This is a genomic window from Streptomyces sp. HUAS MS02 (assembly GCF_055702265.1).
In genome coordinates, this window is sequence record NZ_CM146747.1 from 5,292,278 (window position 1) to 5,346,605 (window position 54,328).

Here is a 54,328-nt window from a genome sequence, read left to right on the forward strand (position 1 = left end):
CTGCTCTACACCCACCCCCAGCGCATCCGCCGCGGCGGACTGCTGATCCTCGGCCCCAACCGCACGTTCCTCTCGTACATCGCGGAGGTGCTGCCCGCGCTGGGCGAGACGGGCGTACGGCAGTCGACGGTCACGGACGAGATCGCCCGGCATGAGGTGAGGGCGTGGGACGAGGAGCGGGCGGCGGTGGTGAAGCACGACGCGCGCATGGCGGAGGTGCTCCGGCGTGCGCTGTACGTCGGGGTAGCGGGCGGCGGGGTCGCGGGCGGCGGCGAATCCGGGAACGGGTTGGATCGGTCGGGGGCGTCGAGGGCGTCGGGGGCGTTCGACTCCCTCGTCCTGGCGGAGGGCTCGTACCGCTGGCGGGTGGCCGGGGACGAGCTGCGGCGGATCGTGACGGACGTACGGGCCGAGCAACTGCCGTACGACGTCGGGCGGGAGCGTGTCCGGGCGCGGGTGGTCCGGCTGCTGCAGGAGCAGGCGGAGCGGCGGGCCGGGCCCCGCCCGAACGCGTGGCTGTACCGGATCTCGCGGTCGCGGCCGGTCGGCGCGTACGTGGACGCCGTATGGCCGAAGGTCCGGCCGGAGGAGGTCGTGGCGCGGCTGCTCGGTGACCCGGACGTGCTCGCGGACGTGGCGGAGGGGCTGCTCGACGCGGACGAGCAGAAGGCCGTCAGCTGGGCGAAGCCGCCGCGTACCTGGCGGTCGGCTCGCTGGTCGGCCGCCGATCTCGTCCTTCTCGACGAGGTCGCGGGGCTCCTCGCCCACCCCGACGGCTACGGCCATGTCGTCGTCGACGAGGCTCAGGATCTCTCCCCGATGGAGTGCCGCGCGATCGCCCGCCGGGCGGCCTACGGGTCGGTGACCGTCCTGGGCGACCTGGCCCAGGGCACGACGCCGTGGGCCGCCCGCGACTGGCCCGGACTCCTTGCCCACCTGGGCAAGCCGGGCGCCCGTGTCGTTCCTCTGACCACCGGGTTCCGGGTGCCGCAGGCCGTCGTGGGACTGGCGAACGGGTTGCTGGGGAGGCTGGGGGTGGAGGTGCCGGCCGCCCGGTCCCTGCGGAGGGACGGGGAGCTGCGGATCAGGAGCGTTCGCGGAGAGGACGTCGTGGCTGAGGGCGTCGTCGCCGATGGCGTCGTCGCCGAGGTCGTGGCCGCCGTGCGGGACGCGCTCGGGTGTGAGGGGTCCGTCGGGGTCATCGCGGTCGATGGGCCCGATGTCGTACGGCTGCGTCAGGCGCTCGACGAGGCCGGGATCACGACGGGTGGGCCGGACGAACTACGTTCGCGGGTCGCTGTGTTGGGGGCCGGCGTCGCGAAGGGCCTGGAGTACGACCATGTCGTGGTCGTCGAACCGGCGGCGATCGCGGAGGCCGAGGAACGGGGGCTGCACCGCCTGTACGTCGTCCTCACCCGGGCGGTGTCGCGTCTGGACGTGGTGCACGCCCGTGCGTTGCCGTGGTGACTGACGTACGGGCGTGCGTTGTGGGTGACGGTATGGGCATGCGCTGTGAGGTGACGTGCAGAGGTGTGCGCCGCTCGTCGGTGCTTCACGCGGTTCGACGGGCCCGCCTCCGCGCCGCCGCCCTCACGAGTCTACGGTCTCGCTCTCGCGCTCCGCCCCCCACTCCTCGGGCTTCGCCGCGGCCTCCAGGACTGGGATCAACTGCTCCTCCTCGTAGGCGAGATGGGCTTCGAGGTCCTCGACGAGGCGCTCCACCTCGGGGAGTACGGCGGCGGGGGCGGCGTCCTCGGCCGTCACCACCCGGCGCAGTTCCTCGACGAGGACGGTGATGCGCTCGTGCTCCTCGTGGAGGCGGCTCAGGGTCGGGGCCAGCTCGGGGTGGCGTTCCCCCAGGAAGGGGAACAGGCCCATGGCCTCGCCGTCGTGGTGGTTGTGCAGACCCTGGCAGAAGGTGAGGCAGTTGACGCGGAGCTGGGCACCGAGGCCGGCCCTGCCGCCGCTGGCGGTCAACTCCTTCTTGATCAGTCCGAGTTCGCGCCGGAAGGCGTCATGGACGACCTTGAGGGCCTCGCCCATGGAGTCGGCGTTGATGTTCGGCGGGCCGGCCACGGGGACCTCGCGCAGGGCGACGACCGGGATCGTACGGTCCGTCTTCGCCTGGTACTCGGCCCACCCCGGCTCGTCCTCGACGGCTCGTGCGAAGGCCCGGTCCCGCTCTTCGCCGTGCAGTACGACGGCTTCGGCCTCGTAGGTGAAGGCCCCGGTCTCCACGGTCACCCGGGGGTCGGCCGTGATGTTCCGGTACCAGTCGGGGTGCTTGGGCGAGCCCCCGGCCGACGCGATGACCAGGATCGTGCCGTCGCCGTCGGGGAGGTAGCCGAGGGGAGTCGTGTGCCGCTTGCCGGTACGCGCGCCGGTGGTGGTCAGGAGGATCAGGCGGGCGCCTTCGAAGTAGCCGCCGACCTCGCCGTGACGGGCGCGGAATTCGTCGATGACTTGCTGGTTGAAGGGGTTGGGCATTCTCTGCTTTCGGGGTTGAGGGCGACACGGTTCGTTGGTTCGTCGCGGAATGCGGGCAGGGGTGATTGCCACGGCGCGCGGTTCAGCGTGTTGCCGACGGAATGCATGCGTACTCAATGCACGCTGAAGGGATTCGTGTCGACGGAATGCGTGCTGAAGGAATGTTCGTAATGTTCGGAACATTCGCCGACGGAATGTGTGCCGACAGAACGTGCGGCGAAATAGGGCGCGCTGTGGTGTGGTGAGGTGAGGCGCGGATGGCGCAAGGGGTTCGACGCGCGCGGCAGCAACACCGAGGGGTGAGAACGGTGTTGGAGGCAGATGTTGAGCGCGCGGAATTCAACGGGCGGGCTCCTGGCCCGCCCCGGCCTCACTCGGAGGCCGGGTAACCCATCCGCTCACGGCACAAGGCCGACCCGGCAGTCATGCGCCCACGATAAGGGGTGGGGGCAGGGCCGGGCAATATGTATTCCGCCGGAATTACGGAGCCTTTCCGTCGGCCTCCTTGGCCGCGCGTTCCACCCGGTCCCGGTACTCCTCCCACCACGCCGGGTCGTTGGACGGGAGACTGGGACTGCCCTCGCTTATGCCCGCCGCGCCGTCGATGAGTTCCCGGAGGATGTCGGCCTGCCCGGCGTGCCGGTGGGTGTCGGCGATCACGCGGACGACGGCGTGGTGCAGCGTCATCTCGTCCCGGTCGTCGGGCCACCACGGCACCCGGCCGACGGTGTCCAACGGCAGCGCGTCGATGGTGGCGTCCGCGTGGACCCAGGCCCGGCGGTAGAGGCCCACGATGTCCTCGCGGGACTCGGCGGCGGTGGCCCACATGTCCGAGTTGAGCTCGGCGGCATCGGCGAGCCAGGGCAACGCCTCGCCCGACGGGCGCGCGAAGGTGTCGCCGAGATAGCCCAGTTCGATACCGGCGGCGTGCTTCAGCAGCCCGAGGATGTTGGTGCCGGTCGGTGTCATCGGGCGGCGGGCGTCGTACTCCGACAGCCCGTCGAGCTTCCACACCAGGGCATCGCGGGCGGACTGCAGATAGCGGAGGAGGTCGGCCTTGGCGTCAGTGTCGGCGGTGGTCATGACCCCAGTCTCCGGCCCACACGATCTTTGTCCACCGCCCCTCAACGCTCCCGGCTCCCCGCTTCCGTTCACGTTCCCTGTTTCGAGTTCCCTGTTTCGAGTTCCCCGGTTCGTGCTCCGCGCTCCGCTGCCTCGGCCACCCATTGCCCACCGCCCGCCGCTCAGTAGGCTGATGGCCATGGACGCGTTCTTACCTCCCCGCGTACGTCGGGCACCGCGCCGCTGGGCCGTTTGTCCGAGGGCCGTTCGTCCGAGGACGGTTCGTCCGAAGACGGTTCGTCCGAAGGCGGGACGCTGATCCATGGATACGGTGCCGCTGATCGCGGGAGGCGTCGTCGTGCTCGGCCTCTGCCTCCTCCTCGCGGATCGCGTCCTGCTGGCCATGGAGGCCAGGGGCTGGATCTACTGGCGCAGGACCAAGACTCTGTCGTCCCTCGGTGCCGAACTGGTCCAGGAGATCGACCCCGGAGCCCAGGCCGTCAGGCGCGGCATGGAACAGGAACGCGTACGCAAGAACGTCAGGCCGGCCGAGGACCCGCCCTTCCGGGTGGACCTGGACGGGGGGACGGTGCGCATCCGACGTCCAGGTCCACCACCCGGCTCCGACACACGCGCACCGCACCCACCCGCGGATCCGTCGCCGGAAGCCCCGTAGCGCGCGGCCTCAGGCAACGGCTTCAGGCAACGGCTTCAGGTAGCGGCCTCAGGCAGCGGCCTCGGTCGAGGCGGACGGGAATTCGTACACCGTGAAGTCGGTGAGGCGGACGTATCCGAGGCGCTGGTAGAGGGCGTTGCTGGTGGGGTTGCCGGGGTCTGTGAAAAGCACGACGTCCTTCGCGCCCGCGGCCAGCGCGGCGCGGCTCACCTCGACCGTGACGGCCCCCGCGTAGCCGCGACCCCGGAGGTGGGCCGGGGTGTAGACCGGGTCCACCCTGACCATGCCGCCGACGATCGAGGTGGCGGCCGCCATGGAGACGGGCGTGCCGTCCGGGGTCTGCCAGAACGTGAAGTTCCTGTCGCCGAAACGCGAGTCGTCCCAGGCGCCCGCGTCGATCAGGTCGATGGAGTACTGCTCCCCGACCTCGACACAGAACTCACGGCACCACCGGACGAGTTGCTCACGGTCCTGCTCTCCCGCGAGGTGGCCCCGGCCCTCCGGGAAGGGGTCCTGCGGGGTGAGCGTGCCGAGGCGGTAGAGGTGCAGCCGCGTGGTGACCACCGGCTCCGCGCCCATCCGCCGCTGCCAGGCCTCGGCGAAGGCGGTCGACGCGTCGTGGTCCGCGCTGACGCCGGGCACGGGGCGTCCCAGGTCGGCCAGGCGGGCGGCGAGCGCGTCGGCCTGATCGGCTGCCATGGAGGTGAGGCTCAGATAGCCGGTCGGGATGCGCTGGTAGCAGCCGGCGTGGACCTCGCCGTCGAGCTCCAGCCGGCCGAACACGGGTGGTTCGGCGGGGTTCGCGGACACCCCGTTGGCGCGGTGCTTCTCGGTCACCGTCAGGTGCATGGTGTGCAGGGCGGGGCGCGAGCGCAGGAAGTCCCCGGCTCGGGAGAGGAACTCGTGGACGTCTTCGGTGAGGTGCCAGTCATCCGGGCGCATGCGTTCATGATTTCGCGCACCGCGCGGGTGCCTCGTGCTTTTCCGCCAGGACGAGGCAGCGGGGCCGCCCGTGGGGAGCGAAGCCCGGCGCGGCCCTCGGTGGTGCGGGGGACGGGAGCGCGGGGGAGGCCCTCGCGGAGATCGTTGTCCGGAAAACGCCGACGCGGCCGTACCCAGCTCCCTGGCGTCCCGTGGTGCCACGTCGGCGTTCTGTGATGCCATCGAGAGTCACGTGGTGCCACGTGGTGCCACGCCGTGTCATGTGGCGCCATATGGCGCCGCGCTGGTGTTGTGCTGGCTTGGTGCTGGTGTTGTGCGGGGTGCCACGCCGCGCCAAGCGGTGCCATGTGACGCCACACGGCGCCATCCTGCACCACTCGCGACGACTGCCGACTCACTCGGGGCTTTGCTGGTGCCAGCTCTGGCGTCCATCTCGGAAGCGTGTCTGACCTGCGATAATTCGCCCAATGAACCCCGGGGCGCCCATCCTCGACCGCCGGCTTGCGCCAACTCGGCTTCACATGGCGCCATGCATGTGCCATGATGGCGTCATGGACCTCACCCCGTATGTCGACCGCCTCCGTCAGGAGCTCGTCGTCGCCGCCGAGGCCGGCGGTGACGAGGCCCGCGCGCTGGCCGAGCGGCTCGTCGCGCCCCTGGACTCCGCCACCCGCCTCACCCTCCTCACCGCCCTCTCGGCGGCGATGAGCGAGGTCACCCGGGAGCTGGCACCCGGCTCGGTCGACGTACGACTCCGTGGCGCCGACCCGGAGTTCGTGGTGACCCTGCCGACCACCCCGGTCCAGGATGTGACGGCGCCCTGGACCGAGGCGCCCGCCCCGCCCCCCGCGCCGGAGGGCGACGACGGCGCCTCGGCCCGCATCAACTTCCGCCTCCCGGCCCACCTCAAGGCCCGTCTGGAGGAGGCGGCCGGCCGCGAAGGGCTCTCGGTCAACGCCTGGCTGGTCCGCGCCACCTCCGCCGCGCTCACCCCGGGGCCCGGACCCGGACCCGGCACCCGTCCGGGCCCGCCCCCCGCCTCCACGCCGAACCGCGCGACCGGCGACCGGAACTTCACGGGCTGGGTCCGCTGAACCACCGGGCCGGAGCCCTGTCTCCGCCCGCCCGCGCGTCCGTCCGCCCCGCACCACCGTCACCCACCCCTCCAGAGAGGACGGGAGATCCGTCATGCCTTCCTACGAAACCCCCGAGGCGATCACCGCCATCGTCGAGTACGCGATCGGCAACGCCCGGATCATCGCCACCGACGGCACCGAGACCTTCGTCGACGTCCAGCCCTCCAACCCGTCCTCCGAAGCGGACCTCAAGGCCGTCAAGCAGACGAAGGTGAACTGCTCCGGCGGTGTCCTCACCGTGAAGGGCCCGCGCAAGAGCACGCCCTTCGGGAAGATCGGCGGCATCGACATCACCGTCTCCCTGCCGACCGGCTCCACTCTGGAGGGCACCACCCAGGTCGGTGACTTCCACTGCTCCGGACGCCTCGGCGAGACCCGACTGAAGACCTCGGTCGGCGACCTCCACGTCGAGGAGACCACCACCGCCCGGCTCAAGAGTGAACTCGGCATGGTCCACCTGGACCGCGCCACCGGCTCGGTCGAGATCATCGCGGCCGGCCGCGTCACCGTCGGCACGGTGGAGGGCGGCCTGGTCGTCAAGAACGGCAACGGGGACACCGAACTCGCCGAGATCACCGGCACGTTGGAGGCCTCCGCCGCGAACGGGCGTATCGATGTCGGCACCGCCCACTCCGATGTGGAGGCCAAGTCGGCCAACGGCGGTATCCGACTGGGCCGGGTCACCCGGGGCCGGGTCACCCTCCGCGGCTCCGTCGGTGACCTGGAGGTCGGCATCCCGGAGACCACCGCCGCCTGGCTCGACGTCCACACCGACGTCGGTGTCCTGCGCAGCGCCCTCGGCACGGCCGCAGGCCCCGGCGACGCGACGGACACGGTGGAGGTCACCGCCCGCACCGCCGTCGGCGACATCCACATCCGCCGCGCCTGACCGGCGGGGGCGTACGCCCATAGCCCCCGCCGGGCCCCACCCCACCCCACCCCGTCCCGCCTCGTTTCTCCGCCGGAGCCCAGCACCTGCTCCCCCGGGCCCCGCCTCTCCGTCTCCGCCGGGCCCGTTTCAAAGCCAGCGGCTCATCGCTCTGCTGGGGCTCGTCTCCCGGCCGACGCGCGTCCCTCTCATGAGGCTCGTCTCCCGGCCGGCGCCCGTCTCTCTGCTGCGGCTCGTCTCCCGGCCGACGTCAACGCTCAGCCCGCGCGCGTATCCCCGTAGAACGGCAACTCTTCTCCCCTCCCACGCGCCCCCCTTCTCCCACTCCACCAAGGAGCTATCTGTCATGCCCACATCAAAATCACCCGCATCGAAGTCACCCATGCCGATGTCGAAGTCGCCCACATCGGAGTTGTCCGGCGCGTCAGACGCCACCCGCGCCCCGCGCCCCCGCCGCACCTCGGCCGCCGCCGCCGGTCTCACCGCCACCGGCCTCACCAAGTCGTACGGCGACAAGCAGGTCCTGCGCGGTATCGACCTCGACATCCCGGGCGGCACCGTCTTCGCCCTGCTCGGCCCCAACGGCGCGGGCAAGACCACGACAGTCCAGATCCTGTCGACGCTCATCGCCGCCGACTCCGGCACCGCCCGCCTCGCCGGTCACGACCTGGACCGCGAAGCCGACGCCGTACGCAAACTCATCGGTGTCACGGGCCAGTTCGCCGCCGTCGACAACCTCCTCAACGCCGAGGAGAACCTGATGCTCATGGCGGACCTGCACCATCTGTCCCGCCGCGAGGGCCGACGCCGCGCCGCCGACCTGCTCGCCCGCTTCGACCTCACCGAGGCCGCCCGCAAGCCCGTCGCCACCTACTCCGGCGGGATGCGCCGCAAGCTCGACCTGGCGATGACGCTGGTCGGCGACCCACGGATCATCTTCCTCGACGAGCCCACGACCGGTCTGGACCCGCGATCCCGCCGCACCATGTGGGAGATCATCCGCTCCCTGGTCGACGAGGACGGCGTGACGATCTTCCTCACCACCCAGTACCTGGAGGAGGCCGACCAACTGGCCGACCGCATCGCCGTGCTCGACGGCGGAAAGCTGGTCGCCGAAGGTACGGCGGAGGAGCTGAAGCGGCTGATCCCAGGCGGTCACATCTTGCTCAGGTTCGCCGACCCCGGGGCTCTGGAACTGGCCGCCTCGCACTTCGCCGCGACCGCCCGCGACGACGAGGAACTCACCCTCCAGATCCCCTCCGACGGCACCGTCGTCACCCTCCGCGCGGTCCTGGACATCCTCGACGGCGCCGGCGTCACCCCCGAGGCGCTCTCGCAGCACACCCCGGACCTCGACGACGTCTTCCTCACCCTGACCGGCGACAAGCAGCAGCAGGAGATCTCCCGATGAGCAGCATCAGCTACGCCGCCCGTGACTCCGTCACCATGTTCCGCCGCAACATGAAACGAGCGATCCGCTATCCGTCCGTCGTCATCACCATCGTGATGATGCCGGTCCTCTTCCTGCTCCTGTTCAACTACGCCTTCGGCGGCGCGCTCGGCGCCGGCATCCAGGGGCCGCAGGCGCCGCAGGGTGGTCAGGGTGGCGATATCGACTCCATCAACTACATCGACTACGTCGCACCCGGCATCATCCTGATGACCGTCGCCACCGGCTGTATCGGAGCCGCCCTCGGCGTGTGCATGGACATGACCGAGGGCATCGTGAACCGCTTCCGCACCATGTCGATCTCCCGGGCGTCGTTCCTCACCGGCCACGTCCTGGGCACTCTGGTCCAGACCGTCGTCGGCACCGTCGCCGTCACAGGTGTGGCCCTGGCCATCGGCTTCCGGCCGAACGCCACCGCCGTGGAGTGGCTCGCCGCCGCCGGCCTGCTGACCGTGCTGGCCCTGGCCCTGACCTGGCTCTCGGCCGGCATGGGCCTGGTCGCCAAGACCGTCGAGTCCGCCAGCAACATGCCGATGCCCATCACCTTCCTGCCGTTCCTGGGCAGCGCCATCGTCCCGACCGACTCCATGCCGACCGGCTTGCGCTGGTTCGCCGAGCACCAGCCCTTCACCCCCGTCAACGAAACCCTCCGCGGCCTGCTGATGGGCACCGAGATCGGCAACAGCGGCTGGATCGCCCTGACCTGGTGCGCGGCCATCGGCCTCACCGGCTACCTCTGGTCCAAGTCCGCTTTCAGGCGGGGCGTCCGCAGTTGACCCGACGGCCCGCTCCGCCTCCGCTGAGGTGGAGCGGGCCAATCGTGGTCAGCCCGGCATCCTGGCCAGGGCATGTCTGGATCGCTGAGCACGACAACTGTCATCAGATTCGCATCGTCCTTGGCGTCTACCGCTCCTATTGCAAGCAAATGCGGGCAAGGTCAGGACTGCGCGCTCCGGAATGCGAGAAACCGGCTGAAGGCCTCGTGGCTGTCGGGGGTGAAGCGCCACTCCTGTAGGGCCGACCGCAGCTCAGGCTCCGTCAGCCAGCCATGCCAGGCGACCTCATCGGGATCGGGGACCACCGCATCCGGCACCACGGCTTCGTGCACACCCAGCCAGTGAGGGCTCAAACCGCTGCGATTGATGAACGTGAACAGCAAGCACGGCCGCACGCGGATGCCCAACTCCTCAGCCAGCTCCCGCGCAGCGGCCTGTTCATAGGACTCACCGGCATCCACGGCGCCACCGACCACGACCTCGTTGAGCCCGGGGAAACGAGACAGCTGCTCCGACCGCCGGTGGACGAGAATCCGCCCACGCTCATCACGACACACCGTCACGGCGACCCGATGCAACCAACCCGCCCGGATGGCCTGTCGGCGGCTGACCACCACCCCCAGAACACGATCTTGACCGTCGACACGCTCCACCAGTTCATCCACGACGCACACCCTGGCAGAGCCCACCGACAGCGCCGCCGTCCGGCGACACGTGGACGGCGGCCAGAGAGCACCGGCACCAAAAGGCCGACGCGGATGACGACAGACGCCCTGACCGGCGGTGCCCGGAGTTGAGTGAGACGGGACTTGGAGATGTGTCTCACTCAAGTCCGGGCAGGAAGCCGTGCTCGCAGGGTCGGGTGGTGGGCGCCGGGGCGTTATGGGCTCAGGTGTCGGCAGGTGTGGCGTCGAGGGCGGCCAGGTCGAAGCCAGCCTCGGCCAGGACGTCGGCGGCGACTCCGCGGCCGACCTGGGCGAGTCCGATCAGCAGGTCGTGGCTCCGTCCTGCCCAGTCGTTCAGCCCTCGGAGCATGGTGTGACGGACACGAAGGCGTCGTAGTGGTCGCGGTACGTCTCCGTGTATGTCGACGGCGGGCACAACGCCGCGCGCCGCCGCATCACGCGAGCGTCCTCGGGGAGGATGTACCGCGCCTTCACATACGCGCGCACCTTGGCGTCGAAGGCCCTGCGGTATGCCCTGTGGTCGGCGAATCCGAGCTGCTGCACAGTGCGCACGTCGTCGTAGGAGCCAAAGAAGCCGGTGGTGTACCGGGCCTCGCCGAGTTCGACGAACGGCAGGCGGGGGACTGCCCGGCCGGTGCCGTCCTCGGTGATCGCGTTGCCGCGTGCGTCGCGGGCGACGGTGCCGTCGTCCAGGGTGCGCAGCCGTGTACTGGCGGGAGGCGCCGAGCTCCTGCGCAGCACCCACTCGTGCCCCTGGAGGAAGTGCGCGCGCAGCGCGGGGTCCCAGGTCGCAGGCGTGGTTCCGGCCGCAGGCAGGCCTGGCGGGTTGGCGTCGAGCAGATCGGGGATGTGCGGGGATCCCGCGACGGTGTAGAAGCGGTACTGCTTCGGCGCGATGCCCTGGTCGGTGAGGGTGGAGGCGTCGTCCGCCTCCGAGTTCACGACGACGACCTTGCCCTTGTAGCGGCCGGCGGCGATGTCCGCCTGCGGGTCGAAGAAGTCCGTGGTGAACGGCATGGCGAGGTCGAAGACACCCGAGGCGTCACCGGACGCGATCAGCCGCAGAACGGGGTAGGAGCTGTCGGAGAAGCCCGCCACGTACCGCCGGGACAGCTTGCCCACCGTCTTCGGCGTGCCGGACAGGGCGCGGGCGAACACCGTGATGATCTCGTCGTCGACGCGCGCCCCTTCCTCGTCGAAGCCACCCTCGATGAAGGTCCCGGGCACCGACGGGTCCAGGATGCGGTTGGCCAAGGTGCTCCAGCCGATTCCCGCGTGTACAAAGCCGCGGGTGAAGAGGAGCTCGGGGCGCAGGTACCCGTTGAGCGTGCCGAGACCGACGGCGAAGTGCGGCGGCTCCACCAGCACCGTGCCGTTGGTACGGCGCGGGTCCTTCGGGGCGCTGATCCGGTACGGGACGCGGAACCGTCCGGTGGACGTCCGCCCCTCGAACACGCCGTCGTACCGGACGTAGGGGAGCCCGCCGAAGGTGCCGAGCGGTGTGACGGTGGGCGAGCCGAGCCGCCCGCCAGTGGTGTCCGGGGCGACCGGGGACGGTGACGGCTGCCGGGGGGCAGCCTCGGCGGACGGTGCCAGCAGGGCCAGGCCCAGGACGGCCGGGAACAGCGCGCGCAGGGCCACGCGGGCCCGCCGTACCCCTGGCCGCGAGCCGGAAAGATGCCAGAACATCAGTGCTCCTCCTGTGGTCCGCCTGGTGCGGGTCGTCGGTGTGCCGTGCCGGGCCCAGCCGATCACCTTCCGTCGCCCACGGCCTTCCGGCCACGTCCGAAGGGGGAAGGTGCTGCGCTGCATGGCCCAACTGCCCCTGGCCACGGGGTTCCGCATTCCTGACCCAGGACGAGCGGTGCCCGAGGGCCGCACCTGCCGAGTTCAGCCACCGAACGGTGCGAAACTCACCGACGGGCTGCGCACCGCGAGGGAACGCGGCAACACCGCGCCGCATCCTGGACGGCCGGGCGGAGGTTTGCCTGGTCCGACGGCAGCGAAGTGCCCCGCTCGTCCGTAGTAGTGCTTCAACCCAGCCCAGTTGACTGAATCCCATCCCGTCCACCTGCGCGCGGCCCCACCGCCGTGTTATCCACGAAGCTCAAGTGAGGCCGCAGCGACCTTCACGCCTGTGGCCGCGCTGTGCCAACCACGGCTGCGAAGTGTCAACCATCGCGAGCAGTCACACCGTCCCGCGCAGTGGTGTAGCGCACTTTTGCAAGCGGGTGCTTGCAATAGTTAGCGGGGGTGGGGCATGGTGGAGGCATGGCATCGCTCAACGTCGGCAATCTCGGTGAGTACCTGCGTGAACAGCGGCGAAACGCGCAGCTGTCGCTCAGGCAGCTCGCCGACGCCGCCGGGGTGTCCAATCCGTATCTGAGCCAGATCGAGCGCGGGCTGCGCAAGCCGAGCGCGGAGGTGCTGCAGCAGGTCGCCAAGGCGCTGCGGATCTCCGCCGAGACGCTGTACGTGCGGGCCGGCATCCTCGACGCCGAGCGGGACCGGGACGAGGTCGAGACGCGCGCCGTCATCCTCGCCGATCCCACGCTGAACGAGCGGCAGAAGCAGGTGCTGCTCCAGATCTACGAGTCCTTCCGCAAGGAGAACGGATTCGAGATCGGAGTCGAGGCCGGATCCGAGATCGGATCCGAGGTCGGGGTCGGGGCCGCGGCGGAAAGCGGCATACGGATCGACGCCGAAACAGCTGCCACAGCGACGGCGGCGACGGCGCCGGTGACGACGGATACCGCGGGCGTCGAAGACACCCCGGCCCCCGGCTCTCACAAGGCCGACGGAGGCGATGCCGGTCCGCGGCGGACGGCGAGCTGACCACGCCTACCGCGAAACCGAAGTCCAGACCGAAGCCGAAGCCCAGGCCCAAGCCCAAGTCCAGACCGAAGTCGAAGCCCAAGCCGTCGAACCGGACCGGAACGACTACAAACCCTCAGCAGCAAGCAACCCGGAGGACCCTCACCATGGCCATCACCGACGACATCCGCAAGGCCGTCACCGACCCGACCCCCCTCTACTTCGCCGCCGGCACCGCCGACCTCGCCCTCCAGCAGGCGAAGAAGGTCCCCGGCCTCGTCGAGCAGCTGCGTGCCGAGGCGCCGGCCAAGATCGACGCCGTGCGCCAGACGGACCCGAAGGCCGTTCAGGAGAAGGCGACCGCCCGCGTCAAGGAGACCCAGGAGAACCTCCAGACCAAGGTCACCGAGATCATCGGCACCCTCGACACCGACCTGAAGAAGCTCGGCGAGAGCGCTCAGGACCTCGCGCTGCGCAGCGTCGGCGTCGCCGCCGAGTACGCGGTGAAGGCCCGCGAGGCGTACGAGCGCGTCGCCGAGCACGGTGAGCAGGCCGTGCGCACCTGGCGCGGTGAGGCCGCGGAGGAGATCGAGGAGCTCGCGATCGCCGTCGAGCCGAAGTCCCAGCCGGTCGAGGTCAAGGACGAGCCGGCGGCCGCGAAGCCGGTCCCGGCCCAGGCCGCGCCCGCCCCCGCCCCCGCCGCCGCCAAGAAGCCCGCGCCGAAGAAGGCTCCGGCGCGCAAGACCACGGCCGCGAAGAAGACCACCCCGCCCGCCAAGTAAGCGGAAGGGCGAGCTGCCGAGTGGGCGACATAGCCGACGACGGAGTCGGCGACAGAGCGAGGGGTACGCGTGCAGGTACGTGCGTAGTGCCTCTCAGTACCTCGCGGTACGGAGACGGGCCGGGCACCTTTGGGGTGGCCGGCCCGTTCTACGGGTACGGTGGCCGCGTGGGAGAAACGGTCGGTATGCGGATGCGTGAACGGAACGGGCGGTGGTGGGCACCATGCTGATGAACGGCTTCGCGGGGTTCATGGGGCTGTTGCAGCTCGCTGTGATCGCACTCGCCGCGTTCGCGCTGATCGACGCCACCTTCCGGCGGGAGGACGCCTTCCGCGCGACGGACAAGCAGACCAAGGTCTTCTGGCTGATCATCCTCGGGATCGCGCTCGTCGTCAGCCTGCTCTTCCCGCTGCTGTCGTTCCTCCCGATCATCGGCCTCATCGCCAGCATCGTGTACATCGTCGACGTACGCCCCGCGGTGCGGCAGATCTCCGGCGGCGGTGGCCGCGGCGGCAACCGGGGCTCCAGCAGCGACGGCCCGTACGGCCCCTACAACGGCGGCCGGTGACCTCCTCCGAGGTCGTGCCTCGTCCGTCCTCGTCCGAGGCCGAGCCTGCTCAGGCTTCCCGGTCCAGCAGGAGGACCGCCACGTCGTCGGTCAGTTCGCCGCCGTTGAGGTCCCGGACCTCGTTCACGGCGGCGCGCAGCAGCTCCTCGCCGCGCAGACCCTCGGCGAGCTGGCGGCGGACCATCTCCACCATGCCGTCCTGACCCAGCCGTTCCTTGCCCTGGCCGATCCGGCCCTCGATCAGGCCGTCGGTGTAGAGCATCAGACTCCACGCGGCGCCCAGTTCGATCTGGGTGCGCGGCCAGCGGGCGTTCGGCAGCAGACCGAGGGCCGGGCCGCCGTTGTCGTACGGCAGCAGCTCCGCCGGCGGGGTCGGTCGGCCGCCCTGGCCGTGGCGGACGATCAGCGGTGCCGGGTGCCCCGCGAGGCAGAGGCCCGCGCGGCGACCGTCGGGGGCGATGTCGACCGTGCAGAGCGTCGCGAAGATCTCGTCGCTCTCGCGCTCGTGCTCCAGGACGCGCTGGAGCGTGGACAGCAGCTCGTCGCCGCAGAGCCCCGCGAAGGTCAGCGCCCGCCAGGCGATGCGCAGCTCCACGCCGAGCGCCGCCTCGTCCGGGCCGTGCCCGCAGACGTCGCCGATCATCACGTGCACGGTGCCGTCCGGGGTGCGGACGGTGTCGTAGAAGTCGCCGCCGAGCAGCGCGCGGGAACGGCCCGGCCGGTAGCGGGCGGCGAACCGCAGGGACGAGCCCTCCAGGAGGGGGGTCGGCAGCAGGCCGCGTTCCAGGCGGGCGTTCTCCTGGGCGCGCAGCTTGGACTCGGTGAGTCGGCGCTCGGCCGTGTCGGACCGCTTGCGCTCCACCGCGTAGCGGATCGCGCGGCTCAGCAGTCGGCCGTCCACTTCGTCCCGGAACAGGTAGTCCTGTGCGCCCACCCGAACCGCCTCGGTGCCGCGTTCGGCGTCGCCCGAGTCGGTGAGGGCCAGGACGGCGTGGCGGGGGGCCAGGTCCAGGACGTGTTTGAGGACGGCGAGTTCGTCGTCGGGGCGGTCGGCCGACTCGGTGTCCGGGTCGGTGGGGCGGGGCGGTGCCGGGAGTGCCAGGTCCAGGAGGATGCAGTTGACGTCGTCGGTCAGCAGCCGCTGGGCCTCGGTGAGGTTGCGGGCCGTGCGCACACGGATCGGCTTGCCCGCCGAGTCGAGCAGTTCGGGCACGTTGAGGGAACCCGCCGGGTCGTCCTCTATGAGGAGCACCGTGAGGTTGGTGGGGCCGGGCTGGGGGGCCGGGCCCGTGGCACCGGGGCCGACGGTGTCGGAGCCGGGCGGGTTTGTGGAGTTGTCTGCAGGGGCCAGGGCCGAGGCATTCATGGCAGCCCCCTCTCCGGACGGTCCGCTGGGCGCGGACACGGCGTGCGCCTGACCACTCTCCGCGGCCGGGATCGCTCTCTGCCGCGGTACGGGTACGGGCATCGTGTTGGGTTCCTTCCCTCCCCCCGAGGGCACGGCGGGCGAGGGACCTCGACCCACCGACGGGGACCTTAGCGTCAGGCGCCGCCGCAACGGAATGGGAGACGGGGCGCCGGGTGGTAAACAGCCGACGTCATATGCCGCATCCCGTACCGCACTTGGACATGGCAGGGCTTTCCCCTGGGATGACGAATGTCACGCGCCGGAGGTTGAGCCGGGTGACGAAGGTGTCGAGAGTCACGTGGGGTGGCTCACGGTGGGGATGTTGTGGGAGTGGGCGTGCGGTGCGGTGTGGGTGGGGTGCGGGGGTTTGGTGCGGTACGGGGGGTGTTGGGGGCGGGGGCGTTGGGGTGCGGTGTGGCGCGGGGGCGGCGCCGGGGGCTTGCCCTCGGTCTCCGGCTCAGCCCGTCGGCTCAGCCCTCCTCGGTCACCCTGGCCTCCGGCTCAGCCCTCCGCCTTGGTCGCCCCGGCCTCCGGCTCAGCCCGTCGGCTCACGCGTCCGGACGTACGACGCCCAGGATCCGCATCGTGCCCGCGCCCGCGATCGACACCTTCCGGTTCGGACGGGGGGCGTGGACGATGGAGCCGTCGCCCAGGTACATGGCGACGTGGCTGGCATCGGCGTTGTAGATGATGAGGTCACCGGGCCGCATGTCCTGGATGTCGATGTGCTTGAGCTGGCGCCACTGCTCCTGGGAGGTGCGGGGGATGGTCAGCCCTGCGGCGGCCCACGCCTCGCTGGTGAGACCGGAGCAGTCGTAGGTGTCGGGCCCCTCGGCGCCCCATTCGTACCACTTGCCTATTTGGTTCGTGGCGAACTCGACGGCCTTCTTCCCCTGCGGCGTCGCCTTGCCGTTGATCTCGGCGAGTATCCCGGAGTCCAGCCACGCCGCCTGTGACTTCTGCGCGGCCTCCTCCTCCAACTGCGCCAGCCGCTCCCGCTCTTCGTCCTCCAGCTGGCCTTCCAGCTCCTCGGCGGCGGCGATCTGTTTCTTGATCTTCTTCTTGGCCTTCTCCTTGGCCTTGCGATTGGTCTCCAGTTTTTCCCAGCGCGCGGAGGCGTCCTTGGAGTACTGCTCCAAGTCCTGCTGGGTCCGGGTCATTTCGGCGAGCAGACCCTTGGTCGCGAGCTGACCCTGACGCAGGCGGTCCGCCCCCTCCAGGAAGTCCTGGGGGTTCTCGCTCAGCCACAGCCGCACCTCGGCGGGGAGGCCGTTGCCCCGGTACTGGGCGCGGGCCGCGGCGCCGATGAGGTCCTGCAACTTGTCCAGCTTCTGCTGGCCCTTGACGACCTCGTGGGCCAGATCGACGAGCTCCTCGGACTGCTTGTCGGCCTTCTCCTCGGCTGCGTTGTACGCGTCAGTGGCGACCGCGGCGTCGTGGTAGAGGCCCTCCAGCTTGGTGCGGACGCGCTCCAACTCCTCGTTCGTCACCGGAGTCGAGCCGGGCGAAGGCGAGGACGAGGACGAGGGTGTCGGCGTCGGACTCGGGGTCGGCTCGGCCGGTTTCGTCTGGCTCGCGTACGCGGTGACCGGCGCGCCCAGTACGGTCATCGCGCAGACCACGGCCACGGCCGCCATGGTCAGGTTCCGCTTGCCGACTCCCATGCCTCTTGCCCCCAACCCCAATGGAAACAGAACTGATTAACCGTCAGTAACTTGCCGGTGCCCGGGTGATCGTGTCACGGCGTCGCGGAATGCGACAGAGGTGGGCAAGAACTCACTTCTGCCCGCCGCCTCTTCCTCCCTCCCCTGCTCCCACCTGCGTGACACCGTTCCCGTCTGTCCGACGAACGGCCCGAGGCGATCGTTCCCATGCGTCACGAAAATGTTGCTCTCCGTAATCAAGGTGCGGAATGCCGGGCGTGCGGCCACGAGGATGCGCGGAGACGAGGGCGGACGGAGACGAGGGCATGCGGAGGCGACGACGTACGGAGACGAGGACGTACGGAGACGAGGACGTACGGAGGCGAGGAGGCGGACGGGGCTGTCGGCTAATGGCGGGGCCGCGGCGCCAACGCCTCCCACGCCACCGTGACTTCGCCCTGGCGCCAGCGCGAGACCCCGTCCAGTACCGGCCAGTCCGCGCTCAGCGTGCGGATCGTGCGGATCCAACGCTGCCGGGCGCCGTACGAGGCATACGGTGCCGCGGCCGCCCAGGCGCGGTCGAAGTCGCGGAGGAAGGCGTGCACCGGTTCGCCGGGGACGTTGCGGTGGATGAGTGCCTTGGGGAGGCGTTCGGCGAGGTCGGAGGGGCGGTCCAGGGAGCCGAGCCGGGTGGCGAAGGTGACCGTGCGGGGGCCCTCCGGGCCGAGGGCGACCCAGACGTGCCGGCGGCCGATCTCGTCGCAGGTGCCCTCGACGAGCAGACCGCCGGAGCGGTACGAGGCGGTGGGGGAGTGGGGGCTCGCGGCGCGGAGGTCCGTGGTGCGAGGGCCCGGGGTGTGCCATCCGGGAGTGGGATGGGGAGGGCCGGAAGGGGGCGGTGCGGCCGGTTCGAGGCGGGCGCACAGGCGTTCCCAGACAGCGGCGACCTCGTCCTCGTCGTACTGCCGGAGCACGTTCGCCGCCCGGATGAGGGTGGGGCGGCCCGGGACCGGTACCTCGAAGCCGCCGTGCCGGAAGGTCAGGCCCTCGCATGCGTAGGGCTGGGCCGCGGCGACCCTGGCCGGGTCGATCTCGACGCCGACGACCTGGGTGCGGGGTGCCGCCGTGCGGAGGCGGTGGAGCAGTTCGACGGCGGTCCAGGGGGCGGCGCCGTAGCCCAGGTCGACGGCGAGAGGGGTCGTGGCGCGGCGGAGTGCGGCACCGTGCGTCGCCGCGATCCAGCGGTCCATGCGACGCAGCCGGTTGGGGTTGGTGGTGCCACGCGTCACGGTGCCGACTGGTCTTGCCATGAGGTGAGCGTATGTCCGCCTCCCGAACGGGGGGCATGCCCCCACTCCCGGCGGGCCCATGCCGCCTCGCCCCATACCGCCTCGCCCCATACCGCCACGCTCATACCGCCACGCCCCACGCTCCCGCAGCCCTGCACCCCCACGCACTCAGGTACTCGAACGGTTGAGCGAAGCTCAGTAATAATTATGCAAAGAGGAAATGGAACTGCCTCCTCCGATGTTCCCCCTCCCGAGAGGGACCCCACGCCCTCCCGAACGGCATGCCCGGAGCGAGGAGGAACGCCACGTGAGCCACTACGTCAGCAGGCTCGGGCGACGTTCCCCGGCCGGCGCGGGGCGGCTTCGGCTGCACCGCAAGCCGCGCCGGGTCGCGATGCTCTCGGTGCACACGTCACCACTGCACCAGCCCGGCACGGGCGACGCGGGCGGGATGAACGTCTACATCGTGGAGCTGGCGCAGCGGCTGGCCGCCCAGGGCATCGACGTGGAGATCTTCACCCGGGCCACCACCGGCGCCCTGCCCCCCACGGTCGAGCTGGCGCCCGGCGTCCTGGTCCGGCACGTCGACGCGGGCCCGTACGAGGGGCTGGCCAAGGAGGAGCTGCCGGCCCAGCTCTGCGCCTTCACGCACGGCGTGATGCAGGCGTGGGCGGGCCACCGCCCCGGCCACTACGACCTGGTCCACTCGCACTACTGGCTCTCCGGCCACGTCGGCTGGCTCGCCGCCGAGCGCTGGGGTGTCCCCCTGGTGCACGCCATGCACACGATGGCCAAGGTCAAGAACGCCGCGCTCGCCGTCGGCGACACTCCCGAACCCGCCGCACGCGTCATCGGCGAGACCCAGATCGTCCGCGCCGCCGACCGCCTCATAGCGAACACGGCCGAGGAGGCCGACGAACTCGTACGCCACTACGAGGCCGACCCGGCCAAGGTCGCCGTCGTCCACCCGGGCGTCAACCTCGACCGTTTCCGTCCCGCCGACGGCCGCGCCGCGGCCCGGGCCCGCCTCGGTCTGCCCCAGAACGCCCTGATCCCGCTCTTCGCCGGCCGTATCCAGCCCCTGAAGGCCCCGGACGTCCTGCTGCGCGCCGTCGCAGTCCTCCTCGCCGAGCGCCCCGAGCTGCGGTCGAGGATCGTGGTGCCGGTGGTCGGCGGGCCGAGCGGCAGCGGGCTCGCCAAGCCGGAGGGCTTGCAGAAGCTGGCCGCGCGGCTCGGCATCGCCGACGTCGTACGGTTCCGGCCGCCCGTCGGGCAGGAGCAGCTCGCGGACTGGTTCCGGGCGGCGTCCGTGCTGGTCATGCCGTCGTACAGCGAGTCCTTCGGGCTGGTCGCCATCGAGGCGCAGGCGGCCGGTACGCCGGTGCTGGCGGCCTCGGTCGGCGGTCTTCCGGTCGCCGTGCGGGACACGGAGACGGGCTTCCTGGTCCAGGGCCACGATCCCGCCGCGTACGCGCGCGTGCTCCGCGATTTCGCCGACGACCCCGATCTGACCGCCCGCATGGGCGCGACCGCCGCCCGCCACGCCGAGTCCTTCGGCTGGGACACCTCGGCCGCCGCCACCGCGGACGTGTACACGGCGGCCATGCACGACTACCGCCGCCCCCGGGCCAGGGCCCACCACGGGTGAGTCAGTCCCGGGGCCCCCGCCACGGCCCCGCCACGGCTCCGCAGTCCACCCCCTCGTACCGGCGGGTACCCTCGCCCCATGGCTGACGAAGCGTCGATCATCGAGCAGGTCCTCAACGAGGCCGAGCTGGAGTGGGAGAGCCCCGGCCCGGGTTCCTACGTCGTGAAACTCCCCGGCACCCGCAAGCTCTCCACGACCGTCTCGCTGATCGTCGGCCGGCACTCCCTCTCCCTCAACGCCTTCGTGATCCGCCACCCCGACGAGAACGAGGCGGGCGTCCACCGCTGGCTCCTGGAGCGCAACCTCAAGCTGTACGGCGTGAGTTACGCCGTCGACCCGCTCGGCGACATCTACGTCACCGCCCGGCTGCCGCTCGCCGCCGTCACCCCGGAGGGCATCGACGGCCTGCTCGGCCAGGTCCTGGAAGCGGCCGACGGCGCCTTCAACACCCTCCTGGAACTGGGCTTCGCCTCCGCGATCCGCAGGGAGTACGCCTGGCGCGTCTCCCGGGGCGAACCGACCCGCAATCTGGACGCGTTCAGCCATCTGACCCGGGACGTGGCGGGCGACCGTTCCGATAGCGACCAGGGGTGACCCCCACCCACCGCCTGAAGTGCCGCGTCAGGTGCGCCTGGTCGTAGAACCCGGCCACCGCCGCGGCCTCGCCCGGCCGCATCCCCTCCAACAGCAGCCGCCTGGCCCGCTCGACCCGCCGGGACATCAGGTACTGGTGCGGCGCGATCCCGAAGGCCGAGCCGAACGCCCGTACGAGATGCGCGGGGTGGGCCTGGACCGTCCCCGCGGCCTCCTCCAACGTGATCCCGTCCGTGACCCGCTCGTCGAGAAGCTCACGCAGCCGATGCGCGACGGCACGCCCGGCAGGAGCGGTCCCCGCCCCACCCCCCGACGAGGCCGCCGGCCGCAGATGCCCCCGCAACCGCTCCCCGACCAGCGCCAGCCGGCTCTCCGCCTCCAACTCGTCGCCGGGCCGCGCGAGCGCCGCGTGCAACTGCCCCACCCGCCGCCGCAGTACGGGATCCCGCAGGTCCGGCCCGTCCACCGCTGCCCCGACGAGGCTCGCGTCCAGCGCGGCCAGGGGCGCGTCCGGATCCAGGTACAGCACCCGCTTGCGGAAGCCCCGCTCCGTCACCGGCGCGCCGTTGTGCGGCACGAACGGCGGCAACAACGACACCGTGTCGTGGGGTGTCCCGTGCTCATGCCGGTCCAACTCGTAGCGCACGGCCCCGTCGTCCACGATCAACAGCGTCCACACGTCGTGCACATGCATGGGGTAGGCGTACTCGGTGTAGTGCGCGTGGAAGACCTCGACGACACCGGGCACGCGCGGCCGCCAGGCGGTGACGTCACGCCGGGGGGAACCGGGCCGCTGGGTACCCATGCAAAGAACGTACAAGACGGGGTCGCCCGGCGATCGGCAGTCTCATCCCATGAACAGCGATCCCCTCGACGGGCCCTTCGACGAGCCCCTTGACGCGCCCTCCACGCCCTCTGCGACCGCCATGTCCTCCGTGTCCTCTGTGTCGACCGCGACCCCCGCGAGTACGCCGCCGCCCACCCGTTTCGACACCAAGATCGCCGTCCTCCTCCGCGACGACCTCGCGACCTGGCAGCGCCTGAACGTCACGTCCTTCCTGGTCAGCGGCATCGGCCCGGCCATCCCCGAGGTGATCGGCGAGCCGTACGAGGACGCCGACAAGGTGGCCTACCTCCCGATGTTCCGGCAGCCGGTCCTCGTCTTCGAGGCGACGAAGGAGGTCCTGAAGGCGGCGCACGCGCGCGTACTGTCCCGCGCCCTCCCCCGCGCGCTCTTCACGTCCGACCTGTTCACCACCGGCAACGACCACGACAACCGGGCAGCCGTACGGTCCGTCGCGACGGGGGAGCTGGACCTGGTGGGGTTGGCGGTGTACGGCCCGCGCAACGGGGTGGACAAGGTAGTGAAGGGGGCGCGAATGCACCCGTGAGACCGTGCCGGAGGTCCTCAGACCACGTCGGCGACCTCCCCCACGGCGGCTCGCTCGCCGTCCGGCTTCTCACCGCCCCGGTTCTCACCGCCCGGTTTCTGCCCGACCGGCGTCTCACTGCCCGGCTGTCCAGGGACCGGCTGTCCAGGGACCGACTTCCCGGTGACCCGCTCCCCGCCGCCAGGCTGCTCCACCGGTACGGCGGCAGGCGCCCCGGCCCCGGCCCCGGCCTCCGATTCCGGCATCCGGCGCATGAGCGCCCAGTACCCGACCCCCGCCACGGTCCCGATCACCGCGCACAGCCCCCACAACCACTCGGCGCCCCACCGGTCGATGACGACGCCGGACATGAGCGGAGCGACCAGCGCGGCGACAGCCCACGACATCGTGTACATGCCCTGGTAACGGCCACGCCCCTGGACGGGCGAGAGGCGGACGACGACGCCGGTCTGGGTCGGTGCGTTGACGATCTCGGCGAGGGTCCAGACGCACACGGTGAGGGCGAAGACCCCGATCGACCCGGCGAAGGCGGTGAGGCCGAAGCCGTACCCGGCGAGCACGGACGAGACGACGAGGAGCCGCCCGGGATCCCGGTGCTCGATGAACCGGGTGACCGGGATCTGCAGGGCGACGATCAGCACCCCGTTGACGGCGATGGCGAGCCCGTAGTCCGCCGGCGTGAAGCCCGCCGCGCCCATCGCGACCGGCAGCCCCACGGACCCCTGCTGGAAGATCAGCGCGACGAGGAAGGACAGCCCGACGACGCCCATGAACCGCCCGTCGCGGACCACGGTCCCGAGCCCGACCGCGTCCGTGGCGCCGGGCTTCCCCACCGCCGTCCCGCTCTCCGGCCGTGACTCCGGCAGCTTCAGGAAGACGAGGATCGCGCAGGTCAGAGTCATTCCGGCCTCGATCAGGAACCCGGCGCGATAACTGACCTCGGCGATGAAACCGGCGGCCATGGAGGAGACGGCGAAACCGAGGTTGATGGCCCAGTAGTTGAGGGAGAACGCGCGGACGCGGTCCTCGGGCCGGACGATGTCGGCCATCATCGCCTGGACTGCCGGGCGGGACGCGTTGCTGGCGGCACCGACGAGGAAGGCGACGGCGGCGATCGCGACGGGGTCCTGGACGAAGCCGAGGAGCGCGACGGACAGGGCCGTCGCGACCTGTGCGACAAGCAGGGTGGGCCGCCTCCCGAGCCGGTCGGCCATGACCCCGCCGCCGAGTGACGAGACGACGCCGCCGAGCCCGTGCAGCGAGGCGACGAGTCCGGCGTACGAGGCGGAGTACCCGCGGTCCAGTGTCAGGTACAGCGCCATGAAGGTCGCGACGAAGGCGCCGAGGCGGTTCACCAGGGTGCTGGTCCACAGCCACCAGAACTCGCGGGGAAGCCCTGACACCGTTTCCCGGACAGCACGTCTGGCGGCGACGAGTGGCATGCGGTTCCCCCACGGGCGTAAGCGGCTAAAGCGGTGAACACAACTTACGAACGCGAACGAGAGACGAGCCACCCAATTAACAACCGCAGTCAACTGTCGAGGGCGCACGCTGAAGGGGAAGGGGAAGGGGAAGGGGACGCGGACCGGACAGACCGGCACCCGGCCTCCCCACGTGTGGAGCCTGTCGGCCTGTCGGCCTGTCCGCCTGTCGGCCACCCGTGTGGTGCTTCCCGGCCGTCGATTACGCTCGGGGCCATGGCCGACGCACCGTACAAGCTGATCCTCCTCCGCCACGGCGAGAGCGAGTGGAACGAGAAGAACCTGTTCACCGGCTGGGTGGACGTCAACCTCACTCCGAAGGGCGAGAAGGAGGCGACGCGCGGCGGTGAGCTGCTGAAGGACGCCGGTCTGCTCCCGGACGTGCTGCACACCTCCCTCCAGCGACGCGCCATCCGCACCGCGCAGCTGGCCCTCGAGTCCGCCGACCGCCACTGGATCCCGGTCCACCGCAGCTGGCGCCTGAACGAGCGCCACTACGGCGCCCTCCAGGGCAAGGACAAGGCGCAGACCCTGGCCGAGTTCGGCGAGGAGCAGTTCATGCTGTGGCGCCGCTCGTACGACACCCCGCCGCCGCCGCTCGCGGACGACTCGGAGTTCTCCCAGGCGTCGGACGCGCGCTACGCGACCATCCCGCCGGAGCTGCGCCCCCGCACGGAGTGCCTGAAGGACGTCGTCACCCGCATGCTGCCGTACTGGTACGACGGCATCGTCCCCGACCTCCTGGCCGGCCGCACGGTCCTCGTCGCCGCCCACGGCAACAGCCTCCGCGCCCTGGTCAAGCACCTCGACGGCATCTCGGACGCCGACATCGCGGGCCTCAACATCCCGACCGGCATCCCCCTCGCCTACGAACTCGACGCCGACTTCAAGCCCCTGAACCCCGGCGGCACCTACCTCGACCCGGAAGCGGCAGCAGCCGCGATCGAGGCAGTCAAGAACCAGGGCAAGAAGAAGTAGAGTTGGTGATCATGCCCCCGACCTGCGCGAACGGCGCGGGGCGGGGGCATTTTCACGGCCTGGGCCCACTGTGGGCCCTCAGTGCCGGTGATCAGTCCTGCCGCAGGGCTCGCGTGGTCAGGACTCCCCAGGGGGATCGCGATCGTGCACATGCACCGACACGCCTCCGGTCGTGGTCGATCTTGAGTCGCTGGGCGGTTGCGCCTGGAGGCCGCCGATGCGCGGTGGGGCGTGTCGCTTACGCGCTCGTTGGTGTCGTGCGCATGCCTTCGAGGAAGGCGGCGAGGTAGCGGTGTGCGGCGTCGGCCCGGTCGGCGGGGGTGCCGCCGTGGACGCTCACGGCGTGGGCGATGCCGCACATGAGCGGGACGAGGTCGGCGGCGGTGAGGTCGGGGCGGACTGCTCCGGCGTCGCGTGCCCGGGCGAGGAGGGTGGCGCCGGCCGACGCCAGTGACTCCTTGAGTTCCGTGGTGCGCGGCATGGCGTCCGTGGCCGCGGCGGCGACGGGGGGCAGGGCGGCGTCGGTGACCTGCGCCTCGACGGTGTGGAAGAGGAAGCCCCTCAGGCTGCGCCAGGGGTCGGCATCGGTGAGCGCCTGCTGGCCGTGGGCGGCCAGGGCCTCCAGGCATGGGGCGGCGACGGTCTCCAGCAGCGCCTCGGGCGTGGCGAAGTGCCGGTAGACGGTGCCGACCCCGAGCCCGGCCCTGCGTGCGACGTCGTTGAGCTGCAGTGGTGTGCCCTCGTCGACCAGGTCGCGGGCGACGGAGACGATCCGCTGCCAGTTGCGGGCCGCGTCCTTGCGTAGAGGCGTCGTCATGAGGCCATGCTAATCGGATGGTTCATCCGGATAGTTCCATCGCCCGCCCCGTGGCCGCACCGCCGTGTGTATGACGCTCAGGTGAGTACGAGCGGTGCGTGCCGTTCGCTGAGTCGGCGTACGGCTTCGGCGACGCGGGGGTCGGCCGCCGCGCGGTGTGGGGCGACGGGGTGTGCCTGGGCGCCGATGACGATGCCGGTTCGGCCCGTCAGTGTGCCGTCGGTGGCGGCCATGATGGAGGGCCTGGCTGCCGCGGATGCCGGACCGGAGGTCGAGCGTTCGAATGTGCGGCGCACCAGGGGCCACAGCAGCCGCAGGGCGGGTGAGACGATCTTCGGATCGGTCATGGTGCCGTTGGTCATGTCGGTCGCGGCCCCTCCGGGATCGGCAGCGAAGACCGAGACGCCGGTGCCGTCCAGCCGGGCTGCCAGGTCCAAGGTGTAGGCCAGGTTGGCGAGCTTGGCGCGACCGTACCAGTGGAAGCCGTAGTAGCCGCCCGGCGGCTCGATGGCGTCGAACACTCGCTTGGCCAGGGTGACTGCGCCCGACGTCACGTTCACGATCCTGCTCGGCGCACCGGCCGTGAGTGTGGGCAGCAGCAGTTCGGTCAGCAGGTAGGGCGAGAGGTGGTTGACGGCGAACGACGCCTCGACACCGCCCCGGGTCTGGCGCTCGGCGAACATCGCCCCGACGTTGTTGACCAGCACCGTCAGCGGTTCCCCCGAGGCGGCGTGGTCGACCGAGATCCTACGGGCGAGCGCACGCACCTGGTCGAGCGAGGCGAGGTCCGCGGACAGGAAGCGGGCCGGGTGCACTGGGCCCGTCGCGTTGATCCGCTCGACGGCCATGGCTCCGCGTTCGGCGTCGCGCCCGATCACTGTGACCGCGAACCCGGCGACGGTCAGCCCCAGCGCCGTCTCCAGGCCGATGCCCCCTGTTCCGGCCGTGACCACTGCTGTCTTCTTCATGCGCTCCTCCACCCCGGCAGCCAATCGGATAGATCATCCACTTAATCCCGGACGGTAGCACACATGCGGATTAACTATCCGGTTGAGGCTTCGGTGCAGCGGCGGTCCGCCCGCCGACAGGAGGCAGGCGGATGCCCGGGGAATTGCGTGACGTTTGCCCTGGGCTTTGGTGTCGAGGGCCCCTGACTGTCAGAAGGCGTCAGACGGTCGTCAGGGCTGGGTGAGACCGCCGGGTGCGATGCCCTGGAGGCACGCCGCCGACATGGCGCGCGACGGACGAGGGTGGCGTCCGAAAGACGCGCGGCGGTAGGCCGCTCCTTCACGGCCGCCGTCCGGCCTGCGTAGGGGTGGCCGAGGGAGACGGTCTGGCGGCAGACCATGACCGGGCCCACCGTGCCCACCGTGGTCACCCGCCGCTGCACGCGGACCGGCTCCACCCGGGGCCGGGGCCGGGGCGGCGGGTCCGCGGGTCGCGGGCCATGCCGGGCATCACCCCGGCCGTTCGGGGGATACGCGGATGACCTCGGAGGCGTGTCCCATCCCGCAGGGGCATGCCTAGCCGGGACGAAAGGGAGACAGGATGCCGCTCTATCTATCGAGGTTCAGCTACACGCCGGAGACCTGGGCGAGACTCATCGGCCACCCCGAGGACCGCGCAAAGGCCGCTCAGTCGTACATCGAGTCCGTCGGCGGCAAGCTCCACGGCTTCTGGTACGCGTTCGGCACCCGCGACGGCTACAACCTGTGGGAGGCCCCGGACAACGTCTCCATGGCCGCGGTCGCCCTGGCGATCAGCGGAGGCGGCGCGCTCAACTCGTTCGAGACGACCGTTCTCCTGACCGTCGACGAAACCATGGATGCCCTGCGCAAAGCCGGGCAAATTCAGTACCGGGCTCCCGGCGCGTAGCGGTCCCGGCAGCCGGCGACCGACGGGTTCAGGAATCGAGACGGCAGCGAGGTACGGCACCCACAGCAACTGTCCGCGCCAACAGCGGCCGTTGAAGGCCGCTAGAGCTACGGATCAGAAGGTGCATGGGCCCCATCCGTGCCCCATCCGTGCCCCACCCGTGCCCGATCCAGCGGGAAGCCGCGGGGAGCCACGGTGTCGAGCGGAAACGCGCACGACGACGCCCCTGACCGAGGGATGGCCGATGACGACCCCTTACCCGCACCTTCTTCGCAGGTAAGGGGCCCATTGTCGTCGTGGAGCGTGTCGGGTTACGCCGCTCCGGCGATCGTCGGTGCGACGAAGCGGCGGTGGAGGGGGCTGAAGGTGGTGTGAGGGGTGCCCTCCAGGCCCGCTTTTTCGAGTACGGGGGCCAGGCGCTCGGCGAAGAACGCTTCGAAGGCCTGCTGGGACTCCCACACGTCGACGACATGCATCCCCTGGTCGTCGAACCAGGCCACGTGGATCTGACCCCCGGCCGCCGGTACCCCCTCCCAGTCGACCGCGTCCCGCACGGTGTCGTACTGCTCCGGGGTCACCTCTGGCCAGTGCATCGACATCACTACGGACATGTGCAGAACCCCCTTGTTCCCGCCGGTTCCGGCATGGGGATGGTTCCACCTGGCGAGCGTCGTGGGACAGGGCGCGCGGAGGCGAACGCCGCTGACCCAGCGCTTGCGCGCGCTCGTTGCGCCGGCTCGTCCGCGCCGTACCGCCTAGATCATCAGGGGAACCGGGTGGATCTCGTCCGCCTTGTGGCCCGCGCGTTCGTGGATGCGCTGGACCGCGTCGGCGGACGGGGCCTCGGAGAGGCAGTACACCGTGCCCGACGTGGGGTCGGCCCAGGCACGTTCGAAGTGGACGTTCTCGTCCTTCTCGATGTCGAGGTCGGCCTTGTGCGCGGCACGCAGCTGGTCCTCCGTGATGCCCTTCATGTTGTGGTGGACGTCCATGAACTTGGTCATCACCCGCACCTCCTCAGTGCCCAGTGCCTTGTGCCCTGTGCTCCCTCCCCTCCTTATGCTGCGCCCCTGCGGCCGTACGGGCGACTTCGCAGCCGCAGCCGCAGCCGCAGCCGCAGCCGAAACGCCGACACCGACACCGACACCGACACCGACACCGACACCGATGCCGAGCCGACGCCGGACATGAGGAAGGGGCCCGTCATGAGAGACAGGCCCCTTCACTCGCGCACCGCGCAGACGCGCCTGCGGCTGGTCGGTGTCAGCCGCACTGGCACGGGTTGCCGGACTGGCACCCGCACCCGCAGCCGGACCCGCAGCCGCAGGCACCGAAGAGAGGCAGGATCTTGCGGTCGACGGGCTGGTGGGTGTCCCGGACCTGTGTCGGGTCCGGCGTGCTGGGGCTGGCGGGGGATTCGGCCATGGTCCCTCCTCGAAGGGATGGAAGGCGAAGCACGGAAGGCGAAGCACGGAAGACAAGGAAGCGCAGGGAACGGGTCCTTCTTGCCTGCCCCTTGCCTGCCCCATTCCAAGCCAGTTCAGCCGGGCGCATCAACGGCGCACAGAGGCGTCCACACGCCCTGCCCGGCCTTCGCGCGCCGGAGCCCCGCTACGGCGGCCCCGGCGCACCCAATGCTCTCGGCGGCCTCCGCCTGCGCCTACGCCGCCATCGCCACCCCCGCCGCCCCTTACGCTCCCTCCACCCCCGCGACCGGCTGCACCGGCTGGATGTCCGCCTGAAGTTCGTCCGCGTGTTCGCCCGTCACCAGGTAGACCACCCGCTTCGCGACCGACACCGCGTGGTCGGCGAAGCGCTCGTAGTAGCGGCCGAGGAGGGTGACGTCGACGGCGGTCTCGATGCCGTGCTTCCAGCGGTCGTCCATGAGGTGCTGGAAGAGCGTGCGGTGGAGCAGGTCCATCGCGTCGTCGTCGCTCTCCAGCTGGAGCGCCAGGTCGACGTCCTTGGTGATGATGACCTCGGCGGCCTTCGCCATCAGCCGCTGCGCGAGCTGGCCCATCTCCAGGATCGTGGCGTGCAGGTCGCGCGGGACCGTGTGCTCGGGGAAGCGCAGCCGGGTCAGCTTGGCCACGTGCTGGGCGAGGTCGCCCGAGCGCTCCAGGTCGGCCGACATCCGCAGCGACGTCACGACGATACGGAGATCCGTCGCCACCGGCTGCTGCCGGGCGAGCAGGGCTATCGCGCGGGCCTCCAGGTCGTGCTGGAGGTCGTCGACCTTCTTGTCGGCCTCGATCACGCTCTCGGCCAGCTTCAGGTCGGCGTCGAGCATCGCCGTCGTGGCGCGACCGATCGCCGACCCCACCAGTCGGGCCATCTCGACCAGGCCCTCACCGATCGAGTCAAGTTCCTCGTGGTACGCGTCCCGCATCAGGGTGTCCCTCTCTTACGTACGTCTGCTCGTGGGTAACCAGGAAAGCCGTTCCGGAAGCCGACCCGCCAGGCCGGGCCGGTACGGTCGTACCCCGACCACCGCGTGGAACGGAGACGGCGAACGGTGACCGGGGGCCCCGGACGATTCCCACGCTCCCACGTTCCGGCCCTTACGCGTCCGTTTCCGCCACCCCAAATGAACCAATACTGGCTCCAAGGTGAACTCTGGGCGACGAGTGTTCGAGGTCGCCCTCCGATCGCTGTGGGGATGTCCGACCTCGTGCCTAACCTGGATGCATGGACGTGAACGCGGCGGTCGCCGCAGCGGCAGCGATCGCCGGAGTGCTCACCGGCGTCATCGCCATGCTGGCGTTCCGTGTCAGCGAGCGCGAGCAGAAGCGTCCGACCCGAACCTCCCTGCACACCGACCCGGTGCTGCCGCCCGGCGTCGACACCGTGCTGTCCGTGCTCCGCTCCTCCGCCGTCGTGCTCGACGAGTCGGACGCCGTCGTCAAGGCCAGCTCCGCCGCGTACGCCCTCGGGCTGGTGCGGGGCGGCAAGCTCTCCATCGAGCCGATGCTCAAGATGGCCCGCGACACCCGCCGTGACGGCGAGATACGGCAGGTCGAGCTGGACCTGCCCCGGCGCGGCACGGGTCGCGGCGAGGCCCTCGCCGTCTCCGCGCGCGTCGCGCCGCTCGGCTCACGGCTCGTACTGCTCCTGGTCGAGGACCTCACCGAGGCCCGCCGGATAGAGGCCGTGCGGCGGGACTTCGTCGCGAACGTCAGCCATGAGCTGAAGACTCCCGTCGGCGCGCTCTCCCTGCTCTCCGAGGCCGTCATGGGGGCCTCGGACGACCCCGAGGCGGTGGAACGCTTCGCCGGGCGCATGCAGATCGAGGCCACCCGGCTCACCAACCTCGTGCAGGAACTGATCGACCTCTCCCGGGTGCAGAACGACGACCCGCTGGAGGACGCCGAGCCCGTTCGGGTGGACGAGCTGGTCGCCGAAGCTGTCGACCGCTGCCGCCACCAGGCCGGCACCAAGCAGATCACCATGGCCGCCGGCGGCACCGCGGAGCTGCGCGTCTGGGGCAACCGTGGTCAGCTGGCCGCCGCCCTCGGCAACCTCGTGGAGAACGCCGTCAACTACTCCCCGGCCCGCACCCGCGTCGGCATAGCCGCACGCCGGGTGACCGCCCCCGGTGGGGACCACATCGAGATCGCCGTGACCGACCAGGGCATCGGCATCTCGGACAAGGACAAGGAGCGCATCTTCGAGCGCTTCTACCGCGTGGACCCGGCCCGCTCCCGCCAGACCGGCGGTACGGGCCTCGGTCTCGCGATCGTCAAGCACGTGGCCGCCTCGCACGGCGGGGAGGTCACGGTGTGGAGCTCGGAAGGACAGGGCTCCACGTTCACGCTCAGGCTGCCGGAGGCGGGCGCGTCCCGTGACCGCGTGGCCCAGCACCCGGACCTCGACGACGAGGACGGACAGCCTCACACCGACAGATCCCCGTACGAACCGTACGGACCGCTTCCCGCCCCGGAGGTCCTTCCGTGACCCGAGTGCTCGTCGTCGAGGACGAGGAGTCCTTCTCCGACGCCCTGTCCTACATGCTCCGCAAGGAGGGCTTCGAGGTCGCCATCGCGACCACCGGGCCCGACGGTCTCGACGAGTTCGAGCGCAATGGAGCCGACCTCGTCCTGCTCGACCTGATGCTGCCCGGACTGCCGGGCACCGAGGTCTGCCGTCAGCTGCGCGGCCGTTCCAATGTCCCGGTGATCATGGTGACCGCCAAGGACAGCGAGATCGACAAGGTCGTGGGCCTGGAAATAGGAGCCGATGACTATGTCACCAAGCCCTTCTCCTCCCGCGAGCTCGTCGCCCGCATCCGGGCCGTACTGCGCCGCCGCGGCGAGCCCGAGGAGGTCACCCCGGCCGCGCTGGAGGCCGGTCCCGTCCGGATGGACGTCGACCGTCACGTGGTCACTGTCTCGGGCTCCAAGGTCGACCTCCCCCTCAAGGAGTTCGACCTGCTCGAAATGCTGCTGCGGAACGCGGGCCGAGTCCTGACCCGTATGCAGCTCATCGACCGCGTCTGGGGCGCCGACTACGTGGGCGACACCAAGACCCTCGACGTCCACGTCAAGCGCCTGCGCGCCAAGATCGAGCCGGACCCCGGTGCGCCGCGGTACCTGGTGACGGTGCGGGGGCTGGGGTACAAGTTCGAGCCGTAGGCCGAGGGACGGCCGAGGGACGCGCGCAAGGAAACCTACGGACAGCACGTACGCCGAACGGACACACGTACGCCGAAGGGCGGCACGCCCTCCAGGGGTGCCGCCCTTCGGCGTACGTACTCGGGGTGACCCCCGGCGGCCTCAGTGGCTCCAGTGGCCTCAGTGGCCCGTGGTCTCCTCGGCGGCCGAGGTGGACGACGAGGCCGTCGAACCGGCGGCGGTGCCCTCCTCGGCGGCCGTGCCGTCCGCGGACGGCGAGCCCGTGCCCTCAGGGGACGGGGAGCCGGTGGTCTCCTCCGACGGGGAGGCGCTGGTGACGGGGGCCTCGGGGATGTCCGACGGGCCCCACTTCTCGAAGTAGTGCTCGGCGGGGACCACGAAGGCGCGCAGGGCGACCTGGCCGGTCTCGCTGAACTCGAAGGTGACCTTCTGGGCGTTGCCGTCCTTGACCGCGTCGGTGACCTCCGACAGGACGGCGGAGGCGTTGCCCTCGCCGCCCAGGACCACGGAGCCGCCGGCCGGGACGACGACCTTGCCGCCCTTGCCCTTGCCCTTCGCCGGGGTGAGCTCGACGGTGCCGGCGCCCTCGACGGTGACGGAGTCCAGCGTCTGGTCGGTCGAGGCGGCGTTGAAGAGCGTCGCGGAGACGACGGCGGGGCCCTTGGTCTCGGTGCCGGGCTGGGTGACCACGATGGCGTTCTGGATCTTGATGTCGCCGACGCTGGTGGCGGCGTTGTCCGGCTTGATCTCCAGCGTCTGGGCGTTGTTGCCGGCGGCGCACGCGGCGAGTGAGGCGATCGAGAACGCGATGGCGGCGGCGGCGAGGGCGCCGCGTCGAAGGCTGCTGCTCACGGCGGCGGCAACTCCTAGAACGTGGGCGGTACGTGGTCTGTAGCGGCCTTAGGTTACCGAGCCGTCCCGTCGCCGCCGCACCCGACCCTCCCCAAGTCCCCGACATGTCACCGGAAGCAATTGACGGACACGTCACGGCCGTCCCGGTCGGCATTCGTAAAACCACCCTCGATCTCGTCGGCGCCGCGTCCTGGAAATCCGACCGGGAATGCGTGCCGCCACGAAAAATCGATCAACTGCCAGAACACCGCCGGAACGTGCAAGAACACGATCCGGTAACGGCGGAAGAGGGGCCGTGGATCGAACTCCTTGATCAATTCCGGATTCGTCTCGTACCCGACTCCACGCACCGAACGGAGTAGCGGAAGTCGCACATCTGGAGTCGGACAAAGCGGGACGTTAGGATGCTCCCGGCGTCCTCCGGATGCGTGTAACGTACGCGTTTCACTCCACCCGGAGAGCCGCTCCCACCTGCGAATACCCTCTTCCGTTCGGGTCCCGCAGCACGTTCCTGTTGCAGTTGTCAAGCCCCGAGATATGCCCTGACCTGCGAAAACGCCATTCAGAACCCGCCGTATCCGTGTTACCCTGGATAGCCACGGAAGGGGTACCTGTCACATGACGTTCAAGGTTGGCGACACCGTGGTCTATCCCCATCACGGGGCCGCGCTGATCGAGGCCATCGAAACTCGCCAGATCAAAGGCGTGGACAAGACCTACTTGGTGCTCAAGGTCGCTCAGGGCGACCTGACGGTGCGTGTGCCAGCGGACAATGCGGAGTTCGTCGGCGTACGTGATGTGGTCGGTCAGGACGGCCTGGACCGGGTCTTCGAGGTGCTGCGCGCGCCGTATGCCGAGGAGCCCACGAACTGGTCGCGTCGCTACAAGGCAAACCTGGAGAAGCTTGCCTCCGGCGATGTCATCAAGGTCGCGGAAGTCGTGCGTGACCTGTGGCGTCGTGAGCGCGAGCGCGGACTGTCCGCCGGTGAGAAGCGCATGCTCGCCAAGGCCCGCCAGATCCTGGTGAGCGAGCTCGCCCTCGCGGAGAACACCAACGAGGACAAGGCCGAGGCCCTGCTCGACGAGGTCCTCGCGTCCTGAACTGACTGCGTTACCGAAATGACCTGAGGCAGGCAGCCAGCCCGCTCAGTCGTTCAGTGCAGCAGCACATCGAAATGCCGCGGTGCCCGATGACGTATGTGATGTCGCCGGGCGCTGCGGCATGTTCGTACCCGGATGCCGTACGCCTGAAGAGATCCCTGATACTTGGCGATACTTGGCGTGCCCCGGTGCTCATGAGTACGCCGTACTCGTACTTGGCGTGCCGGGCCCGGGCAGCTGGCTCGACCAGATGTCACGGAAGGGTCCGGTCAAGGTGTCGCGCCCGGCACGCTGTGGCCATACCCACGTAGGCCGAGCACACAAACCTGACAGGAACCGATGTCTGACGATTCGCGCCCTTCGCCTTCCGGAACCGGTACAACAGCCCGTGCGGCAACCCGTACGGCGGCCGTGATCCCGGCCGCCGGCCGGGGCGTACGCCTCGGCCCGGGCGCCCCCAAAGCGCTGCGCGCGCTGAACGGCACCCCGATGCTGATCCACGCGGTGCGGGCCATGGCCGCGTCCCGTGCCGTCTCCCTGGTCATCGTGGTGGCGCCGCCCGACGGCGCACCCGAGGTCAAGACCCTCCTCGACGCGCACGCGCTGCCCGAGCGGACGGACTTCCTCGTCGTACCCGGGGGCGAGTCGCGCCAGGAGTCGGTGAAGCTCGGCCTGGACGCGCTCCCGCCCGGCTACGACACCGTCCTCGTCCACGACGCGGCCCGTCCGCTGGTGCCCGTCGACACGGTCGACGCGGTCATCGAGGCCGTACGGGACGGGGCGCCGGCCGTCGTGCCCGCGTTGCCGCTCGCGGACACGGTCAAGGAGGTCGAGCCGGCGGACGTGCCGGGGGCGCCGGAGCCGGTCGTCGCCACGCCCGAGCGGGCGCGGCTGCGCGCCGTGCAGACGCCGCAGGGGTTCCACCGGGAGACCCTCGTGCGGGCGCACGAGACGGTCACCGGGGAGGTCACCGACGACGCGAGCATGGTGGAGCGGCTCGGGCTCGGGGTCGTGGTCGTGCCGGGGCACGAGGAGGCGTTCAAGGTGACCAGGCCGCTGGACCTGGTGCTCGCGGAGGCGGTTCTGGCGCGCAGGAGGCTCGACGGTGGTTTCTGAGGGGTCGGCGGGCTCGTCGGCTGAGGGGTCGGCGGGCTCGTCGGTGGTTTCTGAGGGTTCGACGGTGGCTTCTGAGGGTGCCGGGGCGGTGCCGGTGTCGTTGCCGGGTTCCGTGGTGTTGCCGCAGGTCGGGATCGGTACCGACATCCACGCCTTCGAGGAGGGGCGGGAGCTGTGGTGCGCCGGGCTGAAGTGGGAGGGGGAGGGGCCGGGGCTGGCCGGGCACTCCGACGCGGACGTCGTGGCGCACGCGGCGTGCAACGCGCTGTTCTCCGCGGCCGGGATGGGTGATCTCGGGCAGCACTTCGGGACGGGGCGGCCGGAGTGGGCCGGGGCGTCGGGGGTGACCCTGCTGGCCGAGGCCGCGCGGATCGTGCGGGCCGGGGGGTTCGTCATCGGGAACGTGGCGGTGCAGGTGGTGGGGGCCCGGCCGAAGATCGGGAAGCGGCGGGACGAGGCGCAGCGGGTGCTGTCGGAGGTCATGGGGGCGCCGGTGTCGGTGTCGGGGGCGACGACGGACGGGCTGGGGTTTCCCGGGCGGGGTGAGGGGTTGATGGCGGTGGCCACGGCGCTGGTCGTGCGGGTGGGGTGAGCTGTGCGGGTTCTTTCTCGCCCCCGCCGCCCCTACCCGTCCCATCCTCGCAAGGGGCTGCGCCCCTTTGACCCCCAGACGTCCGTCCGGTGGGGGCTGGTCGCGCAGTTCCCCGCGCCCCTTTCTGGGCCTGCGGCCCATCAAGGGGCATCGGGCCCGGTGGGCATACGTCACGAATCTGTCGTCCTTGGGGTGAAGGGCTCGGGGCACGGGTGACGGGCCACTACGCTTGGGGGCGTGACTATTCGCCTGTACGACACCAGCGCCCGGCAGATCCGTGACTTCGCCCCGCTCACGCCGGGTTGTGTCTCGATCTACCTGTGTGGCGCCACGGTGCAGGCGGCCCCGCACATCGGGCACATCCGGTCGGGGCTCAACTTCGACATCATGCGCCGTTGGTTCGAGTACCGCGGGTACGACGTGACCTTCGTCCGGAACGTCACGGACATCGACGACAAGATCATCGCGAAGGCGGCCGCCCAGGGCCGCCCGTGGTGGTCGATCGGGTACGAGAACGAGCGCGCGTTCAACGACGGTTACGGCGTGCTCGGTTGCCTGCCGCCGACCTACGAGCCGCGCGCCACCGGGCACGTGACCGAGATGGTCGAGATGATGCGCGGGCTGATCGAGCGCGGACACGCGTACGAGGCCGACGGGAACGTCTACTTCGACGTGCGGTCCTTCCCCGGGTATCTGCAGTTGTCCAACCAGGAGCTCGACAACCTGCTCCAGCCCTCGGGCGAGGGCGAGACCGGCAAGCGCGACCCGCGGGACTTCGCCATGTGGAAGTCGGCGAAGCCGGGGGAGCCGACCTGGGAGACGCCCTGGGGCCGGGGGCGGCCGGGGTGGCACCTGGAGTGCTCGGCCATGGCCCACAAGTACCTGGGCAGCGCCTTCGACATCCACGGCGGCGGCCTCGACCTGATCTTCCCGCACCACGAGAACGAGATCGCGCAGGCCAAGGCCTTCGGTGACGACTTCGCCACGTACTGGGTGCACAACGCCTGGGTCACCATGAGCGGCGAGAAGATGTCCAAGTCGCTGGGGAACAGCGTCCTCGTCTCCGAGATGGTCAAGCACTGGCGGCCCATCGTCCTCCGGTACTACCTGGGCACCCCGCACTACCGGTCGATGATCGAGTACAGCGAGGACGCCCTGCGCGAGGCCGAGTCGGCGTTCGCGCGGATCGAGGGATTCGTGCAGCGGGTCGTCGAGAAGGCCGGCGGGATCGTCGAGCCCGCGGCCGAGGTGCCGCCGGCGTTCGCCGAGGCGATGGACGACGACCTCGGGGTGCCGCAGGCGCTCGCCGTCGTGCACACCACGGTCCGGCAGGGCAACAGCGCGCTGGCCGCCGACGACAAGGAAGAGGCGGTGGCACGGCTCGCCGAGGTGCGGGCCATGCTCGGTGTGCTGGGTCTCGACCCGCTGGACGCGCACTGGGCCGGTGACGGCGGCGAGCGCGGCGAGGACCTGCACGGCGTCGTCGACAGCCTCGTCGGGCTGGTCCTGCAGCAGCGGGAGGCGGCACGCGCCCGTAAGGACTGGGCCACCGCCGACGCCATCCGTGACCAGCTCAACCAGTCCGGTCTGGTCATCGAGGACAGCCCGGACGGCCCGCGCTGGACGCTCGGCCCGCGCTGAGCGGACGTCCGGTCACCTTGATCGATTGTGCCGCCCGGGCCTCCGGGCGGCACACTGCATTGAGCACACCGCGCTCAGCACACCGCATTGGGCACACACGCTCACGCGGATACATGTTCATACACACGCACGCTTCGGGAGACGGGTAGGTCATGGCCGCTAACAACCGCCGCATGTCCGGCAAGAAGGGCGCGCAGGTCGGCAGTGGCGGCCAGCGGCGCAAGGGTCTCGAGGGCAAGGGTCCGACGCCGCCCGCCGAGATGCGCAAGAAGCACAAGAAGAATCGCATCGCCACGGCCAAGGCCAAGCAGGCCGCACGCCGTCCCGTGCCGCGTGGCCGGGGCGGCAAGGGCACGTCCGAGATGGTCGTGGGCCGCAACCCGGTCGTCGAGGCGCTGCGCGAGGGCGTGCCCGCCTCGACGCTCTACGTCCAGCAGTTCATCGACAACGACGAGCGGGTGCGCGAGGCGCTCCAGCTCGTGGCCGAGCGCGGTGGCATCAACCTCATGGAGGCGCCCCGCCCCGAGCTGGACCGCATGACCAACGGGCTCAACCACCAGGGGCTCGTCCTCCAGGTGCCGCCCTACGAGTACGCGCACCCCGAGGACCTGGTGGCCGCCGCGTACGACGAGGGTGAGGACCCGCTGATCGTCGCCCTCGACGGGGTGACCGACCCGCGCAACCTCGGTGCCGTCGTCCGGTCCGTCTCCGCGTTCGGCGGCCACGGCGTCGTCGTGCCCGAGCGGCGCGCGGCCGGGATGACCGCCGGTGCGTGGAAGACGTCCGCCGGTACGGCCGCCCGTACGCCCGTCGCGCGCGCCACCAACCTCACGCGCGCCCTGGAGGCGTACAAGAAGGCCGGTGTCGTCGTGGTCGGGCTCGCCGCCGACGGCGAGACCGAGGTGGGGGAGCTGGAGGCCCTGGAGGGGCCCGTCGTGATCGTGGTGGGCAGCGAGGGCAAGGGCCTTTCCCGTCTCGTCGGCGAGACGTGCGACTTCCGGGTGCGGATCCCGATGCCGGGTGGCGCCGAGTCGCTGAACGCCGGTGTGGCGGCGGGAGTTGTGCTGTACGAGGCGGCGCGGCGCAGGGCCTGACAGGGCCCGAAACGGGTCCTAGCTGGGGGTTCGGGATGTTCTGGATCACCTTGACGGGGTCCGGACAGATCGGGGCGGTCAAAGCAGTGTCCTAACGACACGTCACTCGGTTAGATGAGTGTGGACACCAGAACACCCCGCACACCCACGGGGGACCGTTCGTCGAAATACGACTCGGGATTCGACGACGCTCCCGCGCTGAGCATGGTGAAGGTGCCGAGCGATCCGGCGCAGGTCATCGTCAACCACGCGAGCTTCCGCGTGCAGTTGGGCGCCTCCACGCGGGCGTCCCCGCGTATCGCACGGCACCTGAGCGCCACCGAGGACACCACGCGCATCCCCGTCGTGGGCACGGCGGGGCGCTCCGGCGCGCCCGCCGCCGGGCGCCGGCGCGCGCCGGTCGTCTGGAGCGGGAAGTCCGCGCCCGACGACACCGGAGCCCACCGGCTCCTCCAGGCGGTGCGCGGTGCGGGCGTCGGCCTCCCCGACCCGCTGGGTGACACGGGCTCGACCCAGGTCATCCCCCGCGTCGACGGCCCGGGCGGCGGTGGCTACGACACCGGGGGCGGGCGCTACGGCTCCGAAAGCGGGCGGTACGGCGCCGACTTGACCGTGGAGACGGTGGAGACGCCCATCGTCGGCAGCCAGCGCATGCACGGTGACCACGCCGTCGGCGACGGCACCCGGCTGCTCCCCGCGATGCGCACGGTCGACAGCGCCTTCGACGAGGCCCGCTACGACCAGGCGGGTCACGGCGGCTACGGGGACGACGACTTCACGGACGCGTACGACGACCGGGGAGCCGGCGAGGACGCCCGGGGCGGGCGCCGGACCGGCAACGAGCCCGTCCGGCACGCCTATTACCCCGGTCGCCGGATGAACCTGGGCGTGGTGCTGCTGCCGCTGCGGGTCTTCCTCGGCTTCATCTCCATCTACGCCGGCATGGGCAAGCTCTGCGACCCGCACTACTTCGACGGCGGCAAGCGCGGCTCCATGGTGAAGTGGCTGAACACGCTGCACCCGTGGGAAGTCGCCGAGCCGCTGCGGCAGTTCGCTCTCGAACACCCGGTGGGCTCCGGGCTGGTCATCGCCTTCGCCCAGGTCATCGTCGGCGTGCTGACCGTCTTGGGACTGTGGCAGCGGGTCGCGGCCGGGGTCGGGGCGCTGCTGTCGGCCGCGCTGCTCGTCACCGTCAGCTGGAAGACCGTCCCCGTCTACGAGACGCCCGACATCATCTACCTCGCTGCCTGGTCCCCGCTGATCATCGCGGGCGCGCCGGTGTACTCGGTCGATGGACGGCTCGCGGGCGGCGCCTGGCGTACGCTCGGGCCGCGCGCCGACATCTGGGAGCTGCGGCGGTACGTACTGCGCCGGGGCGCGCTCGTGACCGCGATCGTCGTCGGGCTGACCCTGCTCGTCGGGTCCCTGCTCGGCGGGGCCGTACGGGACGCCGACCGGATCGTCGTTCCCGGTCCCGGGGAGGCGCCGCGCAACGAGCTGCCGGGGTCGCCGCTGCCGGGTGAGCCGAGTGCGCGGCGCGAGAAGAGCCCGTCCGCGTCCGACGCGCCGACCGCGGGCGCCACGTCCGCGAAGCCCTCGCAGGAGGCGACCACGCCGGGGGCCACGCGGTCCACCGGGGCGGTCACCGGGGGGCAGCCGAGCCAGACGCAGGGGACGGCCGGGCAGGCGCCGCCGCAGCAGTCGGCGCCGGTGGAGCAGGTGCCGAGCACGACGGCGGGGCCCAGTTCGAGCGGTGCCTCCGGCGGTGCGACCGGCGGGGCGACGTCCTCCGGGGGGTCTACCGGGGGGAGCTCCTCCGGTGGGCAGCAGCCTGGGCTGGTCGGGGGGTTGCTCGGGTAGGTCGGTTGACCGTTGTGATGTGGTGATGGGCCCCGCGTGGAGTTCTGCGCGGGGCCCATTGGCGTTGCCGGCTGTCAGTTGCGTGTTTCGTGCGGGGCGGTGGGGGCTGGTCGCGCAGTTCCCCGCGCCCCTTTGGGGCGCGCGGGTGCTGGGCCCCGGCCTCTCAGCGGCTCTCCGCCTTCAGCGGCCCTCAGCGGGCTCCTAGCGGGTCTGGGACGCCAGTTCCTTTGCTGCCTCTGTGAGGTCCTTTGCCGTGTCGATGGCTCGCCAGTAGGCGCCCTGGGGGAGGGGGAAGCCCGCGAGGCGGCGTTCTCGGGCGAGGCGGGGGAACGTGGTGCGTTCGTGGTCGCCCCGGGCCGGGAGAAGGTCGGTGAACTCCGGGGAGAACACGTAGACGCCGGCGTTGATCTCGTACGTGGTGGGCGGGGCCTCGATGAAGTCCGTGACGCGGCCGAAGCCGTCCGTCTTCACGGCACCCCAGGGGATGCGCGGGCGGGCCAGGGCGAGCGTGGCGACGGCGTCGCGCTCGGCGTGGAAGTCCGCCATGTCGCGGAGCGAGAAGCGGGTCCAGATGTCGCCGTTGGTGGCGTACCAGGGCTGGTCGGGGTGCGGGAGGTGCGCGGCGGCGTACTTGAGGCCCCCGCCGCGGCCCAGGGGCTCCGTCTCGACGACCGTGGTGACGCGGACCGGCAGGTCGGCGGAGTCCAGCCACTTCTGCAGGACGTCGGCGAGATGGCCGCAGGAGACGACCACGTCGGTCACGCCCTCCTCGGCGAGCCAGGCGAGCTGATGGCCGATGATCGGCGTGCCCGTACCGGGGATCTCGACCATGGGCTTGGGCCGGTCGTCGGTGTACGGACGCAGCCGGGAGCCCTGGCCACCGGCGAGGACCACGGCTTGAACGGGGCGCGACGCGGCGTTCGGATCGGTCATGACCCGAACTGTACGTGGCGCCCCGTTCGCGGGAGCACGGCCCTGGGATCGGCGGGGAGGGGGTCACCGGGGTGGGGTGCCCCGGTGCATCGCCGGGGTGGTCAGGCGAACTGGGCGGCCACTCCGGTCGCGTACGAGGTGTCGCAGACGGGGCGGGCGAAGCCCTGGGCCCGGGTGGGGCCGTAGGCGCGGACGGCGGCGCGGCCGAGGGCGCGGGCGATGGCGGTGCAGTGCTTCGCGAGGGACGGGCGCTCGTTCACCGCTTCCTGGAGGTGGGTGAGGGCGACTCCCGGGTCCTCGTCCTGGAGCTCGATCAGGAGTTTGTCCTGGAGCACCTCGTGCGGGGCGCGGGGCTTGGCGCGTTCGGTGGAGTCCAGCTCGGCCACGTCCGAGGCGGCGAGGACCGATTGGTCGGGGTCCGTGGTGGTCCATTGGACCTTGGTGACCGCGAGGGTGCCGGAGAGGACCAGGACGACGGGAAGGACCAGGGCCAGCGAACGGCCGATCCGGCGGGCGGGGCCGGGGCCGCGCCGCGTCCGTTGGGTGTGGGTGTGGGTGTGCTTCACGCGAGTGAGCGTAGCGCGGGGTAGTGATATGGCGACATTAGGTCACCGATACGGGGGATGTCGCAGTGCCGGTTCCAGGGTGGTGTGTTGACGCACGAAGGTCGAAAAGTGCTGATTTGCCGGGGTAGTTGTCGACGTGGAAGAGGGCCCCGCGGGTTTCCGCGGGGCCCTCTTCGTCAACCTGGGTGATTTATCCCGGGCCGGTGGTTTCGCGAACGGTCGCGCCCACCCTGCCGGGAGATCAGTCGGTGAGGCGCTCGCCCGTCGAGGTCGAGAACACGTGGGTCTCGCCCGGACGCGGGACGACGTGCAGCGTCGCGCCCTTCTCGGGGACCTGGCGGCCGTTGACGCGGACCACGAGGTCCTTGGTCACCCCGCCGACCTCGGCGGTGCCGTAGACGTAACCGTCGGCGCCGAGCTCCTCGACGACGTTGACGGAGACGGCGAGGCCGGCCGGGGCGTCCTCGGTGTCCTTCGACAGGGAGGACGCGGCGGCGCCGTTGTGCTCCACGATGTCGAAGTGCTCGGGACGGACACCGACGGTGACGGTGGTGTCACCCTTGTCGGAGGCGGCCTTCAGGGCGTCGCGGTTGACCGGGACGACGCTGTTGCCGAACTTCACGCCGCCGTCGGTGATCGGGACCTCGACCAGGTTCATGGCCGGGGAGCCGATGAAGCCGGCGACGAAGAGGTTGGCGGGGCGGTCGTACATGTTGCGCGGGGTGTCGATCTGCTGCAGCAGACCGTCCTTGAGGACCGCCACGCGGTCGCCCATCGTCATGGCCTCGACCTGGTCGTGGGTGACGTAGACGGTGGTGATGCCGAGGCGGCGCTGCAGGGACGCGATCTGCGTACGGGTCGAGACACGGAGCTTGGCGTCGAGGTTCGACAGCGGCTCGTCCATGAGGAAGACCTGGGGCTCACGCACGATGGCGCGACCCATGGCGACACGCTGGCGCTGACCACCGGAGAGGGCCTTCGGCTTGCGGTCCAGGTACTCGGTGAGGTCGAGGATCTTCGCGGCTTCCTCGACCTTCTGCCGGATCTCCGCCTTGTTGACGCCGGCGATCTTGAGGGCGAAGCCCATGTTGTCGGCGACGGTCATGTGCGGGTAGAGCGCGTAGTTCTGGAACACCATGGCGATGTCCCGGTCCTTCGGCGGCAGGTGCGTGACGTCGCGGTCACCGATGCGGATGGCGCCGCCGTTGACGTCCTCGAGCCCCGCGAGCATGCGGAGCGAGGTGGACTTGCCGCAACCGGACGGGCCGACCAGAACGAGGAACTCGCCGTCCTCGATCTCGATGTCGAGACCGTCCACGGCGGGCTTCGTGGAACCCGGGTAGATCCGGGTCGCCTTGTCGAACGTAACTGTGGCCATGGGTCGTAGGCCCCCTTCACCGGCAGGAACGTGCCGGACGATCCGTTGTAAAGGTGGTGATCCACCACGGCCGTGCCGCGGTGGTGTAGTCCACGGGAGTGGATTGGGTCAGGACGGTACCTGCCGTTCACCGGGTCTGTCAGTACCCGGACCCCTGTGAACTTCGCGGAAATTTTCGACGAGCGCGCCCTGTGACGTGGGTACACTGCACGGGCGCCCCCACGAGGGGCCACGCCTCCTTAGCTCAGCTGGCCAGAGCAACGCACTTGTAATGCGTAGGTCGTCGGTTCGAATCCGACAGGGGGCTCTGGTCATGCCCCAGGTCGGTTGTTGTCCGGCCTGGGGTTTTGCGTTCAGTGGGGGGAGGTGGAGGGGCGGGGTGATCCGTCGCTTCGCCCGGGGCGCGTGGGCGTGGTGCGATGGGAGGTGGGGGCGGAAGGAGAGCGATCATGTCCGCAGCGAAGCGCAGCAGTGTCGCCGCCTCGGTGTCGGTCCGGCCGTTGGTCGAGTCGGATCTGGATCGGGCCGACGAGATCTTCCGGGTCGCCTTCGGGACCTTTCTCGGCGCCCCTGAGCCGGCGACGTTCTTCGGGTCCGCCGACTATGTCCGCACCCGCTGGGCGGCGGATCCGCACGCGGCCTTCGCGGCGACCGTCGAGGGCGAGGTCGTCGGATCGAACTTCGCCGCCGACTGGGGCAGCGTCGGGTTCTTCGGCCCGCTGACCGTACGTCCGGAGCTGTGGGACCAGGGCATCGGCAGACGTCTGATGGAACCGGTCATGGCCCGCTTCGACAGCTGGGAGAACCGCCATCTCGGCCTGTTCACCTTCTCGCACAGTCCCAAGCACCTGGAGCTCTACCGCCGGTACGGCTTCTGGCCCCGGTACCTCACCGCCATCATGAAGAAACAGGTCACCGTCAGTGCCGCGGTGCCCGGCCGGGTGCTGTACGGCGACTTGACCGCCGCCGAGCGGCCCGACGCCCTGAGTCTCGGGCGCGCGCTGACGGGGGCGGTGTACGAGGGCCTGGACCTGGAGCGCGAGATCACGGCCACGCAGGCGCAGGGGCTCGGTGACACCGTCCTTCTCCAGGGCGCCGACTCCGGCCTCGACGGCATGGCCGTCTGCCACTGCGGAGCGGGGTCGGAGGCGGGTGAGGACGTGTGCTTCGTCAAGTTCGGCGCCGTACGACCTGGTCCGGACACCGCGGACCGGTTCGAACGGCTGCTGGACGCGTGCGAGCAGTTGGCCGTCGAGAAGGGCCTGGGGCAAGTGGATGCCGGGATGAATCTGGCCCGCGAGGATGCCTATCGGCGCATGGTCGACCGCGGGTTCCGTACCTGGCTGCAAGGCGTGACCATGCACAGGCCCAACGAACCCGGCTACAGCCGTCCGGACGCCTATGTGATCGACGACTGGCGCTGAGTCCGGCTGAGTCCACCCCCCCCGCTCGGCGAGGGCGGGTCAGCGGAGCCGTCGGCCCAGTTCCAGGTCGTCCGGGTCGAGGGAGCGGTTCTCCTCGATCTCCCAGATCGCGTTCTGGAGCAGGCGGGCGAGGGTCCAGGACCTCGCCCGTTCGCGGTCCAGGTCCAGGACCGCCGTCATCGCGTCGAAGCGCCAGTGGACGTCGGACGGGTCGAAGCGGTTGTTGAGGGCCGGCCAGAGGTCGAAGCCGGGGTCGCCGGACAGGGGCTTGGGGTCGATGGCGAGCCAGGGGGCACGGTCGGCGCCCAGGACGTTGTCGAAGTGCAGGTCCCAGTGGAGGAGGCGGTCACCGGGGTCGGACATCACCTCGCGGAGCGCCGCTGCGCAGTCCGCGATCAGACGGCGGTCCGTGGGGTCCGGGATACCGGCCAGGACCGCGGGGGTGCGCGCCAGCATGTCCGTCGCGATGTCGGAGAGGCGGCGTACGGCCGGTGGGGCCGGGGTGGCGGTCAGGTGGGCCAGGAGGTGGGCGATGACCTCGACGGCCTTGTGGGTGTCGGGCTCGTGGGAGAGCATGCGGGCCGGGTCGAGGCGTTCGAGCAGCATCGTGCCCGTGTCGGGGTCGTGGTCCAGGAGCCGTACCGCCCCGTCGCCGTCCCAGACGCGCAGGGCGATCGGTTCGCCCTCGCTCTCGTCGTCGAGGATCTGGAGCTTGAGGACGGCCGGGGTGCCGTCGGCCGTGGCGACCACCGGCACCACCAGGGCGCACATGCCGTGCATGGGGTCGCCGTCGAGGCGCAGGCCCCAGCGGTCCAGGAAGTCGGCGGTCAGGCGCGGGAGGTTCGCGATGAATCTGCGGCCCGTCTCTCCGTTGATCTCTTCCTGAGTCTCGGCCAGTTCCTCCGGAACATCGATCGGCACATTGATCGGAGGATCGGTTGGCACATCGATCGGGATATGGATCACGCCGCCGACCCTACGCGCGCGTCGGCCCGGAGTCCTTTGGATTTCCGGCCCCAAGGCGCCCGTACACCACGGAATCCGTAGAAGACAGGGCCCGCCGGCAGGGGTTAGCGTCCGGCCATGAGCAGCTCGCAGAGCACCCCGGACGCGACCGCCGGCACCGTCAACGGCGGGATCTCCTTCTGGTACGCGCAGGCCGGACTCCCTGTACCGAGGGAGCCGCTGGCCGGGGACGCGGCGGTCGATGTGGTGATCGTCGGGGGTGGATACACAGGGCTGTGGACGGCCTACTACCTGAAGAAGGCCGACCCTTCGCTGCGGATCACCGTCCTGGAGCAGAAGTTCTGCGGGTATGGGGCCTCGGGGCGCAACGGCGGCTGGCTCTACAACGGGATCGCGGGGCGCGACCGTTACGCGCGGCTGCACGGGCGGGACGCCGCCGTACGGTTGCAGCGGGCCATGAACGAGACCGTCGACGAGGTCGTGCGGGTGGCGGCGGGGGAGGGCGTCGAGGCGGACGTCCACCAGGGGGGTGTGCTCGAAGTCGCTTGTACGCCCGCGCAGTTGGGGCGGCTCAAAGCCTTCTACGAGCATGAGCTGGCGTACGGGGAGGACGACCGCGAGCTGTACGGCGCCCGTGAGACGGCCGAGCGGATCAGGGTCGCGGGCGCCGTGGGGTCGTCGTGGACGCCGCACGGGGCGCGGCTGAACCCGGTGAAGCTGGTGACCGGGCTGGCGGCCGTCGTGGAGGGGATGGGGGTCGTCGTGCACGAGTTGACGCCGGTCACCGAGATCCGGGCGGGGCACGCGGTCACGCCGTACGGGACCGTTCGGGCGCCCTATGTGCTGCGCTGCACGGAGGGGTTCACGGCGAACCTCAAGGGGCAGAAGCGGACCTGGCTGCCGATGAACTCCTCGATGATCGCCACCGAGCCACTGACCGCCGGGCAGTGGGCGGAGATCGGCTGGGAGGGGCGCGAGACGCTCGGCGACATGGCGCACGCCTATATGTACGCCCAGCGCACCGCCGACGACCGGATCGCGCTCGGCGGGCGCGGGGTGCCGTACCGGTTCGGGTCGCGGACCGACAACGACGGGCGGACGCAGGCCGCGACGATCGAGGCGCTGTACGAGATCCTGGTGCGCTTCTTTCCCTCGCTGACTGGGGTGCGCGTCGACCACGCCTGGTCCGGTGTGCTGGGGGTGCCCCGCGACTGGTGTGCCACGGTCACCCTCGACCGGGCGACGGGGCTCGGCTGGGCCGGCGGTTACGTCGGCTCCGGGGTGGCCACCACCAACCTCGCCGCCCGGACGCTCCGCGACCTGGTCCGGCGGGACTCGGGGCAGGGCGGGGCCACCGAGCTGACCTCGCTGCCCTGGGTGAACCACCGGGTGCGCAAGTGGGAGCCGGAGCCGTTCCGTTGGCTGGGCGTGCAGGGGATGTACGCGACCTACCGCACCGCCGACCGGCGCGAGACCGCCTCCAACAGCGGGGAGTCGTCGCGGTTGGCGCGGTGGGCGGACCGGGTGGCGGGGCGGTAGGGCGCGTACCTCGCCCGCACGCTCACGTGGCGGCGCGCGGCGGGGCCTTCGCCGTGATCATCGTCGCGCGATGTTCACGATCGTCGCGTCCAGGATCACCATCAGCTGCGCGAGTGCGATGACGACGAGGGCCCACCAGCGGCGGGGGTCGGGGGGCGTCCCGGTGTCCGTGACCTCGGCGGTCCCGGGGCGCCTGGTGGGGGCGGTCACGGCTCCAGCACCACCTTGCCGGTGGTGCCCCGGTTCTCCAGGGCGCGGTGGGCGGTGGCGGCCTCGGCGAGCGGGAAGCGGTGGACGGCCGGGGTGAGGCGGCCGGCGGCGGCCTCGGCGAGGGCGCGGAGTTCCAGGGTGCGGAGGGGGTCGGGGCCGCCGGCCCGGCGGAGCATCTCCTGGCCGAGGACCGTCCGCGAGACGCCCTCCACGACATAGGGGCCACCGTCCTTGATCCCGTCCGCCGACCAGCCGAAGATCAGGTGCCTGCCGCCGGGGGCGAGCAGCGCGACGGACTCGCGCGCCGCCGTCCCGCCGACCCCGTCGAAGACGATCGTGGCCTTCCCCCGGTACGCCGCGACCTGCTCCGGCCAGGCCGGATCGGTGTAGTCGACGGCGAGGTCGGCGCCGTTGGCCGCCACCCGGGCCGTCTTCGCGGGGCCGCCTGCGAGGCCGACGACCGTGGCGCCCGCGTTCTTGGCGTACTGCACGAGGAGCGTGCCGATGCCGCCGGCCGCGGCCGGGATCACGACCACGTCGTCCGGGCCGAGTTCGGCGAAGAGCAGGATCCCCATCGTCGTACGGCCCGTCCCGATCATCGCGACCGCCTCCGCGAAGTCGAGGTTCTCCGGTACCTCGTGCAGCCGTTCGACGTCGGTGACGGCCAGCTCGGCGTAGCCGCCGGGCACGAAGCCGAGGTGGGCCGTGACGCGGCGGCCGAGCCAGACCTCCGGGACGCCGTCCCCGAGCGCCTCGACGACCCCGGCGACCTCGCGGCCGGGGATCGTGGGCAGTTCGGGTGCCGGTCCCGGCCCCGGCACGCCCTCGCGGAGGGCCGCGTCCAGCAGGTGTACGCCGGCCGCGGCGACGGCGATACGGACCTGGCCCGGCCCGGGTTCGGGGTCCGCGACCTTCTCGTACGTCAGGTTCTCGGCCGGACCGAAGGCGTGCAGACGGATGGCGTGCATGGCGGGCCCCCTTGGGCGATGTCGTTCTCGCGCGGCGTGTGTGCGCCTGGTATCGCTCGGTGGACCCCAGCCTCGGACCTCAAGCATGCTTGAGGTCAAGGGAGTTCCTCGACCTCCTGCCGAGCGCCAGCGAGACGGCCGCGAGGGCGCTGTTGAACGACACCTCCGAGAGCACCCCCGGCGCCGCGACCTGGTCGCCCGCGAGGTACACGCCGTCGCCCCGGTCCACGGCCGGACGGTCGCGCCAGCTGCTGCCGACCGGATCGACTGCGCCGGTACGGCCGTTCGCGATCGCCTCGCGCCGCCAGGTGACGCGGTCCCGCCAGCCGGGGAAGCCCAGGTCGAGCAGGTGCTCGGCGCGGGCGACACCGTCCGCCCGGGACTCCCGCGGGCCGATCGGGAACTGCCCCTGGAGCAACTGCTCGCCCGCCGGGGCCAGGGTGCGGTCCTGCGCGGTGAACCGTTCGATCCAGCCGGGGGCGTCCAGGTCGGAGACCGCGAACGGGTCACCGCGGCGGGTGCGCAGGGCGAGATCGAGGAGTGCCGTACGGCCGCTCGGCCAGGTCAGCGAGTCGTCCCCGAGCAGCCGGCGGGCGGCGTCGAGGGAGGTGGCGACGATGATCGGGCCGGTTCCTGACCCGGGTCCGGTCCCTGTCCCGGTGCCGGCCCTGGTCCCGGTCCCGGTCCCTGTCCCGGTGCCGGTGAGGGCGTCGAGGGAGTCGACGCGGCTGCGGGTCTCCATCCGGACGCCGAGGTTCCAGGCCCGGGCCGCCATCCGGTCGATCACGCTCGCCCAGCCGCCGCGCGGGTAGTGCGCCTCCGGCGGCAGCTTCGTCGCCCGGCGCAGCCGTTCCTGCACGAACGCGGCGGACAGGGAGCCCGGGTCGTGGTGGAACAGCGCCACCGCCGCGTAGTTGGCGGCGGCGCGCGCGGCCTCCTCGCCCGCCTGTTCGGTCGCCCAGGTGAGGAAGTCGACGTCCATCGGCGCGGGTCGGCCCAGGTGGCGAGGCCGGAGGAGCTTGAGCATCGCGAACGGCGGGGTCCGGCGCAGGGCGCCCCTGTGATGCAGGCGCAAGCGGGCGGCCTCCAGGGGCGGGAGGGGCGCGAGCGGGCCGATCAGGTCCCGTTGGGCGAGCCAGGTCCAGTGCGGGCCGCCGTTGTACAGGGCGTGCGGTCCCTCGTTCGTGCGGTACGGGCCCGCCGCGGTGCGGGCCCGGCCGCCGAGGGTGTGGTGCGCCTCGTAGAGGGTGACCCTCGCGCCCGCCTCGGCGGCCGTGATCGCCGCGGTGAGGCCGGCGAAGCCGCCGCCGATGACGGTGAGGGGGGTGAGGGTGGGGATGTGAGTGTGGACCGGGGGTCGGGTGGCGTGCATGGCTGGCTCCCTCGGGTCGGTGTGCGGTCGCGCGGTTCCGCAGTTGCGCGGCTGATCGCGGGTACGACGGATCGGGGGCGCCGGGATGTGACATCGGGCGGGAGCGGGCGGGGTCGGGGCAGGGGCCGGGCGGGGGCGGGGTGTGGTCGGGGGGATTGTCAGTGGTGGGGTGCACGATGGGGGCATGGTGCGGGCGAGGTCGGTGGTGAAGGCGGCGCGGCGGCCGGAGGTGCGGTTGCCGGTGCTGGAGGCGTTCGCGGGCGGGGAGCTGGAGCCCGACGGGGACTACGACGGGCTGGAGTTCCGGGAGGAGGACTTCGTCGGGCAGGACGGCGGGGGTGCGCGGTTCATGGACTGCGCGCTGACCGGGTGCGCGCTGGACGAGACACGGCTGCACCGGGCGCGGGTGCTCGACTCCGTCCTCACGGGGATACGGGGCGTCGGGACGGATCTGTCCGAGGCGACGTTGCGGGATGTCGAGGTGGTGGAGGCGCGGCTCGGTGGGGTGCAGTTGCACGGGGCGGTGCTGGAGCGGGTGCTGGTGCGCGGGGGGAAGATCGACTTCCTGAATCTGCGGGAGGCGCGGCTCAAGGATGTCGTGTTCGAGGACTGTGTGCTGGTGGAGCCGGACTTCGGGGGTGCGCGGCTGGAGCGGGTCGCGTTTGTGGGGTGTGCCTTGCGGGGGGCGGATCTGAGTGGGGTGAGTCTGGTGGATGTGGATCTGCGGGAGGCGGCGGTGGTGGAGATCGCTCGGGGGGTCGGGCGGTTGTCGGGGGCCGTGATCAGTGCGGCTCAGTTGATGGATCTGGCGCCGGTGTTGGCGGGGGAGATGGGGATTCGGGTGGAGGGGTGAGGGGCCTTCGCCCCCGCCGCCCCTCCCCGTCCCATCCTCGCAAGGGGCTGCGCCCCTTTGACCCCCAAGCGTCCGTCCGGTGGGGCTTCTCGCGCGGTTCCCCGCGCCCCTGAAAAAGCGGGGCTGCGCCCCTGCTTTTTCGGCCCGAGAGGGCCGTGGGCCCCTCAGGGCCTGCGGCCCTTTCAGGGCGCGGGGAACTGCGCGAGAAGCCCCACGCACCGGCAGACGAACGACGCGCCCCTTGATTCCTACGGCACCCTTGGGAACCGCGCCTGCAGCGTCCAGATCGCCGGATTCTCGGCCAGCGCGTCGTGCAGATCGCACAGGTCGGCGATGACGTCGTGGAGGAAGTCGCGGGCCTCGCGGCGGAGTTCGGCGTGGGAGAAGGTGAGCGGGGCCTCCTCCGCCGGCATCCAGTCCGCCTCGACGTCCACCCATCCGAAGCGGCGCTCGAAGAGCATGCGGTCCGTGGACTCGGTGAAGTCGAGTTCCGCGTGCTGGGGCCGGGAGGCGCGGGACCCCGCCGGGTCCTGGTCGAGCTGTTCCACGATGTCGCACAGCGCCCACGCGAAGTCCAGCACCGGAACCCATCCCCAGGCTGTGGACAGCTCCCGGTCCGCCTTGGTGTCGGCGAGGTACACATCACCGCAGAACAGGTCGTGCCGCAGCGCGTACACGTCCGCGCGCCGGTAGTCCGTCTGCGGCGGGTCCGGGAAGCGGTTGGAGAGGGCGTAGCCGATGTCGAGCACGTAGGCGATGGTGTCATGTCCTCATAGGATCGCCGACGTGTCCCGATCCGCACCGGTTGTCCCGGCCGCCCTGCTCACCGTCGCGCTGGCCCTGACCCTCACCTCGTGCACCGGGGGCGGCGGCGAGGCCGGGGCGGCCCGGGGCTCCGCCGGTCTCCGGGACCCCTATTTCCCCCGGCTCGGCAACGGCGGCTACGACGCCACCCACTACGCCCTCACCCTCGCCTACGACCCCGAGGCGGACGCCCCGCTGCGCGGCACCGCCGTCGTCACCGCACGGGCCACACGGGACCTCGCCTCCTTCAACCTCGACCTCAAGGGGCTGGACGTCGAGTCCGTCGCCGTCGACGGTGTGACGGCGCGGTGGAAGCGGGCCGGGCAGGAGCTGACCGTCACCCCCGCGGACGCCCGCCTCGACGAGGGGAAGACGTTCCGTACGACCGTGCGCTACTCCGGCGTCCCGGAGACGCTCACCGATCCCGACGGCTCCCGCGAGGGCTGGCTGCCCACCGCCGACGGCGCCCTCGCGCTCGGCGAACCGGCGGGCTCGATGACCTGGTTCCCCGGCAACCACCACCCCTCCGACAAGGCCGCCTACGACCTCACGGTCACCGTCCCCGAGGGCCTGCACGCCGTCTCCAACGGGGAGTTGCGGCGCGAGTCCACCGAGAACGGCCGTACGACCTTCGTCTGGCACACCGCCGAACCGATGGCGAGCTATGTGGCCACGCTGGCGATCGGCACGTACGAGATCCGGCGCTCGACGGCGGGCGGGGAAGAAGGAGAGGGCTCGGGGCGGCTTCCCGTGTACGTCGCCGTCGATCCCTCCCAGGTCGAGGACAGCCGTGCCGTGCTCGGGCGGATTCCCGAGGTCGTCGCATGGGCGGAGAGGTACTTCGGGCCGTATCCCTTCTCCTCGACCGGGGCGATCGTCGACAGGCCGGAGGACTCGGCGTACGCGCTGGAGACCCAGAATCGGCCCGTCTTTCCCGGTGCCCCCGACCTCTCCCTCCTGGTCCATGAACTGGCCCACCAGTGGTACGGCGACTCCGTCACCCCCGAGAGCTGGCGGGACATGTGGCTCAACGAGGGGTTCGCGACCTACGCCGAGTGGCTGTGGGAGGAGGACCACGGCGGTGACAGCGCCCAGGAGGTCTTCGACGCGCTGTACGAGGGCGACTACTTCCCGGACGCCGCCTCGAACGAGGCCGTCTGGGACTTCCCGCCCGCGCGCCCGCCGAGTGCCGCCCGGATCTCCGACAGCCCGGTGTACGAACGCGGCGCCATGGTCCTGCACCAGATCCGCGCGGCCGTCGGCGACGACGCCTTCTTCGAGTTGATCCGGGGCTGGGCGGCCGCGCACCGCCACGGCAACGCGGACACGGCCGACTTCACGGCGTACGCGGAGAAGTTCGCGGAGGAGGCGGCACCGGGCGCGGATCTGACGCCGGTCTGGGACGACTGGCTGTACGGGGACGGAAAGCCTCCGCTGGCTTGATCCCAACGCCGTGACCGTCCGCCGGCTTCCGCGCGATCCGATTTCGCCGAGGTCAGACGGGACCGCGGTGAGAGCCGGGGGATTCCCTTCCGCTTCGACGCCGTCCATTCGTGGCGGAATTACTTCACTCGCGATGTGCGGGACAGGCCGAAAATCGACGGCGCGATCGATGGCGTGACCGATGGCGTGATCGATGAATTGACTCTGTGTTGCCTGTACGGAATCTGATGGAAACAATTCTCCGTGAGGCTTGCGTGTGCTCTCCTGTGCTGGCTCTTGGCGAAGGTGAGATATGGAGACGCTCCGCATATCCGGTGAGGAGAAGCGTGCGCTGATCGCGCTCGTGGGGAACGGATCGCAACGTTCCGTAAAGCTCGGCACCTTGGGTCCCGAGGGGACCAGCAGTGAGTACGTGGCACGGCTGATGGCACGATTATTCGGTGACCGGGGACGCTTCGGAATAGTTCTTGAAGAGACCTTCGAGCACTGTATGGACGCACTCACCGAGGGGCGTATAGATCTCGCGCTGGTGCCGCACGCCTACGCCGGTATCAACGTCTTCTACATGCATCCGCTGCTGGAGCCGTCGATCGTGTTCCGTGGGAGTACACCGGAATACGGATTGGCCGCGCGGTCCGACTTCGCCTTTCGCGAGGAACTGCTCTTCACCGACACCGTGGTGACTCATCCGGCCCCCATTCCGCTGCTGGAGTACTACTTCGACCGGCCCGTGAAGCTGGTCACGACGACCTCCACGAGCCAGGCGGCCGGCCAGGTGGCCGACGGTCTCTACAACATCGCCATCACCAATGAACGGGCGGCGAGACAGCACAATCTCAAGTTCGTCTACCGGTTCTCACCGATCCCCATGACGTGGACCGTCTTCTCGAAAAGAATCGAAAAGGAAGGACCGCGATGACCACGCACGTGTATGAGCGACCCTATTTCCCCGACTCCGCCGTGGTGCTCCACGACAACGGGATCCGGATGGAGTCCTACCGGCGCGGCGACACGGAGGTGCTGGTGTCGTACATCCCGCCCGGTGCCGTCGTGGCACCGCACTCCCACAGGGAGGCGCAGGTCGGGATGGTCGTCCGGGGTGAACTCTCCATGACGGTCGGCGGGGTGACCAGGCTGATGCGGGCCGAGAAGGACGTGTACATCGCTCCTTCCCATGTCGAGCACTCCGCGGTGAACCCGACCTCGGAGGAGACCGTCGCGCTCGACATCAAACGCTACAAACCAGGTGAGAAGTACACCGCGCCGAGCGAGTACTTCCTCGGCCCGATCGAGTCGCGCAAGTTCGTCGGAATGGACGTCACGTTCTTTCTGGAGGACTGGATCGAGCTGATGATCGCCGACATTCCGGGCGGCGGTGAGATGCCGTACCACAAGCACTCCCACGAACAGATCGGGATCTGCCTGGACGGCCGCTACGACATGACGGTGGAGGAGACGACCCACGAACTCGTCTTCGGCGCCACCTACTTCTGCGAGAGCCAGGAGGGGCATGGTGCCGCGAATCCGCACGAGAGTGTGGCGCGCTCCCTGAACATCTTCATTCCGCCCCGGTACCACCGGGTCCCCAAGTAG

The 54,328-nt window shown here is 70.8% G+C and carries 56 protein-coding genes and 1 tRNA gene (1 of these 57 only partly in view); 29 read left to right on the forward strand and 28 right to left on the reverse strand.

Annotated features, from left to right (window positions below; genetic code table 11):
- Nucleotides 1-1,467, forward strand: partial view of a HelD family protein gene (locus tag ACZ9QC_RS22790; protein WP_472914807.1) — the 3' portion only. The gene continues 771 nt to the left of window position 1, outside the view; only the last 1,467 of its 2,238 coding nucleotides appear in the window; its start codon lies beyond the left edge, outside the window; its stop codon occupies nt 1,465-1,467.
- 123 nt (nt 1,468-1,590) lie between these two features.
- On the opposite strand, the gene ACZ9QC_RS22795 is transcribed toward ACZ9QC_RS22790, so the two are convergent.
- A complete protein-coding gene (locus ACZ9QC_RS22795) occupies nt 1,591-2,487 on the reverse strand; it encodes a nitroreductase/quinone reductase family protein (protein WP_472914808.1) in 897 nt (298 codons plus the stop codon).
- Nucleotides 2,488-2,967: 480 nt separating this feature from the next.
- The gene (locus ACZ9QC_RS22800; protein WP_472914809.1) at nt 2,968-3,570 is read right to left on the reverse strand and encodes a DinB family protein; all 603 of its coding nucleotides are present in this window, start codon (nt 3,568-3,570) and stop codon (nt 2,968-2,970) included.
- A gap of 301 nt (nt 3,571-3,871) precedes the next feature.
- On the opposite strand from ACZ9QC_RS22800, the gene ACZ9QC_RS22805 reads away from it, so the two are divergent.
- Nucleotides 3,872-4,225 carry a hypothetical protein gene (locus tag ACZ9QC_RS22805; protein WP_472914810.1) on the forward strand — a complete coding sequence of 118 codons (354 nt, stop codon included), beginning with the start codon at nt 3,872-3,874 and terminating at the stop codon, nt 4,223-4,225.
- 48 nt (nt 4,226-4,273) lie between these two features.
- Here the strand turns inward: ACZ9QC_RS22805 and ACZ9QC_RS22810 are convergent, their stop codons facing one another.
- Nucleotides 4,274-5,167, reverse strand: a complete 894-nt coding sequence (locus ACZ9QC_RS22810; protein ID WP_472914811.1) for a GNAT family N-acetyltransferase — start codon at nt 5,165-5,167, stop codon at nt 4,274-4,276.
- Nucleotides 5,168-5,718: 551 nt separating this feature from the next.
- On the opposite strand from ACZ9QC_RS22810, the gene ACZ9QC_RS22815 reads away from it, so the two are divergent.
- The 4 genes from ACZ9QC_RS22815 (at nt 5,719) to ACZ9QC_RS22830 (ending at nt 9,418) form a co-directional block, all read left to right on the forward strand.
- A complete protein-coding gene (locus ACZ9QC_RS22815) occupies nt 5,719-6,261 on the forward strand; it encodes a toxin-antitoxin system HicB family antitoxin (protein WP_472914812.1) in 543 nt (180 codons plus the stop codon).
- Nucleotides 6,262-6,355: 94 nt separating this feature from the next.
- Nucleotides 6,356-7,192, forward strand: coding sequence for a DUF4097 family beta strand repeat-containing protein (locus ACZ9QC_RS22820; RefSeq protein WP_472914813.1), 837 nt, complete (start codon nt 6,356-6,358; stop codon nt 7,190-7,192).
- A 382-nt stretch (nt 7,193-7,574) separates the two neighbouring features.
- Nucleotides 7,575-8,603, forward strand: coding sequence for an ATP-binding cassette domain-containing protein (locus ACZ9QC_RS22825; protein WP_472914814.1), 1,029 nt, complete (start codon nt 7,575-7,577; stop codon nt 8,601-8,603).
- Entirely contained in the window at nt 8,600-9,418 is an 819-nt protein-coding gene (locus tag ACZ9QC_RS22830) for an ABC transporter permease (RefSeq protein WP_472914815.1), read from the forward strand. Before ACZ9QC_RS22825 ends, ACZ9QC_RS22830 begins: the two co-directional genes overlap by 4 nt.
- A 161-nt stretch (nt 9,419-9,579) precedes the next feature.
- On the opposite strand, the gene ACZ9QC_RS22835 is transcribed toward ACZ9QC_RS22830, so the two are convergent.
- From ACZ9QC_RS22835 to ACZ9QC_RS22845, 3 genes are all read right to left on the reverse strand, one after another.
- Nucleotides 9,580-10,083, reverse strand: a complete 504-nt coding sequence (locus tag ACZ9QC_RS22835) for an NUDIX hydrolase (RefSeq protein ID WP_472914816.1) — start codon at nt 10,081-10,083, stop codon at nt 9,580-9,582.
- Nucleotides 10,084-10,306: 223 nt separating this feature from the next.
- Entirely contained in the window at nt 10,307-10,453 is a 147-nt protein-coding gene (locus tag ACZ9QC_RS22840; RefSeq protein WP_472914817.1) for a hypothetical protein, read from the reverse strand.
- Nucleotides 10,438-11,793 carry an alpha/beta hydrolase domain-containing protein gene (locus tag ACZ9QC_RS22845; RefSeq protein ID WP_472914818.1) on the reverse strand — a complete coding sequence of 452 codons (1,356 nt, stop codon included), beginning with the start codon at nt 11,791-11,793 and terminating at the stop codon, nt 10,438-10,440. The genes ACZ9QC_RS22840 and ACZ9QC_RS22845 overlap by 16 nt, the downstream gene beginning before the upstream one ends.
- Before the next feature lie 582 nt (nt 11,794-12,375).
- On the opposite strand from ACZ9QC_RS22845, the gene ACZ9QC_RS22850 reads away from it, so the two are divergent.
- The 3 genes from ACZ9QC_RS22850 to ACZ9QC_RS22860 all read left to right on the forward strand — a co-directional run bounded on the left by ACZ9QC_RS22850 (nt 12,376) and on the right by ACZ9QC_RS22860 (nt 14,268).
- Complete coding sequence (locus ACZ9QC_RS22850; RefSeq protein WP_472914819.1) at nt 12,376-12,939, forward strand: helix-turn-helix domain-containing protein; 564 nt, start codon at nt 12,376-12,378, stop codon at nt 12,937-12,939.
- Between the two features lie 146 nt (nt 12,940-13,085).
- A complete protein-coding gene (locus ACZ9QC_RS22855) occupies nt 13,086-13,700 on the forward strand; it encodes a hypothetical protein (protein WP_472914820.1) in 615 nt (204 codons plus the stop codon).
- Nucleotides 13,701-13,923: 223 nt separating this feature from the next.
- Nucleotides 13,924-14,268, forward strand: a complete 345-nt coding sequence (locus ACZ9QC_RS22860; RefSeq protein ID WP_184898323.1) for a DUF2516 family protein — start codon at nt 13,924-13,926, stop codon at nt 14,266-14,268.
- A 49-nt stretch (nt 14,269-14,317) separates the two neighbouring features.
- On the opposite strand, the gene ACZ9QC_RS22865 is transcribed toward ACZ9QC_RS22860, so the two are convergent.
- From ACZ9QC_RS22865 to ACZ9QC_RS22875, 3 genes are all read right to left on the reverse strand, one after another.
- Nucleotides 14,318-15,634: a PP2C family protein-serine/threonine phosphatase gene (locus ACZ9QC_RS22865; protein ID WP_472914821.1), complete on the reverse strand. Its 1,317-nt coding sequence runs from the start codon at nt 15,632-15,634 to the stop codon at nt 14,318-14,320.
- 590 nt (nt 15,635-16,224) lie between these two features.
- Entirely contained in the window at nt 16,225-17,340 is a 1,116-nt protein-coding gene (locus ACZ9QC_RS22870; RefSeq protein WP_472914822.1) for a C40 family peptidase, read from the reverse strand.
- 386 nt (nt 17,341-17,726) lie between these two features.
- A complete protein-coding gene (locus tag ACZ9QC_RS22875) occupies nt 17,727-18,629 on the reverse strand; it encodes a class I SAM-dependent methyltransferase (RefSeq protein ID WP_472914823.1) in 903 nt (300 codons plus the stop codon).
- A gap of 286 nt (nt 18,630-18,915) precedes the next feature.
- Between ACZ9QC_RS22875 and mshA the strand changes: the two genes are divergently transcribed.
- Together mshA and ACZ9QC_RS22885 are read left to right on the forward strand one after the other, a co-directional pair.
- The gene (gene mshA / locus ACZ9QC_RS22880; RefSeq protein WP_472914824.1) at nt 18,916-20,256 is read left to right on the forward strand and encodes a D-inositol-3-phosphate glycosyltransferase; all 1,341 of its coding nucleotides are present in this window, start codon (nt 18,916-18,918) and stop codon (nt 20,254-20,256) included.
- 78 nt (nt 20,257-20,334) lie between these two features.
- Nucleotides 20,335-20,850, forward strand: a complete 516-nt coding sequence (locus ACZ9QC_RS22885; protein ID WP_472914825.1) for a type III secretion system chaperone family protein — start codon at nt 20,335-20,337, stop codon at nt 20,848-20,850.
- Here the strand turns inward: ACZ9QC_RS22885 and ACZ9QC_RS22890 are convergent.
- A complete protein-coding gene (locus tag ACZ9QC_RS22890) occupies nt 20,795-21,655 on the reverse strand; it encodes a helix-turn-helix transcriptional regulator (protein WP_472914826.1) in 861 nt (286 codons plus the stop codon). The genes ACZ9QC_RS22885 and ACZ9QC_RS22890 overlap by 56 nt on opposite strands.
- 121 nt (nt 21,656-21,776) lie before the next feature.
- On the opposite strand from ACZ9QC_RS22890, the gene ACZ9QC_RS22895 reads away from it, so the two are divergent.
- Nucleotides 21,777-22,241 carry a DUF2000 family protein gene (locus tag ACZ9QC_RS22895; RefSeq protein ID WP_472921767.1) on the forward strand — a complete coding sequence of 155 codons (465 nt, stop codon included), beginning with the start codon at nt 21,777-21,779 and terminating at the stop codon, nt 22,239-22,241.
- 17 nt (nt 22,242-22,258) lie between these two features.
- On the opposite strand, the gene ACZ9QC_RS22900 is transcribed toward ACZ9QC_RS22895, so the two are convergent.
- The gene (locus ACZ9QC_RS22900; protein ID WP_472914827.1) at nt 22,259-23,683 is read right to left on the reverse strand and encodes an MDR family MFS transporter; all 1,425 of its coding nucleotides are present in this window, start codon (nt 23,681-23,683) and stop codon (nt 22,259-22,261) included.
- Between the two features lie 255 nt (nt 23,684-23,938).
- Between ACZ9QC_RS22900 and ACZ9QC_RS22905 the strand changes: the two genes are divergently transcribed.
- Nucleotides 23,939-24,700: a phosphoglyceromutase gene (locus tag ACZ9QC_RS22905; RefSeq protein ID WP_184892423.1), complete on the forward strand. Its 762-nt coding sequence runs from the start codon at nt 23,939-23,941 to the stop codon at nt 24,698-24,700.
- 238 nt (nt 24,701-24,938) lie between these two features.
- On the opposite strand, the gene ACZ9QC_RS22910 is transcribed toward ACZ9QC_RS22905, so the two are convergent.
- Together ACZ9QC_RS22910 and ACZ9QC_RS22915 are read right to left on the reverse strand one after the other, a co-directional pair.
- Nucleotides 24,939-25,517, reverse strand: coding sequence for a TetR/AcrR family transcriptional regulator (locus ACZ9QC_RS22910; RefSeq protein WP_472914828.1), 579 nt, complete (start codon nt 25,515-25,517; stop codon nt 24,939-24,941).
- A gap of 77 nt (nt 25,518-25,594) precedes the next feature.
- Nucleotides 25,595-26,485 (reverse strand): SDR family NAD(P)-dependent oxidoreductase, encoded by an 891-nt coding sequence (locus ACZ9QC_RS22915; RefSeq protein WP_472914829.1) that lies wholly within the window; start codon nt 26,483-26,485, stop codon nt 25,595-25,597.
- 580 nt (nt 26,486-27,065) lie between these two features.
- Here ACZ9QC_RS22915 and ACZ9QC_RS22920 point away from each other — a divergent pair.
- Nucleotides 27,066-27,392 carry a GYD domain-containing protein gene (locus ACZ9QC_RS22920; protein ID WP_472914830.1) on the forward strand — a complete coding sequence of 109 codons (327 nt, stop codon included), beginning with the start codon at nt 27,066-27,068 and terminating at the stop codon, nt 27,390-27,392.
- Between the two features lie 311 nt (nt 27,393-27,703).
- Here the strand turns inward: ACZ9QC_RS22920 and ACZ9QC_RS22925 are convergent, their stop codons facing one another.
- From ACZ9QC_RS22925 to phoU, 5 genes are all read right to left on the reverse strand, one after another.
- Entirely contained in the window at nt 27,704-28,003 is a 300-nt protein-coding gene (locus ACZ9QC_RS22925) for a hypothetical protein (RefSeq protein ID WP_472914831.1), read from the reverse strand.
- A gap of 144 nt (nt 28,004-28,147) precedes the next feature.
- Complete coding sequence (locus ACZ9QC_RS22930) at nt 28,148-28,396, reverse strand: SCO4226 family nickel-binding protein (RefSeq protein ID WP_215456399.1); 249 nt, start codon at nt 28,394-28,396, stop codon at nt 28,148-28,150.
- 53 nt (nt 28,397-28,449) lie between these two features.
- Nucleotides 28,450-28,599 carry a hypothetical protein gene (locus tag ACZ9QC_RS22935; protein ID WP_472914832.1) on the reverse strand — a complete coding sequence of 50 codons (150 nt, stop codon included), beginning with the start codon at nt 28,597-28,599 and terminating at the stop codon, nt 28,450-28,452.
- 56 nt (nt 28,600-28,655) lie between these two features.
- Nucleotides 28,656-28,817, reverse strand: a complete 162-nt coding sequence (locus tag ACZ9QC_RS22940; RefSeq protein ID WP_467339288.1) for a hypothetical protein — start codon at nt 28,815-28,817, stop codon at nt 28,656-28,658.
- A gap of 265 nt (nt 28,818-29,082) precedes the next feature.
- Complete coding sequence (phoU, locus tag ACZ9QC_RS22945) at nt 29,083-29,781, reverse strand: phosphate signaling complex protein PhoU (RefSeq protein ID WP_220647984.1); 699 nt, start codon at nt 29,779-29,781, stop codon at nt 29,083-29,085.
- Between the two features lie 299 nt (nt 29,782-30,080).
- Between phoU and phoR the strand changes: the two genes are divergently transcribed.
- The gene (gene phoR / locus ACZ9QC_RS22950; RefSeq protein WP_472914833.1) at nt 30,081-31,346 is read left to right on the forward strand and encodes a two-component system sensor histidine kinase PhoR; all 1,266 of its coding nucleotides are present in this window, start codon (nt 30,081-30,083) and stop codon (nt 31,344-31,346) included.
- A 5-nt stretch (nt 31,347-31,351) separates the two neighbouring features.
- Nucleotides 31,352-32,023 carry a two-component system response regulator PhoP gene (phoP, locus tag ACZ9QC_RS22955; protein ID WP_010985401.1) on the forward strand — a complete coding sequence of 224 codons (672 nt, stop codon included), beginning with the start codon at nt 31,352-31,354 and terminating at the stop codon, nt 32,021-32,023.
- A gap of 159 nt (nt 32,024-32,182) precedes the next feature.
- Here the strand turns inward: phoP and ACZ9QC_RS22960 are convergent, their stop codons facing one another.
- Together ACZ9QC_RS22960 and ACZ9QC_RS22965 are read right to left on the reverse strand one after the other, a co-directional pair.
- Nucleotides 32,183-32,875, reverse strand: a complete 693-nt coding sequence (locus ACZ9QC_RS22960) for a copper chaperone PCu(A)C domain-containing protein (RefSeq protein WP_472914834.1) — start codon at nt 32,873-32,875, stop codon at nt 32,183-32,185.
- A gap of 107 nt (nt 32,876-32,982) precedes the next feature.
- Nucleotides 32,983-33,192, reverse strand: coding sequence for a hypothetical protein (locus tag ACZ9QC_RS22965; RefSeq protein WP_472914835.1), 210 nt, complete (start codon nt 33,190-33,192; stop codon nt 32,983-32,985).
- Nucleotides 33,193-33,493: 301 nt separating this feature from the next.
- Between ACZ9QC_RS22965 and ACZ9QC_RS22970 the strand changes: the two genes are divergently transcribed.
- The 6 genes from ACZ9QC_RS22970 (at nt 33,494) to ACZ9QC_RS22995 (ending at nt 40,279) form a co-directional block, all read left to right on the forward strand.
- Nucleotides 33,494-33,976: a CarD family transcriptional regulator gene (locus ACZ9QC_RS22970; protein ID WP_003953493.1), complete on the forward strand. Its 483-nt coding sequence runs from the start codon at nt 33,494-33,496 to the stop codon at nt 33,974-33,976.
- Nucleotides 33,977-34,315: 339 nt separating this feature from the next.
- The gene (gene ispD, locus ACZ9QC_RS22975; RefSeq protein ID WP_472914836.1) at nt 34,316-35,092 is read left to right on the forward strand and encodes a 2-C-methyl-D-erythritol 4-phosphate cytidylyltransferase; all 777 of its coding nucleotides are present in this window, start codon (nt 34,316-34,318) and stop codon (nt 35,090-35,092) included.
- A 64-nt stretch (nt 35,093-35,156) separates the two neighbouring features.
- Complete coding sequence (gene ispF, locus ACZ9QC_RS22980) at nt 35,157-35,684, forward strand: 2-C-methyl-D-erythritol 2,4-cyclodiphosphate synthase (RefSeq protein WP_472914837.1); 528 nt, start codon at nt 35,157-35,159, stop codon at nt 35,682-35,684.
- Between the two features lie 237 nt (nt 35,685-35,921).
- Nucleotides 35,922-37,325: a cysteine--tRNA ligase gene (gene cysS / locus ACZ9QC_RS22985; protein ID WP_472914838.1), complete on the forward strand. Its 1,404-nt coding sequence runs from the start codon at nt 35,922-35,924 to the stop codon at nt 37,323-37,325.
- A 152-nt stretch (nt 37,326-37,477) separates the two neighbouring features.
- Nucleotides 37,478-38,419, forward strand: a complete 942-nt coding sequence (gene rlmB, locus ACZ9QC_RS22990) for a 23S rRNA (guanosine(2251)-2'-O)-methyltransferase RlmB (protein ID WP_472914839.1) — start codon at nt 37,478-37,480, stop codon at nt 38,417-38,419.
- A gap of 120 nt (nt 38,420-38,539) precedes the next feature.
- On the forward strand, nt 38,540-40,279 hold the full coding sequence (locus tag ACZ9QC_RS22995; protein ID WP_472921768.1) for a DoxX family protein: 1,740 nt from the start codon (nt 38,540-38,542) through the stop codon (nt 40,277-40,279).
- A gap of 201 nt (nt 40,280-40,480) precedes the next feature.
- Here ACZ9QC_RS22995 and ACZ9QC_RS23000 read toward each other — a convergent pair whose 3' ends face one another.
- The 3 genes from ACZ9QC_RS23000 to ACZ9QC_RS23010 form a co-directional block, all read right to left on the reverse strand.
- Entirely contained in the window at nt 40,481-41,212 is a 732-nt protein-coding gene (locus ACZ9QC_RS23000) for a nucleotidyltransferase family protein (RefSeq protein ID WP_472914840.1), read from the reverse strand.
- A 101-nt stretch (nt 41,213-41,313) separates the two neighbouring features.
- Complete coding sequence (locus ACZ9QC_RS23005; RefSeq protein ID WP_472914841.1) at nt 41,314-41,778, reverse strand: hypothetical protein; 465 nt, start codon at nt 41,776-41,778, stop codon at nt 41,314-41,316.
- Nucleotides 41,779-42,019: 241 nt separating this feature from the next.
- On the reverse strand, nt 42,020-43,156 hold the full coding sequence (locus ACZ9QC_RS23010) for an ABC transporter ATP-binding protein (protein WP_472914842.1): 1,137 nt from the start codon (nt 43,154-43,156) through the stop codon (nt 42,020-42,022).
- A gap of 233 nt (nt 43,157-43,389) precedes the next feature.
- On the opposite strand from ACZ9QC_RS23010, the gene ACZ9QC_RS23015 reads away from it, so the two are divergent.
- Nucleotides 43,390-43,463: transfer RNA gene (locus ACZ9QC_RS23015), tRNA-Thr, on the forward strand.
- A gap of 142 nt (nt 43,464-43,605) precedes the next feature.
- The gene (locus ACZ9QC_RS23020; protein WP_472914843.1) at nt 43,606-44,580 is read left to right on the forward strand and encodes a GNAT family N-acetyltransferase; all 975 of its coding nucleotides are present in this window, start codon (nt 43,606-43,608) and stop codon (nt 44,578-44,580) included.
- A 39-nt stretch (nt 44,581-44,619) separates the two neighbouring features.
- Here ACZ9QC_RS23020 and ACZ9QC_RS23025 read toward each other — a convergent pair whose 3' ends face one another.
- Entirely contained in the window at nt 44,620-45,507 is an 888-nt protein-coding gene (locus tag ACZ9QC_RS23025; protein ID WP_472921769.1) for an aminoglycoside phosphotransferase family protein, read from the reverse strand.
- 156 nt (nt 45,508-45,663) lie between these two features.
- Between ACZ9QC_RS23025 and ACZ9QC_RS23030 the strand changes: the two genes are divergently transcribed.
- Nucleotides 45,664-47,085, forward strand: coding sequence for an NAD(P)/FAD-dependent oxidoreductase (locus tag ACZ9QC_RS23030; RefSeq protein ID WP_472914844.1), 1,422 nt, complete (start codon nt 45,664-45,666; stop codon nt 47,083-47,085).
- Nucleotides 47,086-47,142: 57 nt separating this feature from the next.
- On the opposite strand, the gene ACZ9QC_RS23035 is transcribed toward ACZ9QC_RS23030, so the two are convergent.
- The 3 genes from ACZ9QC_RS23035 to ACZ9QC_RS23045 all read right to left on the reverse strand — a co-directional run bounded on the left by ACZ9QC_RS23035 (nt 47,143) and on the right by ACZ9QC_RS23045 (nt 49,635).
- The gene (locus tag ACZ9QC_RS23035) at nt 47,143-47,295 is read right to left on the reverse strand and encodes a hypothetical protein (RefSeq protein ID WP_472921991.1); all 153 of its coding nucleotides are present in this window, start codon (nt 47,293-47,295) and stop codon (nt 47,143-47,145) included.
- Nucleotides 47,292-48,263 (reverse strand): zinc-binding dehydrogenase, encoded by a 972-nt coding sequence (locus ACZ9QC_RS23040; protein WP_472914845.1) that lies wholly within the window; start codon nt 48,261-48,263, stop codon nt 47,292-47,294. Before ACZ9QC_RS23040 ends, ACZ9QC_RS23035 begins: the two co-directional genes overlap by 4 nt.
- 79 nt (nt 48,264-48,342) lie before the next feature.
- Nucleotides 48,343-49,635: an FAD-dependent oxidoreductase gene (locus ACZ9QC_RS23045; RefSeq protein WP_472914846.1), complete on the reverse strand. Its 1,293-nt coding sequence runs from the start codon at nt 49,633-49,635 to the stop codon at nt 48,343-48,345.
- A gap of 184 nt (nt 49,636-49,819) precedes the next feature.
- Here ACZ9QC_RS23045 and ACZ9QC_RS23050 point away from each other — a divergent pair, with 184 nt between their 5' ends.
- On the forward strand, nt 49,820-50,488 hold the full coding sequence (locus tag ACZ9QC_RS23050; RefSeq protein WP_472914847.1) for a pentapeptide repeat-containing protein: 669 nt from the start codon (nt 49,820-49,822) through the stop codon (nt 50,486-50,488).
- A gap of 248 nt (nt 50,489-50,736) precedes the next feature.
- Here ACZ9QC_RS23050 and ACZ9QC_RS23055 read toward each other — a convergent pair whose 3' ends face one another.
- On the reverse strand, nt 50,737-51,237 hold the full coding sequence (locus ACZ9QC_RS23055; protein WP_184892477.1) for a hypothetical protein: 501 nt from the start codon (nt 51,235-51,237) through the stop codon (nt 50,737-50,739).
- Between the two features lie 7 nt (nt 51,238-51,244).
- On the opposite strand from ACZ9QC_RS23055, the gene ACZ9QC_RS23060 reads away from it, so the two are divergent.
- From ACZ9QC_RS23060 to ACZ9QC_RS23070, 3 genes are all read left to right on the forward strand, one after another.
- A complete protein-coding gene (locus ACZ9QC_RS23060; protein ID WP_472914848.1) occupies nt 51,245-52,735 on the forward strand; it encodes a M1 family metallopeptidase in 1,491 nt (496 codons plus the stop codon).
- Between the two features lie 292 nt (nt 52,736-53,027).
- Nucleotides 53,028-53,654 carry a prephenate dehydratase domain-containing protein gene (locus tag ACZ9QC_RS23065; RefSeq protein WP_472914849.1) on the forward strand — a complete coding sequence of 209 codons (627 nt, stop codon included), beginning with the start codon at nt 53,028-53,030 and terminating at the stop codon, nt 53,652-53,654.
- A complete protein-coding gene (locus ACZ9QC_RS23070; protein ID WP_472914850.1) occupies nt 53,651-54,328 on the forward strand; it encodes a cupin domain-containing protein in 678 nt (225 codons plus the stop codon). The genes ACZ9QC_RS23065 and ACZ9QC_RS23070 overlap by 4 nt, the downstream gene beginning before the upstream one ends.

Excerpts from the sequence above, each read along its gene's own strand:
- ACZ9QC_RS23040 (WP_472914845.1), bottom strand. The coding sequence starts at position 48,263 with ATGCACGCCATCCGTCTGCACGCCTTCGGTCCGGCCGAGAACCTGACG.
- ACZ9QC_RS22850 (WP_472914819.1), top strand. The coding sequence starts at position 12,376 with ATGGCATCGCTCAACGTCGGCAATCTCGGTGAGTACCTGCGTGAACAG.
- ACZ9QC_RS22925 (WP_472914831.1), bottom strand. The coding sequence starts at position 28,003 with ATGTCCGTAGTGATGTCGATGCACTGGCCAGAGGTGACCCCGGAGCAG.
- ACZ9QC_RS23020 (WP_472914843.1), top strand. The coding sequence starts at position 43,606 with ATGTCCGCAGCGAAGCGCAGCAGTGTCGCCGCCTCGGTGTCGGTCCGG.
- ACZ9QC_RS23070 (WP_472914850.1), top strand. The coding sequence starts at position 53,651 with ATGACCACGCACGTGTATGAGCGACCCTATTTCCCCGACTCCGCCGTG.
- ACZ9QC_RS22815 (WP_472914812.1), top strand. The coding sequence starts at position 5,719 with ATGGACCTCACCCCGTATGTCGACCGCCTCCGTCAGGAGCTCGTCGTC.
- ACZ9QC_RS22845 (WP_472914818.1), bottom strand. The coding sequence starts at position 11,793 with ATGTTCTGGCATCTTTCCGGCTCGCGGCCAGGGGTACGGCGGGCCCGC.
- ACZ9QC_RS22930 (WP_215456399.1), bottom strand. The coding sequence starts at position 28,396 with ATGACCAAGTTCATGGACGTCCACCACAACATGAAGGGCATCACGGAG.
- ACZ9QC_RS22825 (WP_472914814.1), top strand. The coding sequence starts at position 7,575 with ATGCCGATGTCGAAGTCGCCCACATCGGAGTTGTCCGGCGCGTCAGAC.
- ACZ9QC_RS22905 (WP_184892423.1), top strand. The coding sequence starts at position 23,939 with ATGGCCGACGCACCGTACAAGCTGATCCTCCTCCGCCACGGCGAGAGC.
- phoR (WP_472914833.1), top strand. The coding sequence starts at position 30,081 with ATGGACGTGAACGCGGCGGTCGCCGCAGCGGCAGCGATCGCCGGAGTG.
- ACZ9QC_RS23045 (WP_472914846.1), bottom strand. The coding sequence starts at position 49,635 with ATGCACGCCACCCGACCCCCGGTCCACACTCACATCCCCACCCTCACC.
- ACZ9QC_RS23000 (WP_472914840.1), bottom strand. The coding sequence starts at position 41,212 with ATGACCGATCCGAACGCCGCGTCGCGCCCCGTTCAAGCCGTGGTCCTC.
- ACZ9QC_RS22875 (WP_472914823.1), bottom strand. The coding sequence starts at position 18,629 with ATGGCAAGACCAGTCGGCACCGTGACGCGTGGCACCACCAACCCCAAC.
- ACZ9QC_RS22940 (WP_467339288.1), bottom strand. The coding sequence starts at position 28,817 with ATGGCCGAATCCCCCGCCAGCCCCAGCACGCCGGACCCGACACAGGTC.
- ACZ9QC_RS22840 (WP_472914817.1), bottom strand. The coding sequence starts at position 10,453 with ATGCTCCGAGGGCTGAACGACTGGGCAGGACGGAGCCACGACCTGCTG.
- ACZ9QC_RS22860 (WP_184898323.1), top strand. The coding sequence starts at position 13,924 with ATGCTGATGAACGGCTTCGCGGGGTTCATGGGGCTGTTGCAGCTCGCT.
- ACZ9QC_RS23050 (WP_472914847.1), top strand. The coding sequence starts at position 49,820 with ATGGTGCGGGCGAGGTCGGTGGTGAAGGCGGCGCGGCGGCCGGAGGTG.
- ACZ9QC_RS22920 (WP_472914830.1), top strand. The coding sequence starts at position 27,066 with ATGCCGCTCTATCTATCGAGGTTCAGCTACACGCCGGAGACCTGGGCG.
- ACZ9QC_RS22800 (WP_472914809.1), bottom strand. The coding sequence starts at position 3,570 with ATGACCACCGCCGACACTGACGCCAAGGCCGACCTCCTCCGCTATCTG.
- phoU (WP_220647984.1), bottom strand. The coding sequence starts at position 29,781 with ATGCGGGACGCGTACCACGAGGAACTTGACTCGATCGGTGAGGGCCTG.
- ACZ9QC_RS22855 (WP_472914820.1), top strand. The coding sequence starts at position 13,086 with ATGGCCATCACCGACGACATCCGCAAGGCCGTCACCGACCCGACCCCC.
- ACZ9QC_RS22865 (WP_472914821.1), bottom strand. The coding sequence starts at position 15,634 with ATGAATGCCTCGGCCCTGGCCCCTGCAGACAACTCCACAAACCCGCCC.
- ACZ9QC_RS22890 (WP_472914826.1), bottom strand. The coding sequence starts at position 21,655 with ATGGGTACCCAGCGGCCCGGTTCCCCCCGGCGTGACGTCACCGCCTGG.
- ACZ9QC_RS22895 (WP_472921767.1), top strand. The coding sequence starts at position 21,777 with ATGTCCTCCGTGTCCTCTGTGTCGACCGCGACCCCCGCGAGTACGCCG.
- rlmB (WP_472914839.1), top strand. The coding sequence starts at position 37,478 with ATGGCCGCTAACAACCGCCGCATGTCCGGCAAGAAGGGCGCGCAGGTC.
- ACZ9QC_RS22970 (WP_003953493.1), top strand. The coding sequence starts at position 33,494 with ATGACGTTCAAGGTTGGCGACACCGTGGTCTATCCCCATCACGGGGCC.
- ACZ9QC_RS22795 (WP_472914808.1), bottom strand. The coding sequence starts at position 2,487 with ATGCCCAACCCCTTCAACCAGCAAGTCATCGACGAATTCCGCGCCCGT.
- ACZ9QC_RS22820 (WP_472914813.1), top strand. The coding sequence starts at position 6,356 with ATGCCTTCCTACGAAACCCCCGAGGCGATCACCGCCATCGTCGAGTAC.
- ACZ9QC_RS23010 (WP_472914842.1), bottom strand. The coding sequence starts at position 43,156 with ATGGCCACAGTTACGTTCGACAAGGCGACCCGGATCTACCCGGGTTCC.
- ACZ9QC_RS22900 (WP_472914827.1), bottom strand. The coding sequence starts at position 23,683 with ATGCCACTCGTCGCCGCCAGACGTGCTGTCCGGGAAACGGTGTCAGGG.
- ACZ9QC_RS22810 (WP_472914811.1), bottom strand. The coding sequence starts at position 5,167 with ATGCGCCCGGATGACTGGCACCTCACCGAAGACGTCCACGAGTTCCTC.
- ACZ9QC_RS22915 (WP_472914829.1), bottom strand. The coding sequence starts at position 26,485 with ATGAAGAAGACAGCAGTGGTCACGGCCGGAACAGGGGGCATCGGCCTG.
- ACZ9QC_RS23065 (WP_472914849.1), top strand. The coding sequence starts at position 53,028 with ATGGAGACGCTCCGCATATCCGGTGAGGAGAAGCGTGCGCTGATCGCG.
- ispD (WP_472914836.1), top strand. The coding sequence starts at position 34,316 with ATGTCTGACGATTCGCGCCCTTCGCCTTCCGGAACCGGTACAACAGCC.
- ACZ9QC_RS23060 (WP_472914848.1), top strand. The coding sequence starts at position 51,245 with ATGGTGTCATGTCCTCATAGGATCGCCGACGTGTCCCGATCCGCACCG.
- ACZ9QC_RS22805 (WP_472914810.1), top strand. The coding sequence starts at position 3,872 with ATGGATACGGTGCCGCTGATCGCGGGAGGCGTCGTCGTGCTCGGCCTC.
- ACZ9QC_RS22935 (WP_472914832.1), bottom strand. The coding sequence starts at position 28,599 with ATGACGGGCCCCTTCCTCATGTCCGGCGTCGGCTCGGCATCGGTGTCG.
- ACZ9QC_RS22830 (WP_472914815.1), top strand. The coding sequence starts at position 8,600 with ATGAGCAGCATCAGCTACGCCGCCCGTGACTCCGTCACCATGTTCCGC.
- ACZ9QC_RS22885 (WP_472914825.1), top strand. The coding sequence starts at position 20,335 with ATGGCTGACGAAGCGTCGATCATCGAGCAGGTCCTCAACGAGGCCGAG.
- ACZ9QC_RS22910 (WP_472914828.1), bottom strand. The coding sequence starts at position 25,517 with ATGACGACGCCTCTACGCAAGGACGCGGCCCGCAACTGGCAGCGGATC.
- ACZ9QC_RS23030 (WP_472914844.1), top strand. The coding sequence starts at position 45,664 with ATGAGCAGCTCGCAGAGCACCCCGGACGCGACCGCCGGCACCGTCAAC.
- ACZ9QC_RS22870 (WP_472914822.1), bottom strand. The coding sequence starts at position 17,340 with ATGGGAGTCGGCAAGCGGAACCTGACCATGGCGGCCGTGGCCGTGGTC.